Annotated in this window: 57 protein-coding genes and 2 pseudogenes (1 of these 59 running past the window's edge); 35 read left to right on the top strand and 24 right to left on the bottom strand. The window is 51.4% G+C overall.

Annotated features, from left to right (window positions below; all coding sequences use genetic code 11):
- Positions 1–333, top strand: partial view of a dihydrodipicolinate synthase family protein gene (locus tag FDX19_RS02260; protein ID WP_137381448.1) — the 3' portion only. 564 nt of this gene lie to the left of the window's left edge; 333 of the gene's 897 nt are visible here — the last part of the coding sequence; its start codon lies off the left edge, out of view; the stop codon is at positions 331–333.
- A gap of 41 nt (positions 334–374) precedes the next feature.
- Here the strand turns inward: FDX19_RS02260 and kdgT are convergent, their stop codons facing one another.
- Entirely contained in the window at positions 375–1358 is a 984-nt protein-coding gene (gene kdgT / locus FDX19_RS02255) for a 2-keto-3-deoxygluconate transporter (RefSeq protein WP_003028743.1), read from the bottom strand.
- Positions 1359–1641: 283 nt separating this feature from the next.
- A complete protein-coding gene (gene sodA, locus FDX19_RS02250; protein ID WP_003840480.1) occupies positions 1642–2262 on the bottom strand; it encodes a superoxide dismutase [Mn] in 621 nt (206 codons plus the stop codon).
- Between the two features lie 289 nt (positions 2263–2551).
- On the opposite strand from sodA, the gene rhaT reads away from it, so the two are divergent.
- Positions 2552–3586, top strand: a complete 1035-nt coding sequence (rhaT, locus tag FDX19_RS02245) for an L-rhamnose/proton symporter RhaT (protein WP_137381447.1) — start codon at positions 2552–2554, stop codon at positions 3584–3586.
- Here rhaT and rhaR read toward each other — a convergent pair.
- Positions 3583–4431 carry an HTH-type transcriptional activator RhaR gene (gene rhaR / locus FDX19_RS02240; protein ID WP_137381446.1) on the bottom strand — a complete coding sequence of 283 codons (849 nt, stop codon included), beginning with the start codon at positions 4429–4431 and terminating at the stop codon, positions 3583–3585. The two genes, rhaT and rhaR, sit on opposite strands and share 4 nt — an antisense overlap.
- Positions 4432–4583: 152 nt before the next feature.
- The gene (gene rhaS, locus FDX19_RS02235; protein ID WP_137381445.1) at positions 4584–5432 is read right to left on the bottom strand and encodes an HTH-type transcriptional activator RhaS; all 849 of its coding nucleotides are present in this window, start codon (positions 5430–5432) and stop codon (positions 4584–4586) included.
- A 303-nt stretch (positions 5433–5735) separates the two neighbouring features.
- On the opposite strand from rhaS, the gene rhaB reads away from it, so the two are divergent.
- The 5 genes from rhaB (at position 5736) to rhaM (ending at position 10965) form a co-directional block, all read left to right on the top strand.
- Positions 5736–7205 carry a rhamnulokinase gene (gene rhaB, locus FDX19_RS02230; RefSeq protein WP_137381444.1) on the top strand — a complete coding sequence of 490 codons (1470 nt, stop codon included), beginning with the start codon at positions 5736–5738 and terminating at the stop codon, positions 7203–7205.
- Positions 7202–8461 (top strand): L-rhamnose isomerase, encoded by a 1260-nt coding sequence (gene rhaA / locus FDX19_RS02225; protein ID WP_137381443.1) that lies wholly within the window; start codon positions 7202–7204, stop codon positions 8459–8461. Before rhaB ends, rhaA begins: the two co-directional genes overlap by 4 nt.
- Positions 8462–8603: 142 nt before the next feature.
- Positions 8604–9431, top strand: a complete 828-nt coding sequence (gene rhaD, locus FDX19_RS02220) for a rhamnulose-1-phosphate aldolase (RefSeq protein ID WP_137381442.1) — start codon at positions 8604–8606, stop codon at positions 9429–9431.
- Positions 9432–9505: 74 nt separating this feature from the next.
- The gene (gene fucO, locus FDX19_RS02215) at positions 9506–10654 is read left to right on the top strand and encodes a lactaldehyde reductase (RefSeq protein WP_137381441.1); all 1149 of its coding nucleotides are present in this window, start codon (positions 9506–9508) and stop codon (positions 10652–10654) included.
- A complete protein-coding gene (gene rhaM, locus FDX19_RS02210; RefSeq protein WP_137381440.1) occupies positions 10651–10965 on the top strand; it encodes an L-rhamnose mutarotase in 315 nt (104 codons plus the stop codon). Before fucO ends, rhaM begins: the two co-directional genes overlap by 4 nt.
- Positions 10966–11048: 83 nt before the next feature.
- Here the strand turns inward: rhaM and FDX19_RS02205 are convergent, their stop codons facing one another.
- Entirely contained in the window at positions 11049–11597 is a 549-nt protein-coding gene (locus tag FDX19_RS02205; RefSeq protein ID WP_003825255.1) for a helix-turn-helix domain-containing protein, read from the bottom strand.
- A gap of 101 nt (positions 11598–11698) precedes the next feature.
- On the opposite strand from FDX19_RS02205, the gene FDX19_RS02200 reads away from it, so the two are divergent.
- Both FDX19_RS02200 and FDX19_RS02195 read left to right on the top strand, forming a co-directional pair.
- On the top strand, positions 11699–12358 hold the full coding sequence (locus tag FDX19_RS02200; RefSeq protein ID WP_137381439.1) for an AzlC family ABC transporter permease: 660 nt from the start codon (positions 11699–11701) through the stop codon (positions 12356–12358).
- Positions 12358–12681 carry an AzlD domain-containing protein gene (locus FDX19_RS02195; protein ID WP_137381438.1) on the top strand — a complete coding sequence of 108 codons (324 nt, stop codon included), beginning with the start codon at positions 12358–12360 and terminating at the stop codon, positions 12679–12681. Before FDX19_RS02200 ends, FDX19_RS02195 begins: the two co-directional genes overlap by 1 nt.
- Before the next feature lie 42 nt (positions 12682–12723).
- Here the strand turns inward: FDX19_RS02195 and FDX19_RS02190 are convergent, their stop codons facing one another.
- A complete protein-coding gene (locus tag FDX19_RS02190; protein WP_137381437.1) occupies positions 12724–12936 on the bottom strand; it encodes a DUF1471 domain-containing protein in 213 nt (70 codons plus the stop codon).
- A gap of 129 nt (positions 12937–13065) precedes the next feature.
- Between FDX19_RS02190 and FDX19_RS02185 the strand changes: the two genes are divergently transcribed.
- Positions 13066–13587, top strand: a complete 522-nt coding sequence (locus FDX19_RS02185; RefSeq protein ID WP_137381436.1) for a Crp/Fnr family transcriptional regulator — start codon at positions 13066–13068, stop codon at positions 13585–13587.
- A gap of 58 nt (positions 13588–13645) precedes the next feature.
- Positions 13646–14152 (top strand): YgjV family protein, encoded by a 507-nt coding sequence (locus FDX19_RS02180; RefSeq protein WP_137381435.1) that lies wholly within the window; start codon positions 13646–13648, stop codon positions 14150–14152.
- On the opposite strand, the gene fdhD is transcribed toward FDX19_RS02180, so the two are convergent.
- A complete protein-coding gene (gene fdhD, locus FDX19_RS02175; RefSeq protein ID WP_137381434.1) occupies positions 14119–14955 on the bottom strand; it encodes a formate dehydrogenase accessory sulfurtransferase FdhD in 837 nt (278 codons plus the stop codon). The two genes, FDX19_RS02180 and fdhD, sit on opposite strands and share 34 nt — an antisense overlap.
- 194 nt (positions 14956–15149) lie before the next feature.
- On the opposite strand from fdhD, the pseudogene fdnG reads away from it, so the two are divergent.
- The 4 genes and pseudogenes from fdnG to fdhE all read left to right on the top strand — a co-directional run bounded on the left by fdnG (position 15150) and on the right by fdhE (position 20617).
- Positions 15150–18144: pseudogene (gene fdnG, locus FDX19_RS02170) on the top strand (formate dehydrogenase-N subunit alpha).
- 12 nt (positions 18145–18156) lie between these two features.
- The gene (fdoH, locus tag FDX19_RS02165; protein WP_003825273.1) at positions 18157–19059 is read left to right on the top strand and encodes a formate dehydrogenase O subunit beta; all 903 of its coding nucleotides are present in this window, start codon (positions 18157–18159) and stop codon (positions 19057–19059) included.
- On the top strand, positions 19056–19691 hold the full coding sequence (fdoI, locus tag FDX19_RS02160) for a formate dehydrogenase cytochrome b556 subunit (RefSeq protein ID WP_137381433.1): 636 nt from the start codon (positions 19056–19058) through the stop codon (positions 19689–19691). The genes fdoH and fdoI overlap by 4 nt, the downstream gene beginning before the upstream one ends.
- Positions 19688–20617 (top strand): formate dehydrogenase accessory protein FdhE, encoded by a 930-nt coding sequence (gene fdhE / locus FDX19_RS02155; protein WP_137381432.1) that lies wholly within the window; start codon positions 19688–19690, stop codon positions 20615–20617. Before fdoI ends, fdhE begins: the two co-directional genes overlap by 4 nt.
- 44 nt (positions 20618–20661) lie before the next feature.
- Here the strand turns inward: fdhE and nadS are convergent, their stop codons facing one another.
- Together nadS and FDX19_RS02145 are read right to left on the bottom strand one after the other, a co-directional pair.
- Positions 20662–20949: a NadS family protein gene (nadS, locus tag FDX19_RS02150; RefSeq protein ID WP_038635893.1), complete on the bottom strand. Its 288-nt coding sequence runs from the start codon at positions 20947–20949 to the stop codon at positions 20662–20664.
- On the bottom strand, positions 20950–21261 hold the full coding sequence (locus FDX19_RS02145; RefSeq protein WP_137381431.1) for a type II toxin-antitoxin system RelE/ParE family toxin: 312 nt from the start codon (positions 21259–21261) through the stop codon (positions 20950–20952).
- Between the two features lie 220 nt (positions 21262–21481).
- Between FDX19_RS02145 and FDX19_RS02140 the strand changes: the two genes are divergently transcribed.
- Positions 21482–22396: an alpha/beta hydrolase gene (locus FDX19_RS02140; RefSeq protein WP_137381430.1), complete on the top strand. Its 915-nt coding sequence runs from the start codon at positions 21482–21484 to the stop codon at positions 22394–22396.
- 38 nt (positions 22397–22434) lie between these two features.
- Here the strand turns inward: FDX19_RS02140 and fabY are convergent, their stop codons facing one another.
- The 6 genes from fabY to FDX19_RS02110 form a co-directional block, all read right to left on the bottom strand.
- Positions 22435–23376 (bottom strand): fatty acid biosynthesis protein FabY, encoded by a 942-nt coding sequence (gene fabY / locus FDX19_RS02135; protein WP_170974333.1) that lies wholly within the window; start codon positions 23374–23376, stop codon positions 22435–22437.
- 44 nt (positions 23377–23420) lie between these two features.
- Entirely contained in the window at positions 23421–23858 is a 438-nt protein-coding gene (gene dtd / locus FDX19_RS02130; protein WP_137381428.1) for a D-aminoacyl-tRNA deacylase, read from the bottom strand.
- Positions 23855–24727 carry a virulence factor BrkB family protein gene (locus FDX19_RS02125; protein ID WP_137381427.1) on the bottom strand — a complete coding sequence of 291 codons (873 nt, stop codon included), beginning with the start codon at positions 24725–24727 and terminating at the stop codon, positions 23855–23857. Before FDX19_RS02125 ends, dtd begins: the two co-directional genes overlap by 4 nt.
- Complete coding sequence (gene yihX, locus FDX19_RS02120) at positions 24721–25320, bottom strand: glucose-1-phosphatase (protein WP_137381426.1); 600 nt, start codon at positions 25318–25320, stop codon at positions 24721–24723. Before yihX ends, FDX19_RS02125 begins: the two co-directional genes overlap by 7 nt.
- A gap of 105 nt (positions 25321–25425) precedes the next feature.
- Positions 25426–26229 (bottom strand): DeoR/GlpR family DNA-binding transcription regulator, encoded by an 804-nt coding sequence (locus tag FDX19_RS02115; RefSeq protein WP_137381425.1) that lies wholly within the window; start codon positions 26227–26229, stop codon positions 25426–25428.
- 33 nt (positions 26230–26262) lie between these two features.
- Positions 26263–27159: a sugar kinase gene (locus tag FDX19_RS02110; RefSeq protein ID WP_137381424.1), complete on the bottom strand. Its 897-nt coding sequence runs from the start codon at positions 27157–27159 to the stop codon at positions 26263–26265.
- 166 nt (positions 27160–27325) lie between these two features.
- On the opposite strand from FDX19_RS02110, the gene yihU reads away from it, so the two are divergent.
- The 9 genes from yihU to ompL all read left to right on the top strand — a co-directional run bounded on the left by yihU (position 27326) and on the right by ompL (position 38116).
- The gene (yihU, locus tag FDX19_RS02105) at positions 27326–28222 is read left to right on the top strand and encodes a sulfolactaldehyde 3-reductase (RefSeq protein WP_137381423.1); all 897 of its coding nucleotides are present in this window, start codon (positions 27326–27328) and stop codon (positions 28220–28222) included.
- Positions 28223–28232: 10 nt separating this feature from the next.
- On the top strand, positions 28233–29111 hold the full coding sequence (gene yihT / locus FDX19_RS02100; RefSeq protein ID WP_137381422.1) for a sulfofructosephosphate aldolase: 879 nt from the start codon (positions 28233–28235) through the stop codon (positions 29109–29111).
- Positions 29112–29126: 15 nt separating this feature from the next.
- Complete coding sequence (gene yihS / locus FDX19_RS02095) at positions 29127–30368, top strand: sulfoquinovose isomerase (protein ID WP_023217874.1); 1242 nt, start codon at positions 29127–29129, stop codon at positions 30366–30368.
- A 71-nt stretch (positions 30369–30439) separates the two neighbouring features.
- Entirely contained in the window at positions 30440–31342 is a 903-nt protein-coding gene (locus FDX19_RS02090; RefSeq protein ID WP_249357512.1) for an aldose-1-epimerase, read from the top strand.
- 88 nt (positions 31343–31430) lie between these two features.
- Positions 31431–32306, top strand: coding sequence for a sulfite exporter TauE/SafE family protein (locus FDX19_RS02085; RefSeq protein ID WP_137381420.1), 876 nt, complete (start codon positions 31431–31433; stop codon positions 32304–32306).
- A gap of 122 nt (positions 32307–32428) precedes the next feature.
- A complete protein-coding gene (locus FDX19_RS02080) occupies positions 32429–34465 on the top strand; it encodes an alpha-glucosidase (RefSeq protein ID WP_137381419.1) in 2037 nt (678 codons plus the stop codon).
- 45 nt (positions 34466–34510) lie between these two features.
- The gene (locus FDX19_RS02075) at positions 34511–35893 is read left to right on the top strand and encodes an MFS transporter (RefSeq protein ID WP_137381418.1); all 1383 of its coding nucleotides are present in this window, start codon (positions 34511–34513) and stop codon (positions 35891–35893) included.
- Between the two features lie 45 nt (positions 35894–35938).
- Positions 35939–37357 (top strand): MFS transporter, encoded by a 1419-nt coding sequence (locus tag FDX19_RS02070; RefSeq protein ID WP_137381417.1) that lies wholly within the window; start codon positions 35939–35941, stop codon positions 37355–37357.
- Between the two features lie 66 nt (positions 37358–37423).
- Positions 37424–38116 (top strand): porin OmpL, encoded by a 693-nt coding sequence (ompL, locus tag FDX19_RS02065; protein WP_137381416.1) that lies wholly within the window; start codon positions 37424–37426, stop codon positions 38114–38116.
- Positions 38117–38469: 353 nt separating this feature from the next.
- On the opposite strand, the gene FDX19_RS02055 is transcribed toward ompL, so the two are convergent.
- On the bottom strand, positions 38470–38643 hold the full coding sequence (locus FDX19_RS02055) for a tail fiber assembly protein (RefSeq protein ID WP_137381415.1): 174 nt from the start codon (positions 38641–38643) through the stop codon (positions 38470–38472).
- A gap of 318 nt (positions 38644–38961) precedes the next feature.
- Here FDX19_RS02055 and FDX19_RS25390 point away from each other — a divergent pair, with 318 nt between their 5' ends.
- Positions 38962–39324 (top strand): CHAP domain-containing protein, encoded by a 363-nt coding sequence (locus tag FDX19_RS25390; protein WP_137381414.1) that lies wholly within the window; start codon positions 38962–38964, stop codon positions 39322–39324.
- A 1-nt stretch (position 39325) separates the two neighbouring features.
- A complete protein-coding gene (locus FDX19_RS02045; protein WP_137381413.1) occupies positions 39326–39778 on the top strand; it encodes a DUF3828 domain-containing protein in 453 nt (150 codons plus the stop codon).
- 105 nt (positions 39779–39883) lie between these two features.
- Here FDX19_RS02045 and typA read toward each other — a convergent pair whose 3' ends face one another.
- Complete coding sequence (gene typA, locus FDX19_RS02040; RefSeq protein WP_003028641.1) at positions 39884–41707, bottom strand: ribosome-dependent GTPase TypA; 1824 nt, start codon at positions 41705–41707, stop codon at positions 39884–39886.
- 379 nt (positions 41708–42086) lie between these two features.
- Here typA and glnA point away from each other — a divergent pair, with 379 nt between their 5' ends.
- The 4 genes from glnA to FDX19_RS02015 all read left to right on the top strand — a co-directional run bounded on the left by glnA (position 42087) and on the right by FDX19_RS02015 (position 46606).
- Entirely contained in the window at positions 42087–43496 is a 1410-nt protein-coding gene (glnA, locus tag FDX19_RS02035) for a glutamate--ammonia ligase (protein ID WP_137381412.1), read from the top strand.
- Between the two features lie 416 nt (positions 43497–43912).
- On the top strand, positions 43913–44962 hold the full coding sequence (glnL, locus tag FDX19_RS02025; RefSeq protein WP_016155163.1) for a nitrogen regulation protein NR(II): 1050 nt from the start codon (positions 43913–43915) through the stop codon (positions 44960–44962).
- Between the two features lie 11 nt (positions 44963–44973).
- On the top strand, positions 44974–46383 hold the full coding sequence (gene glnG, locus FDX19_RS02020; protein WP_137381410.1) for a nitrogen regulation protein NR(I): 1410 nt from the start codon (positions 44974–44976) through the stop codon (positions 46381–46383).
- A gap of 112 nt (positions 46384–46495) precedes the next feature.
- Positions 46496–46606, top strand: coding sequence for a YshB family small membrane protein (locus tag FDX19_RS02015; RefSeq protein ID WP_086523820.1), 111 nt, complete (start codon positions 46496–46498; stop codon positions 46604–46606).
- A gap of 89 nt (positions 46607–46695) precedes the next feature.
- Here FDX19_RS02015 and hemN read toward each other — a convergent pair whose 3' ends face one another.
- The 3 genes and pseudogenes from hemN to FDX19_RS02000 form a co-directional block, all read right to left on the bottom strand.
- Positions 46696–48069 (bottom strand): oxygen-independent coproporphyrinogen III oxidase, encoded by a 1374-nt coding sequence (hemN, locus tag FDX19_RS02010; RefSeq protein ID WP_137381409.1) that lies wholly within the window; start codon positions 48067–48069, stop codon positions 46696–46698.
- 188 nt (positions 48070–48257) lie between these two features.
- Positions 48258–48767, bottom strand: coding sequence for a Der GTPase-activating protein YihI (gene yihI / locus FDX19_RS02005; RefSeq protein WP_249357511.1), 510 nt, complete (start codon positions 48765–48767; stop codon positions 48258–48260).
- A gap of 113 nt (positions 48768–48880) precedes the next feature.
- A pseudogene (locus FDX19_RS02000) lies at positions 48881–49081 on the bottom strand (hypothetical protein).
- A 254-nt stretch (positions 49082–49335) separates the two neighbouring features.
- Between FDX19_RS02000 and yihA the strand changes: the two are divergent.
- Entirely contained in the window at positions 49336–49968 is a 633-nt protein-coding gene (yihA, locus tag FDX19_RS01995; RefSeq protein ID WP_103771976.1) for a ribosome biogenesis GTP-binding protein YihA/YsxC, read from the top strand.
- A 334-nt stretch (positions 49969–50302) separates the two neighbouring features.
- On the opposite strand, the gene polA is transcribed toward yihA, so the two are convergent.
- A complete protein-coding gene (gene polA / locus FDX19_RS01990) occupies positions 50303–53089 on the bottom strand; it encodes a DNA polymerase I (protein WP_137381407.1) in 2787 nt (928 codons plus the stop codon).
- 364 nt (positions 53090–53453) lie between these two features.
- Here polA and FDX19_RS01985 point away from each other — a divergent pair, with 364 nt between their 5' ends.
- Positions 53454–54389: an acyltransferase gene (locus tag FDX19_RS01985; protein ID WP_137381406.1), complete on the top strand. Its 936-nt coding sequence runs from the start codon at positions 53454–53456 to the stop codon at positions 54387–54389.
- Between the two features lie 13 nt (positions 54390–54402).
- Here the strand turns inward: FDX19_RS01985 and dsbA are convergent, their stop codons facing one another.
- The 3 genes from dsbA to FDX19_RS01970 all read right to left on the bottom strand — a co-directional run bounded on the left by dsbA (position 54403) and on the right by FDX19_RS01970 (position 56375).
- Positions 54403–55026, bottom strand: a complete 624-nt coding sequence (gene dsbA, locus FDX19_RS01980) for a thiol:disulfide interchange protein DsbA (protein WP_137381405.1) — start codon at positions 55024–55026, stop codon at positions 54403–54405.
- A gap of 16 nt (positions 55027–55042) precedes the next feature.
- A complete protein-coding gene (locus tag FDX19_RS01975; RefSeq protein ID WP_137381404.1) occupies positions 55043–56029 on the bottom strand; it encodes a serine/threonine protein kinase in 987 nt (328 codons plus the stop codon).
- A gap of 76 nt (positions 56030–56105) precedes the next feature.
- Positions 56106–56375 (bottom strand): YihD family protein, encoded by a 270-nt coding sequence (locus FDX19_RS01970; RefSeq protein ID WP_003028616.1) that lies wholly within the window; start codon positions 56373–56375, stop codon positions 56106–56108.
- A 69-nt stretch (positions 56376–56444) separates the two neighbouring features.
- Here FDX19_RS01970 and mobA point away from each other — a divergent pair, with 69 nt between their 5' ends.
- Together mobA and mobB are read left to right on the top strand one after the other, a co-directional pair.
- Positions 56445–57029, top strand: coding sequence for a molybdenum cofactor guanylyltransferase MobA (gene mobA, locus FDX19_RS01965; protein ID WP_137381403.1), 585 nt, complete (start codon positions 56445–56447; stop codon positions 57027–57029).
- Positions 57026–57529, top strand: a complete 504-nt coding sequence (gene mobB / locus FDX19_RS01960; RefSeq protein ID WP_137381402.1) for a molybdopterin-guanine dinucleotide biosynthesis protein MobB — start codon at positions 57026–57028, stop codon at positions 57527–57529. The genes mobA and mobB overlap by 4 nt, the downstream gene beginning before the upstream one ends.
- The last annotated feature ends 142 nt before the right edge of the window (positions 57530–57671 follow it).

The following is a 57671-nucleotide window of genomic DNA, read 5'->3' as shown; positions in this document are numbered from 1 at the left end:
GCGGTGCTGTCGGGTTATGACGAATACTATATTCCTAACCTGCTGGCTGGCGGCGCGGGGATCATCTCGGGCCTCAACAACGTTATGCCTGAGCTGTTTGTCAGCGCACGCGAAGCGTTTAAGCAGGGCGATCTGGCGGCGCTGCGTGAGATTCAGGATAAGATTGGCACCTACATGTCCATCTACGCCATCGGCGAGGATTTTGTCACCACGATTAAAACAGTGGTATCACGTAAGTTTGGCTATTGCACCGGGGTATCACGAAACGCGGGTGGAGAGTTGAACGAGAGTGAGTGTCGGACTATCGATGAGGTGTTCGTCGTCAAAGGTTAACGCATTAAGCCGGATGGTGCAGACCATCCGGCAAAAGAGGCTTACTTCACGGTACCGCGAAGATCAATTTCCGCCGCTCTGGCTTTGGCTCTTTTCGACCAGATGGACGTGATAATCGGTACGAGGATCGAGGTTACAATCACCGAGGTCGCCACCAGGGAGGTGGCCGCTGGTGCCATCGGTTTGAACGCCGGAACCATTTCAGCAATCAGCACCGGTGTGGCAACGGCCGCGCCAGCAGAACTGGACGCCGCAATCCCCGCCGTACCATCCCCGCCACCAATCAGTTTATCGGCAATAATCAACGGTATACCGGTAATGATAATCACCGCGACGCCCAACAGAATACCCAGAACGCCAGTCTGCGCAATGACGCTCAAATCAATAGTGTTCCCCAATGCGAAGGCAAAGAAAGGGATCAGCGTCTGCACGGCTTTACTGAAGAATTCCCGCAGTTCAGGATCCAGATTACCCAGCGCAAAACCAATCAGGAACGGCAATACCGCCCCCACAAATACATGTGGTTCAAACGACGCAATCCCGGCGGTTCCCAGAATGACCATGGTCATCAGCGGACCTGACTCCAGCGACATCAGGACAAACGCCCCGGCCTCTTCTTTGGTGCCGTATTGCTGCATGATCGAGGCATACAGCCCGCCGTTAGTCATATCCATTGCGGCCACCAGCGCCAGCGTGGACAACCCGGCGAAGAACCCCACTTCCACACCATGTTCAGGAAGAATGCGCGATGCGATCGCCGCTACCACCCATGCGACCAGGATCTTGGTTATCACTAGCGTGCCGGATTTACGCAGTACGGTTCCGGTAGCGCTCAGCTTAATCGACGCCCCCATGCAAAAGAACCAGACGGCCAGAATCGGCACCGTACCGGTGATCATGCCGTTGGTAAATGAGCCGAAGTATTTCCCGGCGCCGGGTGAAAAGGTGTGACATAACGCGCCCAGAAAAAGTGGTACCAACATCATACCGCCTGGGATTTTCTCTATCGTACGTTTGATCTGCATTTCCATCACCTGTAGACATAAAAATGGGGCAATTTTTATGGGCGACTGCATCTTGCTTTTGAGATGCGCCCGTCTTGATGAAAAGAAGATAGACATTCAGAGAAACTATAAAAGTGATCCCACTCGCATAATAAAACCTTGTTTCAATTTAAATGGATCAATGTTCCTATGTTGATTTTGATCACAAAAAAGCCCCCACAGGCATCGCTTGCAGGGGCTGTATCACGTCATCAGATCCCGACCCGATCAGCATAACGCTCTCAGGTTTCAGGCATCATTAAACTTATTTTTTTGCGGCAAAACGCGCAGCGGCTTCGTCCCAGTTCACTACGTTCCAGAACTCTTTGATGTAGTCCGGGCGACGGTTCTGGAATTTCAGGTAGTAAGCGTGTTCCCAGACGTCCAGGCCCACAATTGGGAAGCCGGAAGCGCCAGAAATAGCTTCACCCATCAGCGGGGAATCCTGGTTAGCGGTGGAAACAACAGCCAGTTTGTCACCTTTCAGAACCAGCCACGCCCAGCCGGAACCGAAACGAGTGGCTGCTGCTTTTTCAAATTCAGCTTTGAAGTTGTCAACGGAACCGAAGTCACGTTCGATAGCCGCTTTCAGGTCGCCCTGCAGCGTGGTACCGGTTTTCAGGCCTTTCCAGAACAGGCTGTGGTTAGCGTGGCCGCCAGCGTTGTTACGCAGAACGGTTTTCTTATCCGCAGGCAGCTGATCCAGTTTGGTGATCAGCTCTTCAGCAGACAGGCTCGCGAATTCAGGCAGGCTTTCCAGCGCAGCATTAGCGTTGTTTACGTAAGCCTGGTGGTGTTTGGTATGGTGGATTTCCATCGTCTGCTTATCGAAGTGCGGTTCAAGGGCATCATAAGCGTACGGCAGGGATGGCAGTGTATAACTCATAATCATCTCCAGTATTGTCGGGCGGCCAGTGTTAACGCCGCGTAAGCAGTTGGGTCATTATAGTTAATTAAATGATATTGAAAATGATTATCAATGCCGTACTTTTTACAGGGTCTTAATTATTCATCACCATTACTGAAGATGTGAGCCAAATCACCCAGTTAACGTGATGATTGCCAACAAGAGGACAAAGGCGGCAATCGTCAAAAGGTTAATCATCTGCGTAATTTTTAAACTCGTTGTGTCGGAGGGGTTATGACCGACGATAAATAATAACGAGGATTCAGTCATGAGTAACGCGATTACGATGGGTATTCTTTGGCATTTGATAGGCGCAGCCAGCGCAGCCTGTTTCTATGCCCCGTTCAAACAAGTTAAACATTGGTCATGGGAAACAATGTGGTCGGTTGGCGGGATCGTCTCCTGGCTTATCCTGCCATGGACCATCAGCGCCATGTTGCTTCCCAATTTCTGGGCCTACTTCAGCTCTTTTAGCCTCTCCACGCTGGCACCGGTATTCCTGTTTGGCGCGATGTGGGGGATCGGTAATATCAACTATGGCCTGACCATGCGCTATCTCGGCATGTCGATGGGGATTGGTATTGCGATTGGTATTACCCTGATTGTCGGCACGCTGATGACCCCTATCATCAACGGTAACTTTGATGTGCTGATCAACACCAATGGCGGACGCATGACGCTACTGGGCGTATTGGTCGCGCTGATCGGCGTGGGCATTGTGACCCGCGCAGGGCAGTTGAAAGAACGTAAAATGGGCATCAAAGCAGAAGAGTTCAACCTGAAGAAGGGGCTGGTGCTGGCGGTAATGTGCGGCATTTTCTCTGCCGGGATGTCCTTTGCGATGAACGCGGCGAAACCCATGCACGATGCTGCTGCCGCGCTGGGCGTCGATCCGCTGTACGTCGCGCTGCCAAGCTATGTCGTCATCATGGGCGGCGGTGCTTTAGTCAACCTGGGCTTCTGTTTTATTCGTCTGGCAAAAGTGAAAGATCTTTCGATAAAAGCCGACTTCTCGTTAGCCAAACCGCTGATCATCACCAACGTGCTGCTGTCCGCGCTCGGTGGTCTGATGTGGTATCTACAATTCTTCTTCTACGCCTGGGGCCACGCTCGCATTCCGGCGCAGTATGATTATGTCAGCTGGATGCTGCACATGAGCTTCTATGTCCTGTGCGGTGGTATTGTTGGTCTGGTGCTGAAAGAGTGGAAAAACGCGGGCCGCCGTCCGGTCAGCGTACTGAGCCTCGGCTGCGTGGTCATTATTCTCGCGGCAAATATTGTCGGTCTGGGAATGGCCAGTTAATCATTCGGGCTGCTGAGATGACGCCACTGGCTCGGCGTCATCCCGGTTTCTCGCGTGAATACCACCGAAAAGTAATTACTGTCTTCAAAGCCGCAGCGCATAGAAATTTCACCGATCATCAGTCTACTGTGCTTGAGCAGATACTGAGCATGGCAAACCCGCACCTGGCGGAGATACTGGTTGATGGTCATTCCGGTCTGGCTGCGAAACTGCTGACGCAAAACTCGCTCACTGCACTGTTCCTGCTCGCAGAATTTATCCAGCGCAAAGGCATGTTCATGACTCCCGGCCAACGCGGTAATCAGCTTATCCAACAACGTTTCACTGGATGTCGCTGGCAGCGTATCCGTGGCATAGCGATGCCGTTTGAAATGAGTCACCAGTTGCCCAAACAGCAATTCAGCCATTTCAAAAGCCAGCGGGTCACGCTGATTACTCTCGTGTTCAAGCTGACTAATTATCTGCCGGGCCTGGGACATACCAGCGCTGCCGAGCCGCCAGTGAGGCTGTCGCGGCGAACCGTTAAATCCTGGGATCGCGCTTTCCCAGCCGACATTCAGCGTCAGCCGTTCCGGGCAGTAAATGATATTTTGCAGGACGAGATCGTTAACTGAGGTGTAGGAGTGTTTGTCTTCGGCACGGATATAAAACAGATCGCCACGGGTTATCCGGTACGGGCGATCGTTGAGAACATGCAGGCCATTGCCGCGCCACACCATCACCAGCTCGCAAAACTCATGAGTATGTTCGGCAAACACATCCTGCGGATAACGATCGGCCACCGCGACAGCCTGGTGGTCATTCGCAAAAAAGTCTGATTTCAGAAGGACCAGATGATTCACCATCACATCACCTCAACCTGAACGCTTGCCGGATGCACTACGTTTATCCGGTCTACAGGGCATCCACGTAGGCCGGATAAGGCACAGCCGCCATCCGGCATAAAAGGGTATGATTATCAGCAAACGGACGGCAAAAAACGTTGATAGCTTTCGCGTTACTGGAGGCTGCTTCCAGTAATGACATCGCGTCCCTGTCGGATATCGCGCGGCGACCAGTTAAACTCCCGGCGAAACAGCGTCGAAAAATGGTTACTGTCGCCAAATCCGCAGCGATAAGCGATGTCCGTCACGCTGTCATCACTGTGACGTAGTAAATGGCGGGCTTTGATTAGCCGTAGGCGGTTGAGATAGCGCTGCGGCGTCAGCCCGGTCTGTTGTTTAAGCTGGCGGTGCAGAGTACGTAAAGAGAGCGAAAACTGCTCGGCTATAGCTTCCCAGCATACTTCATCGGCAAAGTTGTCCTCCAGCCATGCCAGTAGTTGGTTCAGTCGCGCATCATTATCTGTTGCCGCTTCCATCAGGCTACTTTTACGCAACAGCACCAGCAACTGCATGAACAAGATCTCACGATTTGCCGCCGTCGGCGTATCCATTGCCTCGCCAAGATTTTCCATTTGCCCCACCAGATGCCGAACCTGCTGCAACACGCTCTGATTCACCCGCCAGTGTGACGGATATTGCCCATTCAGCTCCTGGGGTAACAACTGATTCAGCCCGGCCAAAAACTGAAACGCATCCGGGGAACGATACAGAATATTGGTCAGACACAGGTTGTCAGTATGTTCATATAAGTGTCTGTCATGATCGCGGACAAAACACACCGTTCCCCCGCTAATGGTATAAGGCTGTCCATTGAACACATGAATTCCCGTACCATGCTCAACCACTACAATTTCATGAAAATCATGATGATGCTCTGGAAAAGCAGGCTGAGGAAGCCGGGGTTCAATCGCCACGGGCGCTTTACCTGTCGGAAAAAAATCCACGCAATGCAATACGGTCATGATGACATCCACCCCGATCAAATGAACATGGCTGAATAGTAATTAAGGGTTATCACCCTCACCTTAAATTTTTGACGTCAAAGAGCGTAAACACGGTCAATTCTTCAAGAAATAGCGGGAAAGATCGGGAATTGCGAAAGGGCTCACATCAGACGAAACCATCCCTATTAGTAGAAAATGTGAACGCCATCACGTTCACCTTTGCCATGCTGCCAGCCGCCTATTGTCGTTGTCACTAACAAGAAGGTACGCCATTTCACGGGTTCTTAGACTGAGTGCAATGAAACTCAGAAGGACCTCGCTATGACTCTTCGCCATTGTGTCGCTGTTGATCTCGGTGCATCCAGTGGACGCGTAATGTTGGCGCGTTACGACAGTGAACACCGTACCCTGACACTGCGTGAAATCCACCGCTTTGTTAACTGCCTGCAAAAAACAGACGGTTTTGACACCTGGGACATCGACAGCCTGGAAAACGACATTCGCCTCGGTCTGCGGAAAGTCTGCGATCAAGGCATTCGGATCGACAGCATCGGCATTGATACCTGGGGCGTGGATTATGTCCTGATCGATAAAAACGGTCAGCGTGTTGGGTTGCCAGTCTCTTATCGCGATAGCCGCACGAACGGCATTATGTCGCGGGCCATGACGCAGCCAGGTCAAAGTGAAATCTATCGCCGTAGCGGCATTCAGTTTCTGCCCTTTAATACCCTGTATCAGCTCCGCGCACTGGTCGAACAGCAACCGGAACTGATCCCCCAGGTGGCGCATGCCCTGCTAATCCCCGATTACTTCAGCTATCGCCTGACCGGAGAAATGAACTGGGAATATACCAACGCCACCACCACCCAGTTAGTCAATATCAACACCGACGACTGGGACGAAACCCTACTGGCCTGGAGCGGTGCCGACAAAGCGTGGTTTGGCCGCCCCACGCATCCGGGGAACGTAATTGGTCACTGGATTTGTCCGCAGAAAAATCAAATCCCGGTGGTTGCCGTCGCCAGCCACGACACCGCCAGCGCGGTGATCGCTTCACCGCTGGCCGATAAACACAGCGCGTATCTTTCTTCCGGTACCTGGTCGCTGATGGGTTTTGAGAGCAGAACACCGTATACCAACGATGCGGCGCTGGCGGCGAACATCACCAACGAAGGGGGCGCGGAAGGGCGCTACCGCGTGCTGAAAAACATCATGGGGCTGTGGCTACTCCAGCGCGTGTTAAAAGAGCGGCAGATAACCGACCTGCCTGCGCTTATCGTCCAAACCCAGGCGCTGCCGGCCTGCCAGTTTCTGATTAACCCCAACGACGAGCGCTTTATCAATCCTGACGACATGAGCGCGGAAATTCAGGCAGCCTGCCGCGAATCTGGCCTGCCAGTGCCGATGCGGGATGCTGAACTGGCGCGCTGTATTTTCGACAGTCTGGCGTTGCTGTACGCCGATATCCTGCAGGAACTGGCTGAGCTTCGCGGCGAAGCATTTCACCAACTGCACATCGTCGGTGGTGGATGTCAGAACGCATTACTCAACCAACTTTGCGCGGATGCCTGCGGTATTCGCGTCATATCCGGGCCTATTGAGGCCTCCACGCTCGGCAATATTGGCGTCCAGTTGATGACGCTGGATGAGCTAAACAACGTTGATGATTACCGCCAGGTGGTACGCGCTAACTACGACCTGACAACCTTCATCCCCAATCCTGAAAGTGAAATTGCCCGCCATAAAGCGCAGTTTCAACCATTACGACAGACAAAGGAGCTTTGCGCATGACTACTCAACTTGAACAAGCCTGGGAACTGGCAAAACTGCGTTTCGCAGCGGTAGGTATTGATGTCGAGGAAGCATTACGCCAGCTCGATCGTCTGCCGGTCTCCATGCATTGCTGGCAGGGCGACGACGTAGCCGGATTCGAAAACCCGGAAGGTTCGCTCACGGGTGGAATTCAGGCAACCGGTAACTATCCGGGCAAAGCGCGTAACGCCAGCGAACTGCGTGCCGATCTGGAGCAGGCACTCAGTCTGATCCCTGGCCCTAAACGTCTGAATCTGCATGCCATTTATCTGGAATCAGAGACGCCAGTCGCCCGCGACCAAATCAAACCTGAACATTTCAAAAACTGGGTGGAATGGGCAAAAGTGAACCGCTTAGGGCTGGATTTCAACCCATCTTGCTTCTCACACCCGCTGAGTGCCGACGGTTTCACGCTGGCGCACGCCGACGACCATATCCGCCAGTTCTGGATTGACCACTGTAAAGCCAGCCGCCGCGTTTCCGCGTATTTCGGCGAGCAACTGGGTACGCCGTCGGTGATGAACATCTGGATCCCGGATGGCATGAAAGACATCACCGTTGACCGTTTAGCGCCACGCCAGCGTCTGCTGGAGGCGCTGGATGACGTGATCAGCGAGAAGTTCGACCCGGCGCACCATATCGATGCCGTTGAGAGCAAGCTATTTGGTATCGGCGCTGAAAGCTACACCGTGGGCTCCAACGAGTTCTATATGGGTTACGCCACCAGCCGTCAAACCGCGCTATGTCTGGATGCGGGTCACTTCCATCCGACCGAAGTCATTTCCGACAAGATCTCCGCCGCCATGCTGTACGTACCGCGCCTGCTGCTGCATGTCAGCCGTCCGGTTCGTTGGGACAGCGACCACGTGGTGCTGCTGGATGATGAAACTCAGGCGATTGCCAGTGAGATCGTCCGCCACAACCTGTTCGACCGCGTACACATTGGTCTCGACTTCTTCGACGCCTCAATCAATCGCATTGCCGCATGGGTTATCGGTACCCGCAACATGAAAAAAGCGCTGTTACGTGCGCTGTTAGAACCAACCGAACAGTTACGTCAGCTCGAAGCCAGTGGCGACTACACCGCCCGTCTGGCCCTGCTGGAAGAGCAAAAATCGCTGCCGTGGCAGGCCGTCTGGGAGATGTATTGCCAGCGCCACGACACGCCAGCCGGTAGCCAGTGGCTGGAAAGTGTGCGCGCTTATGAAAAAGAGATTCTGAGCAAACGTCGCTAAGCATGACGCCAGGCTTGTAGGCCGGATAAGACGCCCTGCGTCGCCATCCGGCAATGAATGAAACACGATTGCCGGATGGCGCTGCGCTTATCCGGCCTGCGTAAGACCCGATAACGTTCGGGCAATAAACAGGAACACCGACATGCAAAACATTACGACTTCCTGGTTCGTCCAGGGGATGATCAAAGCCACTTCTGATGCGTGGCTGAAAGGCTGGGACGAGCGTAACGGCGGCAACCTGACGTTACGTCTTGATGAAGCAGATATTGCGCCATTTAGCGCCGATTTCCACGAAAAATCGCGCTATATTGCGCTGAGTCAGCCGATGCCGATGCTGGCGAACACCTCATTTATCGTCACCGGTTCCGGCAAGTTCTTCCGAAATGTTCAGCTCGACCCGGCCGCCAATTTAGGCGTGGTGAAAATTGACAGCGACGGCGCGGGCTACCACATCCTCTGGGGCCTGACCCACGAGGCCGTACCAACCTCTGAACTGCCGGCCCACTTCCTCTCTCACTGTGAACGCATTAAAGCCACCAACGGCAAAGACCGCGTCATCATGCACTGTCACGCCACCAATCTGATCGCCCTGACCTACGTACTGGAAAACAACACGGCACTGATTACCCGTAAGCTGTGGGAAGGCAGCACCGAATGTCTGGTCGTGTTCCCGGATGGCGTCGGCATTCTGCCGTGGATGGTACCGGGTACCGATGAAATCGGCCAGGCGACAGCCGAGGAAATGCAGCAACACTCGCTGGTACTGTGGCCATTCCATGGCGTATTCGGCAGTGGGCCAACGCTCGACGAAGCGTTCGGCTTGATCGACACCGCAGAAAAATCCGCCGAGGTTCTGGTCAAAATCTATTCGATGGGCGGTATGAAGCAGACCATCACGCGCGAAGAACTGATAGCCCTTGGCAAACGTTTTGGCGTGACGCCGCTGGCAAGCGCCGTAGAGCTGTACTGATACCTCCCAACCCAACGCCGGATGCGGCTTCACTTTATCCGGCCTACAGGATTTTATTGTTAAGGAGAATAGTGATGAGCTTTATGTTGGCACTGCCAAAAATTAGCCTGCATGGCGCAGGGGCAATCCGCGATATGGTGAACCTCGTGGCGAATAAACAATGGGGCAAAGCGCTGATCGTCACCGATGGTCAACTGGTGAAGCTGGGCCTGCTGGACAGCCTGTTTGCCGCGCTGGATGAACATCAAATGTCTTACCACCTGTTTGATGAGGTGTTCCCGAACCCGACAGAGGAGCTGGTGCAGCAGGGTTTTGCAGCATATCAGGGCGCAGAATGTGACTACATTATCGCTTTCGGCGGCGGCAGCCCGATCGATACCGCTAAAGCGGTGAAGATCCTGACCGCCAACCCAGGCCCTTCTACCGCTTACTCCGGCGTGGGCAAAGTGAAAAATGCGGGCGTACCGCTGGTCGCCATCAACACCACTGCCGGTACGGCAGCAGAAATGACCAGCAACGCGGTTATTATCGACTCTGCGCGCAAGGTCAAAGAGGTGATCATCGACCCGAATATCATCCCGGATATCGCCGTGGATGATGCCAGCGTGATGCTGGAGATCCCGGCATCCGTGACTGCCGCGACCGGTATGGACGCCCTGACCCACGCCATTGAAGCCTATGTCTCCGTCGGCGCACATCCATTGACCGATGCCAACGCGTTAGAAGCGATTCGCCTGATCAATCTGTGGTTGCCAAAAGCCGTCGACGATGGGCATAACCTCGACGCCCGTGAGCAGATGGCGTTTGGTCAGTATCTGGCGGGTATGGCATTTAACAGCGCCGGTCTGGGTCTGGTGCATGCGCTGGCTCATCAGCCGGGCGCAACCCACAATCTGCCGCACGGCGTCTGCAACGCCATCCTGCTGCCGGTAATCGAAAACTTTAACCGCCCCAACGCCGTGGCGCGCTTTGCCCGCGTGGCGCAGGCAATGGGCGTCGATACCCGTGGCATGAGCGATGAAGCGGCAAGCATGGAGGCCATCAAGGCGATTCGAGCACTCAGCAAGCGTGTCGGTATTCCTGCGGGCTTTAGCTCCCTTGGCGTGACGAAAGAAGATATTGAAGGCTGGCTGGACAAAGCATTGGCCGATCCGTGTGCGCCGTGCAACCCGCGTACCGCCAGCCGCGACGAGGTCCGCGAGCTGTATCTGGAGGCGTTATGATCCGCAAGGCCTTTGTGATGCAGGTAAATGCCGACGCGCACGTGGAATATCAACGTCGGCACAATCCCATCTGGCCAGAACTGGAAGCGGTGCTGAAAGAACACGGCGCCCATCACTACGCGATTTATCTCGATCGGGAGCGCAATCTGCTGTTCGCCACCGTCGAGATTGAGTCCGAAGCGCGCTGGGACGCTGTCGCCAGCACCGACGTTTGCCAGCGCTGGTGGCAGCATATGCGTGACGTAATGCCCACCAATGCAGACAACAGCCCGGTTAGCGCAGAGCTAAAAGAAGTGTTTTATCTGCAGTAAGTTATATGCCCGGTGGCGCAAGCTTACCGGGCCTACGGTTTTATTTTTTGTAGGTCGGATAAGCGATAGCGCCATCCGACAATTCAATTTTGCTCAGAAACCAGAATCGCCTGGGTGTCAGGCTCCAGCGCTTTAAAGATATGCGCGCGATCGGCGGGGTAACAAATGTAGTCGCCCTCACCTAACTCTTCCGGCGCTTCCGTCAACCCCACCATCGCCTTGCCCTGCGTCACGATGATATGTTCAACCGATCCCGGCGGATGCGGCTGTGAAATACGATCCGCGCCCGGCTGCGTCAGCAACAGATAAATATCCCGCCGCGCGCCCGGTGGGCAGGCGGCCAGTAAAATGGCCTGATAGTGGGCCTGTTCCGCCACGACTTTTGTCCCTTCGCCGCGGCGAATCACCTGCGTTTTTTGCTCTTGCGGCTCCAGCAGGCGCGCAAAGGGAATGTCCAACGCCACACACAGCGACCAGAGCGTTTCCAGGCTAGGATTGCCATTGCCCGCTTCCAACTGTGAGAGCGTCGATTTTGCAATCCCCGCACGACGGGCAATCTCCGCCAGCGACAAACCGGTGCGCTGACGTTCACGCACCAGGCTTTTCGCGATCATACTGATGGGCTGGGTCATTCACGACTCCATGTTTTTTATATCGAACGAATCGTTCGACTTGTAAAGTTAACTGCTCCCGTTCATTATAATGGAAATTCGTTCGATATGGCTAAAACGGTATGAAACATTATTTTTCCAGTCTCAAAGGCGACACGCTGAAAGCAATATTTCTCGTCTGTCTGGCTGTCGGCGTTGTCGGCATGTCGTACGGCTCGCTGGCGATGGCTTATGGCTTCCCGCTGTGGGTACCGTTTGTACTCTCTATTACGGTACTGGCGGGGGCGTCCGAGTTTATGTTTATCGGCATCGTCGCCAGCGGTGGTAACCCACTGGCGGCTGCGGCTGCCGGTTTACTGGTCAACGCCCGACACGTGCCGTTTGGCGTCACGGTGCGCGATCTGGTGGGAAACCGGGCCGCCAGTTTCCTCGGCTGCCATATCATGAACGATGAAAGCGTGGTGTTCGGCCTGTCGCAGAAAACACCGGAACAACGTAAAGCCGCCTACTGGTTATGCGGTCTGGGCGTCGCCATTTTCTGGCCGATTGGCACACTGATCGGTGCCGGTGTCGGCAAGCTGCTCCCGGCACCTGAAACCATTGGGCTGGATGCCGTTTTCCCTGCCATTTTGTTGGCCTTAGTGGTTCCGGCTTTTAAAAACCGCACCACGCTCATCCGTGCCTGTAGCGGGGCCGCATTGTCACTCGCATCCGTACCTTTCGCACCGGTAGGCTTGCCGGTACTGCTCTCACTGTTTGGCTTACTGGCGAGGAAAAAATAATGGGTAATATGACGCTATTTATCGTCGGGATTGCCGTGCTGTCTTTGGGTACATATTTAATGCGCTTAGGGGGAGCAAAACTGGGAGGGCGTTTAGCCTTTTCTGAACGTTCACAGGCGCTGCTTTCCGACGCCGCAACGGTATTACTCTTCTCCGTCGCGCTGGCAACCACCTTTTATGAAGGCGAACACTTTGCCGGCATGGCGCGCGTACTCGGTGTGGGTTTTGCGGTCTTTCTCGCCTGGCGCAAGACGCCATTGATTGTGGTGATTATCGCTGCAGCAGTGGTAACCGCACTGCTGAGAATGGCGGGTATAAACTAAAAAAGCGCCCCTGGGGCGCTCTTTCTACCGTACTGAGATAACTTATTTCAGCAGTTCAGCGGTCATATGCACACGGTTACCGGTGTAAGCCTGAGTGATTTTATAATCGCTGGCACCCGCACGTTCAGCCTGAGCGGCGATTTTTGCTTCAGCGCTTTCCAGCGTAGAACCGGTTGCGGTAACTGTCTGAGCAGCGAAAGAACCGAAAGAAGTAGCCAGAGCGATAACTGCGACAAAAGTTTTGATGCTGTTCATGATATAAACCCTTTAACTTAGTTGTTTGAGTAAGGCACCGTGCCTTGATGTGATAAATAATAGGCTGATACTCGAACAACTGAAAGCGGAAGGATTTGCCAGTCTCATTCAAATTATTTGAGAGATAAGATGTCGCGTAATCAGGAACCACAATGCCTCGCAGGCAGCCGTAGAAAAACGCAACCGGCGGGTAGTTGGTTACTTCGTCAGGGTGAACCACAAAGTAAAATTCATCTTTTACATCATGGTGTGGCTCGTGCGGTGTATCACGCAGACAGCGGCGTTGAAAGGGTTAAAGAGTTCTACTTTGCCGGGGAGTACTGCTTTTTGTACCTGAACTGGCTAACCAACACGCCTGCTGATTACAGTCTGCAAATGATCGCCGCTGGCGAAACCAGTGAAATACCGCTGGCGTTGCTGGATGCGCCGGAAAATCAGGATATTAAGACCCAGCTACTGGTCCAGCAGTTGATCTATAAAGAGAAAAAAGAGCAAATGCTGCTGCTCAATACCCCAGAGCAACGCTACCAGTACGTACAAACACACTTCCCGGACTGGGAGTCTCAGCTCACTCAGCGCGATCTCGCCAACTATATCGGCATTACTCCCGTTAGCCTGTCTCGTATTCGCCAGCGTCTTAACAAAGGTTAACGCCTTACGTTGATGCGTCGATTATTGTCCCGTCACTCTTCAATTGTTGGCGCACATTATGAACGCATTTCTCCTCTCTCAGATTCTGGCTGGCATCAGCTTTTTGCTGGATATTTCCGCTTTTCATTTTCAGCGCCGGGCTATCACCTTATCTCTGCTCACCAGTTCCACTTCCCTGTTGGCTATACATTTCTATCTTTTGGATCAACACGCTGCGGCTGGGTTAATGATCATTGCCGCATGCCGCTACGCGACGGCCATCGTCACGTTTCACCGCTGGGCGATGTGGGGATTTATGCTGGGATCGCTGCTGTGTAGCGTTTATCTTTGGCAAAATCTGTCGAGTATTTTGCCGCTGATGGGAAGCCTGCTGATGACCTTTGCGTCGTTTCAAAAACACAGCGGAAAATTACGGGGATACACCTTGTGCGGTAGCCTGTGTTGGCTGCTGAACAATGTGATTGTTGGCTCGCCAGTTGCCGTAATCATGGAGCTGGCATTTTCAGGCAGCATTCTGGCCGCCTGGCGGCGTCACAGCGCGATCAGACGTTGCGGATGCGTGTAGACCGTCGCCCTGCCCGGTTTGCAAAAACCCACCAGCGTCAGGTTACAACGTTCGGCAACTTCCACGGCAAGCGTGGTCGCCGCAGAGACAGCAAACAGGATCTCCACGCCACACATCGCCGACTTTTGCACCATCTCGTAGCTGGCGCGGCTGGAAACTAACACCGCGCCCTGTTGCCAGCTTTCCCCTTCCACTGCGCGTCGGCCCAGCAGTTTGTCCAACGCAACATGACGTCCAACATCTTCATGCCCACCCGCCAGATGACCTGACGGCTGAACCCAGGCAGCCGCGTGCGTGCAGCCTGTCAGTTGCCCCACAGGTTGGAAATCAGGGAGATGCCGTAAAGCGTTATCGAGATGCCCCAGATCGAATGTCTGGGTAAACGGCAGCGGCTGGACCGGTTTGCCAATGTCATTGAGCTGCTCCACGCCACAAACGCCGCAGCCGGTACGTCCGGCCAGCGCCCGACGACGCTCCTTCAGCCCCATAAAGCGACGGCTGGACAGCTCAACCTGGACTTCCAATCCGTTGCAGGAGGGCACTACGTCCATCGCGTAAATATCCTGCGGGGACTCAATAATGCCTTCAGAAAGTGAAAAACCCATCGCGAAGTGCGCAAGATCTTTCGGTGATGCCATCATCACCACGTGCGAAATTCCGTTATATACCAGCGCCACAGGTACTTCTTCAGCAACCTCATCAGGCTGAGGATGTTGCAAATCCTCGCGCTTCCAGAGGGTCAACTGACGCGATCCTGCACAATTCATCACATTTTTGACTTCTTCTTGATGGATTTTATTCACTTTCTTTTAACCATATTGGAACACACATACCAACATTGTGGTATTCTTTACAAACCCCTCCTGGACGGAGGGAAATTCACCCAATTCTGGACCTTTGCGGTCCCGTCCGCAAAGAAAAATAACAACCACTTCCCTCGCGTTCGCGTTATAGAAAAGCGAAGGGAACGTGACAATGTCGAAACAAGGAGCGAACCATGCAGGTCAGCAGAAGGCAGTTCTTTAAGATCTGCGCTGGCGGTATGGCAGGCACCACGGCAGCGGCACTGGGCTTTGCGCCCGGCGTAGCGCTCGCGGAAACACGGCAATATAAATTGCTGCGCACCCGCGAAACCCGTAACACCTGCACTTACTGTTCCGTTGGCTGTGGACTGTTAATGTACAGCCTCGGTGACGGCGCAAAAAACGCCAAAGCATCCATCTTCCATATCGAAGGGGACCCGGATCACCCGGTGAACCGTGGCGCGCTGTGCCCGAAAGGGGCAGGACTTGTGGACTTCATCCACTCCGAAAGCCGCCTGAAATTCCCGGAATATCGCGCACCAGGCTCAGATAAGTGGCAACAGATTAGCTGGGATGAGGCATTTGACCGCATCGCGAAGCTAATGAAAGAAGACCGCGACGCTAACTACGTTGCACAAAACGCTGAAGGCGTAACCGTTAACCGCTGGCTTTCCACCGGGATGCTGTGTGCTTCCGCTTCCAGTAACGAAACCGGCTATTTAACGCAAAAATTCTCCCGCGCGCTCGGTATGCTCGCGGTCTGGTCGCGGTGCGATGACCAACCACTGGGTCGACATTAAAAACGCCAACCTCGTTGTGGTGATGGGCGGTAACGCCGCTGAAGCTCACCCTGTCGGATTCCGCTGGGCGATGGAAGCCAAAATTCACAACGGCGCGAAGCTGATTGTTATCGATCCGCGCTTTACGCGAACCGCAGCGGTGGCTGATTTCTATGCTCCTATTCGCTCTGGTACTGACATTGCCTTCCTGTCAGGCGTCTTGCTGTACCTGCTAAATAACGAAAAATTCAACCGCGAATACACCGAGGCCTACACCAACGCCAGTCTGATCGTGCGTGAGGATTACGGTTTCGAAAATGGCCTGTTCACCGGCTACGACGCGGACAAACGCAAGTATGACAAAACCAGCTGGAACTACGAGCTGGATGAAAAAGGCTTCGCCAAACGCGATGTCACTCTGCAACACCCGCGCTGCGTGTGGAATCTGCTGAAACAGCACGTTTCCCGCTACACGCCGGACGTGGTGGAAAACATCTGCGGTACGCCGAAGGCTGACTTCCTGAAAGTCTGTGAGTACATCGCAGAAACCAGCGTAAAAGATAAAACCGCGTCGTTCCTGTACGCCCTGGGCTGGACACAACACTCCGTTGGCGCGCAGAACATCCGCACCATGGCAATGATCCAGTTGCTGCTTGGCAATATGGGGATGGCAGGCGGTGGCGTTAACGCCCTGCGCGGTCACTCGAATATTCAGGGGCTGACTGACTTAGGCCTGTTGTCACAAAGCCTGCCAGGCTACATGACGCTGCCAAGCGAGAAACAAACCGACCTGCAAACCTACCTTGCCGCCAACACGCCAAAACCGCTGCTGGAAGGCCAGGTGAACTACTGGGGCAACTACCCGAAATTCTTCGTTTCGATGATGAAAGCCTTCTTTGGCGATAAGGCGACAGCAGAAAACAGCTGGGGCTTTGACTGGCTGCCGAAGTGGGATAAAGGGTACGACGTGCTGCAGTACTTCGAGATGATGAACCAGGGCAAAGTGAATGGCTATATCTGCCAGGGCTTTAACCCGGTCGCCTCATTCCCGAACAAAAACAAGGTGGTGGCTTCACTGTCCAAACTGAAGTTCCTGGTCACTATCGACCCACTCAACACTGAGACTTCCACCTTCTGGCAGAACCACGGTGAGTCGAACGATGTTGACCCGTCGAAAATCCAGACTGAAGTGTTCCGTCTGCCATCCACCTGCTTTGCCGAAGAGAACGGTTCTATCGTCAACTCCGGTCGTTGGTTGCAGTGGCACTGGAAAGGCGCGGATGCCCCAGGGATTGCCGTTACCGATGGTGAAATCCTCGCCGGTATCTTCCTGCGTCTGCGTAAGATGTATGCCGAACAAGGTGGTGCGAACCCGGAACAGGTGCTGAGCATGACCTGGAACTACTCCACCCCGCACGAACCGGCTTCGGAAGAAGTGGCGATGGAGAGCAACGGTAAGGCGCTGGCCGATATTACCGACCCGGCAACCGGTGCGGTTATCGTCAAGAAAGGCCAACAGCTGAGCTCGTTCGCCCAACTGCGTGACGACGGCACTACCTCCAGCGGCTGCTGGATTTTCGCCGGTAGCTGGACGCCGGAAGGCAACCAGATGGCCCGTCGCGATAACGCCGACCCGTCAGGTCTTGGCAATACGCTGGGCTGGGCATGGGCATGGCCGCTTAACCGACGCATTCTGTATAACCGCGCCTCCGCTGACCCGCAGGGGAATCCGTGGGATCCAAAACGTCAGATCCTGAAATGGGACGGGGCGAAATGGAGCGGGATGGATATTCCGGACTACAGCGCCGCCGCACCTGGCAGCAACGTTGGGCCATTCATCATGCAGCCTGAAGGGATGGGACGTCTGTTTGCTATCGATAAGATGGCGGAAGGTCCGTTCCCGGAACACTACGAGCCGTTTGAAACGCCGCTGGGAACTAACCCGCTGCACCCGAACGTTATCTCTAACCCTGCCGCCCGTATCTTTAAAGGCGACGAAGAAGCACTGGGTAAAGCAGATAAGTTCCCGTACGTCGGAACAACCTATCGCCTGACCGAACACTTCCACTACTGGACCAAACATGCGCTGCTTAACGCCATCGCACAGCCGGAACAGTTTGTGGAAATTGGCGAGAAGCTGGCGAATAAGCTGGGCATCTCCCACGGCGATACCGTCAAAGTCTCCTCTAACCGCGGCTACATCAAGGCCAAGGCGGTGGTGACCAAACGTATTCGCACGCTGAAGGCCAACGGTCAGGATATCGACACTATCGGTATTCCAATTCACTGGGGCTACGAAGGTGTGGCGAAAAAAGGCTTTATCGCTAACACGTTAACGCCATTCGTCGGTGATGCGAACACGCAGACGCCGGAATTTAAGTCCTTCCTCGTGAACGTGGAAAAGGTGTAACGGAGACGACCTATGGCTTATCAATCGCAAGACATCATTCGTCGTTCCGCCACTAACGGTTTCACACCCGCGCCTCAGGCGCGGGACCATCAGGAAGAAGTGGCGAAGCTTATCGACGTCACCACCTGTATCGGCTGTAAAGCGTGTCAGGTGGCGTGTTCTGAATGGAACGACATCCGTGATGAAGTGGGCAACAACGTTGGGGTGTACGACAACCCGGCTGATTTGACCGCGAAATCCTGGACGGTGATGCGCTTCTCAGAAGTGGAACAGAACGACAAACTAGAGTGGCTTATCCGCAAGGATGGCTGTATGCACTGCGCCGATCCGGGCTGTCTGAAGGCGTGCCCGGCTGAAGGTGCAATCATTCAGTATGCCAACGGTATCGTCGACTTCCAGTCTGAGCAGTGCATCGGCTGTGGCTACTGCATCGCGGGCTGCCCGTTCGACGTACCGCGCCTCAATCCGGAAGACAACCGCGTCTACAAATGTACGCTGTGCGTTGACCGTGTGGTGGTGGGCCAGGAACCGGCCTGTGTGAAAACGTGCCCAACCGGTGCCATTCATTTCGGCACCAAAGAGTCGATGAAAACCCTGGCGGGCGAGCGTGTCGCGGAGCTGAAAACGCGTGGTTACGAAAATGCGGGTCTGTACGATCCGGCAGGCGTTGGTGGTACGCACGTGATGTATGTGCTGCACCATGCTGACAAGCCGAATCTGTATCACGGCTTGCCAGAGAACCCGGAAATCAGCGCCACCGTCAAATTCTGGAAAGGTATCTGGAAACCCCTCGCAGCGGTCGGCTTTGCAGCGACATTTGCGGCCAGTATTTTCCACTACGTCGGTGTAGGCCCAAACCGTGCGGAAGAGGAAGAAGACAATCTGCATGAAAAAGACGATGAGGTGCGCAAATGAAACGACGTGACACCATCGTGCGCTACACGGCGCCGGAACGCATCAACCACTGGGTAACCGCCTTCTGCTTCATTCTGGCGGCGGTGAGCGGGATGGGTTTTCTCTTCCCGTCGTTTAACTGGCTGATGCACATCATGGGCACTCCGCAACTGGCGCGAATTGTGCACCCGTTTGTCGGCGTGATTATGTTTGCCTCGTTTATCATCATGTTTTTCCGATACTGGCACCACAATCTAATCAATCGGGATGATATCTTTTGGGCGAAGAATATTCGTAAGATTGTCGTCAACGAGGAAGTAGGTGACACGGGACGTTATAACTTCGGCCAGAAATGCGTATTCTGGGCGGCGATTATCTTCCTGGTCCTGTTGCTGGTGAGCGGAGTGGTCATCTGGCGTCCGTATTTTGCGCCTGCTTTCTCAATCCCGGTGATCCGATTCGCGTTAATGCTGCATTCATTTGCCGCAGTAGCGTTAATTGTGGTTATCATGGTGCACATTTACGCCGCCCTTTGGGTGAAAGGCACCATTACCGCGATGGTGGAAGGATGGGTTACCAGTTCATGGGCGAAGAAACATCACCCACGCTGGTACCGTGAAGTCCGAAAGACAACGGAAAAGAAAACTGAATGAGTATTCGCATAATCCCGCAAGATGAGCTGGGTTCGAGCGAGAAACGCACGGCGGATATGATTCCGCCGTTGTTATTCCCCAGACTCAAAAATTTGTATAACCGCCGCGCCGAACGTCTGCGCGAGCTGGCCGAGAACAACCCGCTGGGTGATTATCTGCGCTTTGCCGCGCTGATCGCCCATGCGCAGGAAGTGGTGCTGTATGACCATCCGCTGCAGATGGATCTGACCGCTCGCATCAAAGAAGCGAACGATCAGGGCAAACCACCGCTGGATATCCACGTCCTGCCGCGCGATAAACACTGGCAAAAACTGCTGCAGTCGTTAATTGCTGAGCTGAAACCAGAAATGAGCGGCCCTGCACTGGCAGTGATCGAAAATCTGGAAAAAGCCTCAGAGCAGGAACTTGAGCTGATGGCCAGCGCGCTGTTTGCTTCTGATTTTTCCTCCGTCAGCAGCGATAAAGCGCCGTTCATTTGGGCTGCCCTGTCGCTCTACTGGGCGCAGATGGCAAGTCTGATCCCTGGCAAAGCACGTGCGGAGTACGGTGAACAACGCCAGTACTGCCCGGTATGTGGTTCAATGCCGGTTTCCAGCATGGTGCAAATTGGCACCACTCAGGGGCTGCGCTATCTGCACTGCAACCTGTGTGAAACCGAGTGGCACGTCGTGCGCGTGAAATGCAGCAACTGCGAACAGAGCCGTGATTTGAACTACTGGTCACTGGATAACGAGCAAGCGGCAATTAAAGCCGAAAGCTGCGGCGACTGCGGGACTTACCTGAAGATTCTCTATCAGGAAAAAGACCCGAAAGTAGAAGCTGTGGCCGACGATCTCGCTTCACTGATGCTGGACGCACATATGGAGCAAGAGGGTTTTGCTCGTAGCTCCATCAACCCGTTCCTGTTTCCGGGTGAAGGGGAGTAAGTTTTAAGATCTTCCCCCGGCAAGTGAACCAGACTGCCGGGGGGTTATCTTAGCGCCTGAATGACATGTTTTGGATCATTGGCAATGGCACGCAACAACGCTTTTGCTGGACCGGTCGGTGAACGACGCCCCTGCTCCCAATTTCGCAACGTATCCACGCTTACCGATATCAAATCTGCGAAACGGGTCTGTGATAATCCTGAAGACTGGCGGATTTCCTTTATTTTCATGGCATCAATATGAAAGGTACGGGAAGGTTGCCGCGTTCCTTCAGCGATCTCATTCATCTGAACCATACTTTGAGTTAATCGCTCAAATAGTGCCTTATCCATTTACCACCTCTCATTCAACATACGCAGCACTACCTTTTCTTGTGGAGTCAGATCATCCTTGATCCCTTTCTGATAAATCAGCAACAAACGAATTTGTGATTTCCTGATTTGATGAAAGTAGATAATCCTGACACCGCCACGTTTTCCTTTCCCTCGCACTCTCCAGCGAACCTTTCTCAGGCCCCCCGTTTCTTGTATCAGATCGCCATAATCGGGCTGAATCGCAAGGAATATCTGTAATCTACGGTATTCATCATCATCCAGTAATTTTTTGACGTCTTCAGTAAAGATTTCCGTTTCTATGAATAACATTTTTAATACGCCATTGGACTATATTAATAGAAATCAACTATACGTCAATGGCGTATAGTGCATTTTTCTCACAATACAGAATTCAAACCGTAGAAACCAATGACGATATTTAATCTGCGAGCCACTTTCCAGAATCATACACTCCCCCGCTTTTCCCATTTTCATCCGTGGTAATCCAGGTTATAACGCTGTATATCCATACAGATAAGAGAAATAATAAATGGCACTGGAAAACGGGATTGCGCAGCTGGTTGAGGCGTTTATTGCGGCGGGGCGTCCTTCTGCGCACGAGCAGAATATTGATGACCGGAGGGCTGGCTACATCGCCAGTACGGTACTGGCCGGAGAAACTGAAACCCGCGTACAGGTTGAAGATAGTGAACTCGATACCATGACGTTTCGCGTTGTTTCGCCACGGGGTGCCACGGGAAACTTACCCTGCGTGATCTATTATCACGGCGGCTGCTTTGTCAGCGGTGGATTCGCTACACATGATAACCAGCTAAGGCAGCTCGCCCTGACCAGCGGCTGTCGGGTGATTGCAGTACAGTATCGCCTCGCACCAGAGCATACTTTCCCATCAGCACACGACGATGCTGAAAAAGGCGCTAACATCATTTGGAAGTATGCAGAGAAACTGGGTGTCGATCGTACGCGCATCACGCTTGCTGGCGACAGCGCTGGCGGACATCTGGCGCTGGTCACAGCACTACGCCTGAAAGCTGCCGGGCAATGGCAACCTGCGCAGCTTATGCTGATCTACCCGATGCTGGACGCTACCGCCAGCTTTGAGAGCTATGCCCGCAATGGGCGGGATTACATCATTACACGCGACACACTGCTGTCCGGTTACGAGATGTATATGCCACAGACTGACCTATACCATCCGGAAGTCAGCCCGCTGTGGCGCGACGATTTCAACGGGTTACCGCCGACCCACATCATTACCGCTGAATTTGACCCCTTGTGCGATGAAGGAGAGGCCCTGTATCACCGGCTCCAGAAGCAAGGTGTGGACTGCACCTGCCAGCGCTACCCCGGCGTTATCCACGGATTTTTTCAGTTAGGAGGCGTAAGCCAGACGGCACGAAACGCAATGCGCGACGTGGCCTGGCGAGTGGCAACACACGAGTAAAACGCGAATCGGGTAGCGTGAAGAGTTGGGATTTTCCCCTACTCTTCTTCATTCCCACCTTCGACGTAAGGACCAAACGGCTTCGCAGGCAATACGATATACGTGCCTTCAAACACCACACCCGCCGTATCGTCACCAAAAAGCTCCACCTGCATTTGCACACGTGCCTTGCGACCTCTGGCCAGACGGTCCAGGTCACCGCTCAATGAGCCCAGATCGGCGATAGCAGTAGGCTTTCCGGTGATCGGCTTGCTGTAGCGGATATGCGCATCGGCGAGGATAATCGTGCCGCCCAGATGGCGCTCGCGCAGCATCAGCCAGATAAGCCCCCAACCGGTAAGCGTCGCCAGCGAGAACAGGCTTCCGGCAAACAGGGTGTGGTGCGGATTCTGGTTCCCTGTCTCGGGCATCGTGGTAATAAATTTCTGCCCGGTATATTGCTGAATACGCACACCCATTTTCTCGCTTAATGGAATATGTTCGTACCAGGCTTGCTGTAGCTGCCCACACCAGTCACCACGATGAAGAATATCGTCCAGCGTCGCAATGGGCTTAATCATCAGGAAGTGGCGGACCGGCGTGGTTTGCGGCGTGGTGATTTCCCCCTGGCTTACAAACCCCAGCTTGGCGAAAAATTCAACCGCATCCTCACGAGCGCTACAGGTGACGCGCTTCACCCCTTCCTGGCGTGCCACGGATTCAAGGGTCATCGCCATCAGCGTTCCGAGCCCCTTTTCTTGCACCGAGGGGTCTACAGCCATAAAACGTATGGAGGCTTCGTTATCCGCATTGATATACAGACGCCCTACTGCGACCAAATTACCTTCTTCGTCCACCACCATTTGATGGTGTGCCATTGCGTCCCAGGCATCCCGTTCGGAGCCTTTTGGCTGGTGCAGGGGTTTACGCAGCATTTCCCAGCGAAACTGGTAGTAACGCTCCAATTCTTCTTCTGTTTGCGGTACTCGAAGGTGATACATAGTTGTATTCTCTCTTGTTACCCGCGACCACGCCGGAAGCTGGTTCATACTTGTAACCAGAACGTCACGGGGCCATCATTAACCAGCGAAACCTGCATATCAGCAGCGAATCGCCCGGTTTGCGTGTTCATTTCCTGTTGGCGGCAGCGCTCTACAAAATACGTGTACAGCGCCTCTGCCCGATCGGGTGCTGCGCCTTTTGAAAAACCAGGGCGCATGCCGCGTTCGGTATCTGCCGCCAGTGTAAACTGTGAAACCACCAGCACGCTGCCACCTGACTGCTGCACATTCAGGTTCATTTTGCCTTCGGCATCGCTAAAGATTCGATAGCCGAGTACGCGTTCGCACAAGCGGTTCGCTTTCTGTTCGTCATCATCCCTTTCGACACCTAACAGGACCAAAAGTCCTGGGCCAATTTCACCCGTCACCTCACCCTCCACGGTGACGCTGGCACGGGTTACGCGCTGAATTAATGCAATCATGGTTGCTCTGCTTCTTCTTGTTCTGCGGCTTGTTTAAGTTTGCGGTATTCCCCGAGAGTGACAGTTATTTCCGCGCCTAGCAAGACGATACACCACGTCCAGTAAACCCAGACGAATAAAATAGGGATCACCGCCAGGACACCGTAAATGAGCTGATAAGACGGGAACATCGTGATATAGAGCGCAAATCCTTTCTTTCCGGCCTCGAACAGCACAGCAGCAACAAAGGCACCGATTACCGCATCGCGATTGGGGACTCGCGTGGTGGGTACAATGCTGTAAAGCAGCCAGAACGACAGCCAGGAAAGTACCAACGGGAAAATACGCAGTACGTTATCAATAACCGTGTTGAGATCGCTGGCCCAGCGCAACGACAGCAAATAAGAACTGATTGCCAGGCTGGCTCCCGCCAGCAGCGGTCCCAGCGTTAATATCATCCAGTAAACGGCAAAAGAGTACACTTTGGGCCGCGTGCGCTTACTGCGCCAGATGGTATTCAACGCGCTATCGATGGCATACATCAGCAATAAGGCGGTGACAATCAGCCCGCATGCCCCAACAGCAGTCATTTTGTTCGAGTTTGCGACAAACTGTTCGATATACCGCTGGATGACATCACCAGTCGCCGGAATAAAGTTAGCGAAAATGAAATGACGGAGTTGAATGCTGACATCGGAAAACATCGGAAATGCAGCGAAAAGAGCAAAAACAACGGCGATAAGCGGCACTAATGAGAGCAATGAAACGTAGGCAAGATTTCCTGCCAGCGTTGTCATATGGTCCTCATCAATGCGCTGCCATAATAGCTTCAGCCAGGCCCATACAGGACGCGTATGATGCCTGGCTTTTTGATGCAAAAATTTTAGCATAACAACTTCGCGAAATAGTCAGGGATGGTCGTTTTATCGACGACCTGGATACTGGTGATCCCTAACTGGTTAGCCCCTTCAATATTATCGGCGTTGTCATCAAAAAAGACGGCATCGTGCGCAGAAAAACCTTCTGACTGCAGAACGTGCTGGTAAATCCGTGCTTCCGGTTTACGCATGCCCAATTCCTGAGAAAGATAAATGTGATCGGCTGCCTGACGGATTTCGGGATACTCATCCGGCCAAAACGTTGTGTGCAGGCGGTTAGTATTTGATAACACAACGACACGATGCCCTTGCTCGCGCAGCTTATGCATGATGTCGATAACTTCGGGGCGTAATGCGACAAAAACGGCCTGCCAGCCGTGGGAGAACTGCTCATAACTCAAAGGCAACGCCATGTCATGACACAGCGCCTCGGCGAAGGCCTCATCTGTTATTTCGCCTCGTTCATGCTGGCGAAAAGCCTCCCCCATCGTGAAACTTTGCTTTAGTGAAGCCAGCGGTACACGGCTCAAATCGCTCCATGTGCCTAACACGCGATTGAAGTCGATATCGACAATCACATTACCCAAATCAAAGATATAGAGCATGTCCTTCTCCTTTCTCGCCGTGGATGAATAACTGTAGCGGGAAAGGAGAAGTTTGACTATGCGTGCGTGATGACTTCGAACGAATCAGAGCATCAAAGAGTGAGATCACATGACCAGCGCGTCATCCTGAGAAGGACTCACTTGCACAATTTCAACCTGCTGTGACTGCAGGAGATTGTGTAATGCCGGACCAGGATATTCATCGGTGAACAGCGCAGTTACCTGCGACACATTACCAATCTCTACTGCGGCAGAGGCCGTGTATTTCGTATGATCCGCTGCCAGCAGAATGTGCCGGGAATGGGACATCATCGTTTTTACTACACTGGCTTCGTTAACATCAAATTCCAGCAGCGCGCCATCGCTTTCAATCGCACCCACACTGGTCACCAGATAATCGGCGCGAAAGTCAGCGACAAACGCTGTAGCAGAAGGACCGATAATACCGCTGTTATGCGGGCGCAGCGTCCCCCCGGGAACCATCACTTCAAAACGCGGGTTGTTATACAGAATATGCGCCACGCGCAGGCTGTTGGTGATGATGCGCAAATGGTTATGGTTTAACAGCGCCCGCGCAACCTGCTCAACGGTAGTACCAATGGTAATAAACACCGTTGAGCCGTCGGGAATGTAGTCAGCCACCGCTTCCGCGATGGCTTTTTTCTCTTCCGTCCAGGAGACTTCACGCTGTTCGAACGCCGTATTGACCACGCTGGAGGCTCTGCCTGCTCCGCCATGATGACGCGTAATTAATCCCTGTTCGCTTAACTTACGAATATCACGACGCACGGTCTGGGTGGAAACATCCAGCAGACTGGCAAGTTCGTCAATATTCATATAACCACGCTCGCTAATCAGCATCAGCAGTTGATCGTGTCGCGGGTTACCGGTCAGTTCGGTAAGACTCATGAAATTTCCTCGAAAAACCATTGCCCTGGCATTTTATACAAAAAGTGACAGAAAAGATCGGGTTTGATCACAGTCAGGGATCCCCGCACGCCCGCCCGGACGCGTACACTTCAGTGCAGCGACGCCACTGGCAAACCTGATGGCGTCTTCCTGCGCGGACCCACAGGCCAGACTAAATGCCAGCGCACCGTGAAAAACATCACCGGCACCGGTGGTATCGACCACATCGACTGAAAATCCTGGCTGATGCTGCACTGCATTATCTTTTATCCAGTCACACCCCTCACCGCCACGCGTCACATAAACATGACCATTTGTGAGCATTTGTGCTTTTTTCAGTCCAGAATCAGGCTCCGTTGTCCCTGTCAGTCGCGCCAGTCCAGGTTCAGAGAACGCAGCATGATCGCTCAATGCCACCAGTTCACTGATGTCCTGCGGCGTAACGTCGCCATCCAGCACGGTCATCACCCCTGACTGACGCGCCAGCGTGAAGGCCTGTTTTGCCCCTTCGTGCCAGCGCACGTCCGCCAACACCACATCCCACTGAGAAAAATCGATCTCCTTCAGCCAATCAGCATCCGGCAGTAAATCCGGGCTGGGATAGTTAACGATAATTCGCTCTCCCTTCGCGTCGACCATAATCGCCGACTGTGAAGAGTTCGCCCCTGCATAGCGCCGGGTGTAACGGGTGTTTACCCCCAGGGATTCCAGCTCCGCCAGCAGGCTGTTTCCGGTGTCGTCATCGCCCACACGGCCAATAAAGTCCACCTGTGCGCCCAGCTTCGCCGCAGCCACAGCCGCCGTCGCAGCAGGCCCACCGCCCACTTCGGTATACCGCTTCGCCACATATTTACCTCCTTCAGTCGGTAAACCTTCTACGTAATAGATGCGATCCATCACGGTAATACCCACACAAGCAATACGAATCATGTTCATTCCTTAGGCGTTTCAAGATGGGATCATTTTAATTTCACAAAATGTTTAAAAAGTGACGGCTGTCAATTTTTTGACCATAAATTACAAATACGATCAAAAACAGACAGAAACAGACGATTTTAAATGACAGAAAATGACATCCACGTCTCAGGAGAACGTTATGGCAGTTATAGCATTTATCGGATTAGGTCAGATGGGTTCCCCCATGGCGAGCAACTTGCTGAAGCAGGGTCATCAACTCAGCGTCTTTGACGTTAACCCGGATGCTGTTCAGTGCCTGGTGGAAAAAGGAGCACAGCCTGCCAGCAGCCCGGCTCAGGCAGCAAACGGCGCGGAGTTTGTCATCACGATGCTGCCAAACGGCGATCTGGTGCGCAGCGTCTTGTTGGGTGAACAAGGCGTTTGCGAGAGCCTGTCGCCACAAGCGCTGGTCATTGATATGTCCACTATCCATCCGCTGCAGACCGACAAACTGATTAGCGACATGGAAGCCAAAGGCTTCAGCATGATGGATTGCCCGGTCGGGCGCACCTCCGATCATGCGATCGCAGGAACCCTGCTGTTGCTGGCTGGGGGAGCGGCTGAACACGTTGAGCGCGCAACGCCAATACTCATGGCAATGGGCAATGAATTAATCAATGCCGGCGGCCCCGGTATGGGTATCCGCGTCAAACTCATCAACAACTACATGAGCATCGCGCTAAATGCGCTCTCCGCCGAAGCCGCCGTGTTGTGCGAAGCACTCGGCCTCTCCTTCGATGTGGCCCTGAAAGTGATGAGCGGGACGCCTGCCGGAAAAGGCCACTTCACCACCTCATGGCCGAACAAAGTGCTGAAAGGCGATCTTTCCCCGGCCTTCATGATCGACTTAGCCCACAAGGATCTTGGCATCGCCCTGGATGTGGCGAATCAACTGCACGTGCCGATGCCGCTTGGTGCGGCCTCCCGCGAAGTCTATAACCAGGCTCGCGCCGCTGGCCGTGGTCGGGAAGACTGGACGGCCATTCTTGAACAGGTTCGCGCATCCGCCGGGCTAAATAAACACACAGATAAGTAAGGACTGAACAATGACGAAGTACACCCTGAAAGACATCACCCGAGCTTCCGGCGGTTTTGCCATGCTGGCAGTCGATCAGCGCGAAGCCATGCGCTTAATGTTTGCCGCTGCGGGTGCGAAATCCCCGGTGAGCGACAGCGTGCTGACTGATTTCAAAGTGAATGCAGCGAAGATCCTTTCTCCCTATGCCTCTGCGATCCTGGTCGATCAGCAGTTCTGCTACCGCCAGGTTGTGGAACAACATGCCATCGCGAAAAGCTGCGGCATGATTGTGGCCGCGGATGAGTTCATTCCGGGTAATGGTATTCCGGTCGATAGCGTGGTGATTGATAAAAAAATCGACCCGCAGGCCGTGAAACAGGACGGCGCGAAGGCGCTGAAGCTGCTGGTACTGTGGCGCAGCGACGAAGATGCCCAACAGCGTCTTGATATGGTGAAAGAATTCAATGAGCTATGCCACGTCAACGGCCTGCTGAGCATTATCGAACCGGTTGTGCGTCCACCGCGCCGTGGCGATAAGTTCGATCGTGAGCAGGCCATAATCGAGGCCGCAAAAGAGCTGGGTGACAGCGGCGCCGATCTCTACAAGGTCGAAATGCCGCTGTACGGCAAAGGTACCCAACAAGAACTGCTTAGCGCCTCCCAGCGCCTGAATGAAAACATCAACATGCCGTGGGTCATTCTCTCCTCTGGTGTGGATGAAAAACTGTTCCCGCGCGCGGTCAGCGTAGCAATGACCGCTGGCGCATCCGGCTTCCTGGCCGGACGTGCGGTCTGGTCATCGGTTGTTGGCCTGCCGGATACCGAACTGATGCTGCGTGATGTTTCCGCACCTAAATTGCAACGCTTAGGTGACATTGTCGATGAAATGATGGCCCGTCGCCGCTAATACGAGGATCAAAGAATGAAATGGTTTAACACATTGAGCCACAACCGCTGGCTGGAACAGGAAACCGACCGCATCTTTAACTTTGGTAAAAATGCTGCTGTCCCTACCGGATTTGGCTGGCTGGGTAACAAGGGGCAAATTAAAGAAGAGATGGGGACTCATCTATGGATTACTGCCCGAATGTTACACGTTTACTCTGTGGCCGCGGCTATGGGCAGGCCAGGGGCCTATGATCTGGTTGATCACGGCATCAAGGCTATGAATGGCGCGTTACTCGATAAAAAATACGGTGGTTGGTATGCCTGCGTGAATGACGAAGGCGTGATGGATGCCTCCAAACAAGGGTATCAACACTTTTTTGCACTGCTGGGCGCAGCCAGCGCAGTAACAACCGGACATCCTGAAGCCAGGAAATTACTGGATTACACCATAGAAGTTATTGAGAAATACTTCTGGAGTGAAGAAGAGCAGATGTGCCTTGAGTCCTGGGACGAAGCCTTCAGCCAGACGGAAGATTACCGCGGCGGTAACGCCAACATGCACGCGGTCGAGGCTTTCCTGATCGTTTATGACGTTACCCATGACAAAAAATGGCTGGATCGCGCTATCAGAATCGCATCCGTCATCATTCATGATGTAGCCAGAAACAATCATTACCGTGTGAATGAGCACTTTGATGCTCAATGGAATCCTATCCGCGACTATAACAAAGAAAATCCAGCACACCGTTTCCGTGCATTTGGCGGCACGCCAGGCCATTGGATCGAATGGGGTCGTTTAATGCTGCATATCCACGCAGCGCTGGAAGCCAGATGCGAACAACCCCCAGCATGGCTGCTGGAAGATGCTAAAGGTTTGTTCCACGCTACAGTACGCGATGCCTGGGCTCCAGATGGGGCAGACGGTATTGTGTATACCGTTGATTGGGAAGGGAAACCTGTTGTACGCGAACGTGTACGCTGGCCAATTGTAGAAGCAATGGGGACAGCCTATGCCCTCTATACCGTAACAGGGGATCGTCAATACGAAACCTGGTATCAGACATGGTGGGATTACTGCATTAAATACCTGATGGACTATGAAAATGGTTCATGGTGGCAAGAGTTGGATGCTGACAACAAAGTGACCACCAAAGTCTGGGACGGTAAGCAGGACATTTATCACCTGCTGCACTGCCTGGTAATCCCACGCATTCCGCTCGCTCCAGGGCTGGCTCCAGCCGTAGCAGCGGGTTTGTTAGATATCAATGCGAAATAAATAAGCCTGGTAAAGACGGCATATCAGCAAATGAATGTTGCATATGCCGTTGTTTAGTAAGGATATCTAATATTAAGGTGATATGTATGCATAGTGGTGGGAATACGATATTACTCGCTGCAGGTGATTACCGGGCGCAAATAGTTTCAGTTGGTGCCGGTCTTGCCGAATTAACCTGGCAGGGCAAACATCTGGTTATACCTCATAAACCAGAAGAGATGCCTCTTGCTCATCTGGGTAAGGTATTAATCCCTTGGCCAAATCGTATTGCCAATGGCATCTATCAGCATGATGGGCATGAGTATCAGCTACCGATTAATGAACATGGTTCTAATACCGCTATTCACGGTTTACTTGCATGGCGAGACTGGCAAATTGATGAATTAACGGCAGAAAAAGCCTCATTTTCCATATTTCTGCCACCAAGCTATGGCTACCCATTCGCATTGATCTCACGAGTGATTTACTCACTGGACGCAACAACTGGGCTGTCCGTTGAGATAATTAGCCAAAATGTCGGCGATAAATCAGCACCTTACGGAGTCGGTATTCACCCTTATTTAACCTGTGATTTAACGCCTGTTGATGACTATACGCTGCTGCTTCCTGCAAATGAGGTTTTTGCTTTCGATACACAGTCTAACTCAACAACGTTACTTCGCGTCGATGAGCTGAATTTGGACTATTCCGTCCAACAAAAAATCGGTGATAAACGGATTGATCATACTTTCAAAACTTGCGGCGAGCGGTGGGAGGCGAAAATTATTAACGAACAACAGCAGTTGGCTGTTAGTTTGTGTTCCGATCAGCCGTGGCTTCAGGTCTATAGTGGCGAAAAGTTGAATCGTCAGGGATTAGCTATCGAGCCGATGAGTTGTCCACCTAATGCCTTTAACTCTGGGATCGACTTACTATTACTTAAACCAAAACAGCAGCATACATTATTTTTTAATATTCACGGTGAATGCATATAGTTCAAGTATTTATTTGTGCAGGATACCCATTACCCTGACTTAAAAAGTTCACGGTAATATTTTAGAATTTGATAATGAAGGAATTATAATGGATTTCTTTAATTTATTTACACCTGATGGCGTGATGTTGGAATCTAATGTTATATACACCGTTATCGCCTTAATGTTTCTTTATACATTCGTAGGAATATGTGCTGGCTTTGGTGGTGGATTGACAACCATGCCGCTCATCACCCTGATGCTACCGGTAAAAATGGCAACACCACTTTCTGTTATTGTAGGAACAGCAACCGCCATTTATGCCACATGGTTATCTCGTAAAGAAACGGACTGGCGATCGGCTGCCGTTCTTATCGGCTTCTCTTTCCTTGGCATTCCGGTAGGTTTATATGCACTTTCCTATCTGCCTGACCACATTATGAAAATAGGATTGGGCGGTTTTCTTATTCTCTACTCATTCTACAGTATGTTTATTCCTCGCCTACCCATCTATGACAGACGTTGGATTGCGGCGCCGTTAGGGGCAGTTGCTGGTGCGTTAGGAGCGGCCTTTTCCACAAACGGACCACCAGTTGTGATGTATGGAATGCTACGTAACCTGGGTCCAGCCGCTTTTCGCGGTACGCTGAATGCGTTCTTTACGGCTAACAACATTGCCGTTGTCGGCGGTCTGGCAACGAGTGGAATATTAACAATTTCGACATTTAAACTGGTTATTTTCTGTATTCCTACAATGATACTCGGTTCCTTGGTTGGGCAATATGTGCATAAGCGCATTTCGGTAAAAGTATTCCGTGTTTTAGTATTTTTATTATTAATCGCTTCGGGTGCAATGTTAATAAAAGGTGCATTGGGTATTTCAGCTATCACTGCGCTTCTACCACCATTTGTATTGTTGGCAGTATTACAAATGCTTTTAGGTAAAAAAATCGCTGAGATTCGTAAAGTGGATGCTAGCAAATAATAAGAGTTTGTCTTGTTCAAGCGCTACTTAAGGGTAGCGCATAACTATTTAAGGCTAATGAATAATAGCAAACCATAACCAATCAGTATGCTCGCGTTCCTCAATTTCATGGAGAATATTTTATGAGCTCGCAAAGTAGGCATTTATCCTCTGTCCTGATAGAAAAGAATATTGATGGCTTTACGCTAACGTACCACCAGCGCCTGATTTTGCGTCACAGCACAGATCTCCCCTGCCTGTGGATCGGCGCTGGCGTTGCCGATATTGACATGTTTCGCGGCAACTTCAGCATCAAAGACAAGCTCAATGAGAAGATTGCTCTAACCGACGCCACAGTCAGCGAGTCGCCTGACGGTTGGCGGGTAGATTTCAGCCGCGGTAATACCATCACTGCCACGCTACACATTTCCACCGATGAACAGGGTCGTCTGAAGCTGGATCTGCATAACGATGATCCCAGTCATAACCGCATTTGGTTGCGTCTGGCCGCCAGAGCGGACGACCACATCTACGGCTGCGGTGAACAGTTCTCTTACTTCGACTTACGCGGCAAGCCCTTCCCATTGTGGACCAGCGAACAAGGCGTGGGTCGGAATAAGAATAGCTATGTCACCTGGCAGGCGGATTGCAAAGAAAATGCCGGTGGTGACTATTACTGGACTTTCTTCCCGCAACCGACCTTTGTCAGCACGCAAAAGTACTACTGCCACGTTGATAACAGCTGCTATATGAATTTCGACTTCAGCGCACCGGAGTATCACGAGCTGGCGCTGTGGGAAGACAAAACCACCCTGCGCGTTGAGTGCGCCGACACGTATATTTCCCTGCTGGAAAAACTGACCGCGCTGTTAGGTCGCCAGCCGGAGTTGCCGGACTGGATTTACGACGGCGTCACGCTCGGTATTCAGGGCGGTACTGAGATTTGCCAGAACAAACTGGACACCATGCGTAATGCGGGCGTGAAGGTAAACGGCATCTGGGCGCAGGACTGGTCCGGGATCCGCATGACTTCCTTTGGCAAGCGCGTGATGTGGAACTGGAAGTGGAACAGCGACAACTATCCGCAGTTGGATAACCGTATTAAGCAGTGGAAAGAAGAAGGCGTGCAGTTTCTCTCCTATATCAACCCCTATGTTGCCAGCGATAAAGACCTGTGCGCAGAAGCCGCAGCACGTGGTTATCTGGCGAAAGATGCTTCCGGCGATGACTATCTGGTTGAGTTCGGCGAGTTTTACGGCGGTGTGGTCGATCTGACCAACCCCGAAGCCTACGACTGGTTCAAAGAAGTCATCAAAAAGAACATGATCGAGCTGGGCTGCGGCGGCTGGATGGCGGACTTCGGTGAATATCTGCCGACCGACACATATCTGCATAACGGCGTCAGCGCCGAGATCATGCATAACGCCTGGCCCACGCTGTGGGCGAAATGTAACTACGAAGCGTTACAGGAAACCGGCAAGCTTGGTGAAATCCTGTTCTTTATGCGCGCGGGTTACACCGGTAGTCAAAAGTATTCCACCATGATGTGGGCTGGCGATCAGAACGTTGACTGGAGCCTCGACGATGGCCTGGCTTCCGTCGTTCCTGCGGCGCTGTCGCTGGCGATGACCGGCCACGGCCTGCACCACAGCGATATTGGCGGTTACACCACGCTGTTTGACATGAAACGCAGCAAAGAGCTGCTGCTGCGCTGGTGTGATTTTAGCGCCTTCACCCCGATGATGCGTACCCACGAAGGCAACCGCCCCGGCGATAACTGGCAGTTTGATGGCGACAGCGAAACTATCGCCCACTTTGCCCGCATGACCACCGTGTTCACCACCCTGAAACCGTACCTCAAACAGGCCGTCGCACAAAACAGCGCCACCGGGCTACCGGTTATGCGCCCGTTGTTCCTGCACTACGAAAACGATGCGCGGACCTACACCCTGAAGTATCAGTACCTGTTGGGACAGGATCTACTGGTCGCGCCGGTTCATGAGCAGGGTAAGCACGACTGGACGCTGTATCTACCAGAGGATAACTGGGTCAACGTCTGGACTGGGGAAACTTATCAGGGCGGTGAAATTACCGTGGATGCGCCTATTGGCAAGCCTCCGGTGTTTTATCGCGCGAAGAGTGAGTGGGCGTCACTGTTTGCCACGTTACGCAATATCTAATACGGCTCGCCCGTGGGGAAACTCACGGGCACATGGAGAATAATAATGAGTCAGACCTCTGCTGATCCGGCAATGCTACGCCTGCCACTTAAAGAAAAAATAGCTTATGGCATAGGCGATCTGGGTTCCAATATTCTGCTGGATATTGGCACACTCTATTTGTTGAAATTTTACACTGATGTCCTCGGTCTCCCGGGAACCTATGGTGGGATTATCTTCTTAATCGCTAAATTCTTTACCGCATTTACCGATATGGGCACTGGTATTGTGCTCGACTCGCGGCGAAAAATAGGACCGAAAGGTAAATTTCGCCCTTTCGTTCTGTATGGCTCATTCCCGGTAGCACTGCTGGCTACAGCCAACTTTATAGGGACACCGTTAGAAATTACGGGCAAAACGGTCGTCGCAACGCTGTTGTTTATGCTGTATGGATTGTGCTACAGCCTGATGAACTGCTCTTATGGCGCGATGGTGCCTGCCATAACCAAAAATCCAAATGAACGAGCCTCACTGGCCGCCTGGCGTCAGGGCGGATCCACCTTAGGCCTTCTCATTGGCACCGTTGCGTTTGTACCAGTAATGAATTTGATTGAAGGCAATCAACAACTGCAATATGGCGTAACCGCAGCTCTTTTCTCGTTATGCGGGCTGCTATTTATGTGGCTTTGCTATGCGGGTGTTAAAGAGCGTTATGTTGAGGTCAAACAGACTGATTCCGCGCAAAAAGCAGGAATTTTGCAATCCTTCCGCGCAATCGCGGGTAATCGCCCACTGTTTATTCTGTGCGTTGCCAACCTCTGCACTCTTGCGGCATTTAATGTCAAACTGGCGATTCAAGTCTATTACACCCAGTACGTGCTGAACGATCCGATTATTTTGTCCTATATGGGCTTCTTCAGCATGGGTTGTATATTCATCGGCGTCTTTTTGATGCCCGCCGCAGTTCGCCGCTTTGGTAAGAAAAAAGTCTATATCGGCGGACTGATAATTTGGGCCGTGGGCGATCTGCTTAACTACGGCCTCGGCGACACTTCGGTGAGTTTCGTGGCCTTCTCCTGCCTGGCATTCTTCGGCTCAGCATTCGTTAACAGTCTGAACTGGGCGCTGGTCTCAGATACAGTGGAATATGGCGAATGGCGTACTGGTGTTCGTTCCGAAGGGACAGTTTATACCGGGCTCACCTTCTTTCGCAAAATGTCCCAGGCGCTGGCTGGATTTTTCCCTGGATGGATGCTGACGCAAATTGGCTACGTTCCAAACATGGTGCAATCGGCCAGCACCGTTGAAGGATTACGTCAGTTGATCTTCATATATCCTTGTGTGCTGGCGGTGCTCGCCATGATTACAATGGGCTGTTTTTACAACCTCAACGAGAAAATGTACTTCCGTATCGTTGAAGAAATAGAAGCGCGTAAACGTACTGCTTAACAATAATAATTAAAGACGCCCTTCGGGGCGTTGTAAGGAGTGGTTATGCCTGACCATGATCCGCTAACGCTAAAATTAAGCCTGAAAGAAAAACTCGCTTACGGTGCGGGTGATATTGGCTCCAATCTAATGCTAAGCATTGGCACATTGTATTTGCTCAAGTTTTACACAGATGAGCTAGGAATGCCTGCATATTATGGTGGGGTTATTTTCCTTATAGCAAAATTCTTTACTGCATTTACAGATATGCTAACCGGATTTCTTCTCGACTCTCAAAAGAGCATCGGTTCCAGGGGGAAATTCAGGCCTTTTATTCTGTATGCAGCGGTACCATCCGCGATTATTGCGACAGTTCAGTTTATTGCTACAACATTTAGCCTGCCGCTCAAGACTGCTATTGCCACTGGTCTATTTATGCTATTCGGTCTATTTTACAGTCTAATGAACTGTTCATATGGCGCCATGATTCCAGCAATAACAAAAAATCCAAATGAACGAGCACAATTGGCAGCTTTTCGACAGGGTGGGGCAACAATAGGTTTATTAATCTGTACGGTTGCTTTTATCCCTCTTCAATCTTTATTCTCTACAACTACCATTGGTTATGGTTGTGCAGCCTTAATTTTCTCTATCTTTGGTTTTGTTTTTATCATGTTATGTTATAAAGGAACCAAAGAACATTACATTGAGCCCCTCTCGCCGGGGCATAAAACAAGTATAATCAAATCATTTTGTGCAATTTTTCACAACCCACCACTATTAGTTCTATGCATTGCAAATTTGTGCACACTCGCAGCATTTAATATCAAGCTCGCCATTCAGGTTTATTATACCCAATATGTACTAAATGACATTAGCCTATTATCCTGGATGGGTTTTTTTAGTATGGGTTGCGTAATTATTGGTGTTTTGTTAGTCCCCTGGACCGTGAAATGCTTTGGCAAGAAACGCGTATATTTAGCAGGTATGGTTTTATGGGCCGCTGGCGATATTTTAAATTATTTTTGGGGTTATAACTCCTTTTATTTTGTGATTTTCTCTTGCTTAGCCTTCTTCGGAACCGCTTTTGTTAACAGCCTGAACTGGGCACTGGTCCCGGATACGGTGGATTATGGGGAGTGGAAAACGGGGATCCGCGCTGAAGGTTCTGTCTATACGGGTTACACCTTTTCACGCAAAATTTCTGCGGCGCTGGCCGGTTTCCTGCCAGGGATTATGCTGACACAAATCGGTTATATCCCCAATATCGCCCAGAGTGATGCAACCTTGCTGGGTTTGCGCCAGCTTATTTTTCTCTGGCCCTGCGGGCTGGCAATTATTGCGGCCATCACGATGGGGTTCTTTTATAAACTCAGCGAAGCCCGTTTTGCTTTTATCATTGAGGAAATCAGTCAACGGAAGAAAAATAACATTCAACCAGAACGCATTAGCCATAAAAAGAAAACCTCTGCTGTAAGCATATAAAAATAATTGCCGCCTATTCCATCTTAATGGATGGCGGCCTCCCTACGCTTAAAAAATGGATTTATTATGAAAAAATTAAATACAATAATTCTCTTATCCTCTGTGGTATCCACCTCTGTTTTCGCCGGTGCTTATGTAGAGAACCGTGAAGCTTACAATCTGGCCTCCGATCAGATGGAGGTCATGCTGCGCGTCGGCTATAACTCCGATATGGGCGCGGGTATCATGCTCACCAACACCTATACCATGCAACGCAAGGATGAGTTAAAACACGGCTATAACGAAATAGAGGGCTGGTATCCGTTATTTAAACCGACAGATAAATTAACCATCCAGCCCGGCGGACTGATAAACGATAAGAGTATTGGTTCGGGTGGTGCCGTTTACCTGGATGTTAACTATAAATTCACCCCGTGGTTTAATCTGACAGTACGTAACCGATATAATCATAATAACTACAGTTCCACTGATTTAAACGGAGATCAGGATAACAATGACACCTATGAGATAGGTAACTACTGGAACTTCACTATTACCGATAAGTTTTCCTACACTTTTGAGCCACACTATTTTATTCGGGTAAATGACTTCAATAGTAGTAACGGTAAAGATCATCACTGGGAAATTACCAATACGTTTAAATACCGCATCAACGAGCGCTGGTTGCCCTATTTTGAGTTACGCTGGTTAGATCGCAATGTCGAGCCGTATCACCGCGAACAAAACCAGATTCGTATTGGTGTGAAGTATTTCTTCTGACGTTATTTATGTAGCCTTCTGTATGAAGGCTACATTTCATAGATTTATAGCTTTCATCCATGTCATTCCTATTTTTTTATTTTTATTAACTCCAGCTGACTAAAAAAATGCAATAACTATTATCCATCTAAAAATAAATGATTTATTAACATATCATGGAATAAATATTCCGCAGTAACGTATGCGCGCCAACATGCCCAACAACAAAGCACGGGGTTTTGCGCACGAGTAGTTGCCGCTGCTAATGAAGTGCGATTTACTTTTATTATTGCGGAGATTGGACAAAGGAAGAGAAAGACAAGGCCAGCCTGGCGCTCCGGCTGACCTGTAGTGGCTGATCTGTGGTAAATGGCTTATTCTTGCGGTTGAACAGGCCAGTTAACGTCAGGTGCCGTCGCAACATCAACGGCTTCCACCGCCTTCTTGTATTTCATCCACGCTGACAATTTTTCTTTGTCTTCAATGCTGATATCGCCAAGCACTAATTCCACTCGCCAGTCAGAGGTTATGGCATCTGCCTGAGACATTATGCGGCCCTCACGATGTAGCTAAATGCAACGTTACAGGGAGCCGTTCCGTTGTCCCTCTATTCACTTATATAAATCCCACTACTGCCAGACACAACGAAATAGACTGATGAAGCACTTTTGCGGAAACTCTCAGTTCGATGGGGATGATGAGTGAATGGTTATAACTGCGAACTTATATTATTTATTATGATTCATTACAAAAATAATAATTCCGGTCTATTTTTGTTAATATCATGAAAAGTTTTTTAAATTTAGTTTATTTGTAAAATATGCAATAAAGATTTTATCGAAACAAGCGATAAAGGAGTTATTAGTGTGTCATGGAATAAACACTCCGCAGTAACATATGCGCGCCAACATGCCCAACAACAAAGCACTGGGTTTTGCGCACGAGCAGTTGCTGCCGCTATTGAGGCTGGCGGAGTCCGGATAACTGGAGCAAATGCCGTGGATTTTGATCGTTCACTTGAGCGTGCCGGATTCAGGCAAGTTTATGGTGAACCGATGGAAGGGGATGTCGCAGTGATAAGCGCATTACCTGGCCCACATCAATATGGTCATGCCTGTATTTACGACGGGATGGGAACATGGTATTCCGATTTCGTTCAACGCAGTATGTACCCCGGCCCACGTTACAGGGAAATACATCCTGCTTTTAAACTTTACAGGCACAACTAATATGAAAAAATTATTGATATTACTTTTCATCAGTTTTGCAACATTCGCCGCAGTTGATGACAAAACCCCCATAGCCCGAGCGCTTGAATTCAACAAATGGTATATAAATCAAATAAATAAATATATTTACCCCATCAGTTCTGGTCATGAAATTGATAGTTTTGTTACGTCAGACACGATGAAAAAGTTGCGTCATGCGCAAGATCCTAAATACGCGGACGATGAATTTTATGACGCTGATTTCTTTATTAAGGCGCAATACATCGGCGATGACTGGCCGACCAACGTAACCGTAGTTTCATCCGATTACGATCCAGTTTGTGTGAATGTGTATGTATCATTTGGCAAAAAGCAGGATCACACCGTCGTTGATTGTATGGTTCAGGAAAATGGCATCTGGAAAGTTCAGTCAGTCGTCGGATATGAGATTTATCACAATGGCAGCTTGCAGTAATAAATATCTGTCCGTATACCAGAGCCATAAAAAAGCCGCTGACATTCAGCGGCTTTTTACTGTGCCGGGCGACTCTAATGCTTACCCGGCTCACAATTACTCGTATTACTCTTCTTTCGCGCCACGCATTGCACGGCGACGATCGTTTTCAGTCAGGTGACGTTTACGAATACGGATAGAAGTTGGTGTTACTTCTACCAGTTCGTCGTCATCGATGAATTCCAGAGCCTGCTCCAGAGTCATCTTAACCGGCGGAACCAGAACCGTTGCTTCGTCAGTACCGGACGCACGCATGTTGGTCAGTTTCTTACCGGTCAGGCAGTTTACAGTCAGGTCGTTAGAACGGCTGTGAATACCGATGATCTGGCCTTCGTAAACTTCAGCACCGTGACCCAGGAACAGCTTACCGCGATCCTGCAGGCTGAACAGTGCGAACGCAACTGCTTTACCCTGGCCGTTGGAGATCAGTACGCCGTTCTGACGCTGACCCACATCACCCGCACGAACGTCGTCGTAGTGGCTGAAGGTGGAGTACAGCAGACCGGTACCGGAAGTCATGGTCATGAATTCTGAACGGAAGCCGATCAGACCACGGCTTGGGATCACGTAGTCAAGACGTACGCGGCCTTTGCCATCTGGATTCATGTTTTTCAGGTCGCCTTTACGCTCACCCAGAGCCTGCATCACAGAACCCTGGTGCTGCTCTTCGACGTCCAGCGTTACGTTCTCGAACGGCTCTTGTTTACGGCCATCGATTTCGCGGAAGATAACTTTCGGACGGGAAACCGCCATTTCGAAACCTTCACGACGCATGTTTTCGATCAGAACTGACAGGTGCAGCTCACCACGACCGGATACACGGAACGCATCCGCATCTTCGGTTTCTTCAACGCGCAGTGCAACGTTGTGCACCAGCTCTTTGTTCAGGCGGTCAAGGATCTGACGAGAGGTAACATATTTACCTTCTTTGCCACAGAACGGAGAGGTGTTTACGCAGAAGAACATGGTTACGGTCGGTTCATCAACGGACAGAGCCGGCAGCGCTTCGACGTTCTGCGGGTCGCAGATGGTGTCGGAGATGTTCAGTTCGCCCAGACCGGTGATCGCGATGATATCGCCTGCTTCGGCAATATCACTCTCGATACGTTCCAGACCCAGGTGGGTCAGAACTTTACCGACTTTACCGTTACGGGTTTTGCCTTCGCTATCAATGATAGTGATCTGCTGGTTCGGTTTAACTTTACCGCGTTTGATGCGGCCGATACCGATTACGCCAACGTAGTTGTTGTAGTCCAGCTGGGAGATTTGCATCTGCAGCGGGCCATCAAGGTCTACGTTCGGAGCCGGTACGCGATCAACGATGGTCTGATACAGCGGAGTCATGTCTTCAGCCATGTCTTCGTGATCCAGACCCGCGATACCGTTCAGCGCGGAAGCGTAAACGATCGGGAAGTCCAGCTGCTCGTCGGTAGCGTCGAGGTTAACGAACAGGTCAAATACCTGGTCAACAACCCAGTCAGGACGCGCGCCAGGACGGTCAACTTTGTTGATAACAACAATGGGCTTCAGGCCATGGGCAAAGGCTTTTTTGGTCACGAAGCGCGTCTGCGGCATCGGACCGTCCATTGCATCCACCACCAGCAGCACGGAGTCGACCATGGACATTACACGTTCAACTTCACCACCGAAGTCGGCGTGCCCTGGGGTATCAACGATGTTGATACGGTAGTCATTCCATTTGATAGCGGTGTTTTTAGCGAGGATGGTAATCCCACGCTCTTTCTCCAAATCGTTGGAGTCCATCACGCGCTCTTGGGTTTCAGCACGTGCATCGAACGTACCGGATTGTTGGAGCAGCTTGTCTACCAGGGTAGTTTTACCATGGTCTACGTGCGCGATGATGGCGATGTTACGCAAATTTTCGATCACAACTTTGCCTCAGGCATTTTAGAAATAGCGCGTTATTGTACACGGATTAATCGCAGTACAAAACAGGATCACAAACATCCTCCGCAAACAAGTATTGCAGAGTTTCTTTGTGATCACATTCACGGAGCGTTAAAAGGGGTAATCTGAGGTGCTTTGCACCAATATGGTGCTTAATGTTCACATTGAAGCACTATAATGGTGCAATACAACCTTCATGGTGCAGCCCCTTTGCACGATGGTGCGCATGATAACGCCTTTTAGGGGCAATTTAAAAGTTGGCACAGATTTCGCTTTATATTTTTTACGGCGACACGGCCAATTTTTGCAGAATTGAAGACTTCGTTACCACGACGACCATGACCAATCCGGGAGAGTAAGTATGTCCGCTGAACACGTTTTGACGATGCTGAATGAACACGAAGTGAAGTTTGTTGATTTGCGCTTCACCGATACCAAAGGTAAAGAACAGCACGTCACTATTCCTGCTCACCAGGTAAATGCCGAATTCTTTGAAGAAGGCAAAATGTTTGACGGCTCCTCAATCGGTGGCTGGAAAGGCATTAACGAATCAGACATGGTTCTGATGCCAGATGCGTCGACTGCACTCATCGACCCGTTCTTTGAAGAGTCAACCCTGATCATCCGTTGCGATATCCTGGAACCAGGTACGCTGCAGGGTTACGACCGCGATCCGCGCTCCATTGCCAAACGCGCTGAAGAATACCTGCGCGCTACCGGTATCGCAGACACCGTTCTGTTCGGGCCAGAGCCAGAGTTCTTCCTGTTTGACGACATTCGTTTCGGCGCGTCTATTTCCGGTTCCCACGTCGCTATCGATGATATCGAAGGCGCATGGAACTCCTCCACCAAGTACGAAGGTGGCAACAAAGGTCACCGTCCAGGCGTCAAAGGCGGTTACTTCCCGGTTCCTCCGGTAGATTCTTCTCAGGACATCCGCTCTACCATGTGTCTGATCATGGAAGAGATGGGTCTGGTTGTTGAAGCGCACCACCACGAAGTGGCGACTGCTGGTCAGAACGAAATCGCGACCCGCTTTAACACCATGACCAAAAAAGCGGACGAAATTCAGATCTACAAATATGTCGTTCACAACGTCGCTCACCGTTTCGGTAAAACCGCGACCTTTATGCCAAAACCAATGTTTGGCGATAACGGTTCCGGCATGCACTGCCACATGTCCCTGTCCAAGAACGGCGTAAACCTGTTCTCTGGTGACAAATATGCGGGTCTGTCTGAGCAGGCGCTGTACTACATCGGCGGCGTTATCAAGCACGCTAAAGCGATCAACGCCCTGGCGAACCCGACCACCAACTCCTACAAGCGTCTGGTCCCAGGCTACGAAGCGCCGGTCATGCTGGCTTACTCTGCCCGTAACCGTTCTGCTTCTATCCGTATTCCGGTAGTTGCTTCTCCGAAAGCACGTCGTATCGAAGTGCGTTTCCCGGACCCGGCGGCTAACCCGTACCTGTGCTTCGCTGCACTGCTGATGGCAGGCCTGGACGGTATTAAGAACAAGATCCACCCGGGCGAAGCGATGGACAAAAACCTGTACGACCTGCCGCCGGAAGAAGCGAAAGAGATCCCACAGGTTGCAGGCTCTCTGGAAGAAGCACTGAAAGAACTGGATCTGGACCGTGAGTTCCTGACCGCAGGCGGCGTGTTCACCAATGAAGCGATCGATGCGTACATCGCGCTGCGTCGCGAAGAAGATGACCGCGTGCGTATGACTCCGCACCCGGTAGAGTTTGAGCTGTACTATAGCGTTTAATCTTATATTAAAAATCCGACGAATTTCACGTTGCGGCAAGGCGGCAACTGAGCAAGTCCCCAGGAGCATAGGTAGCTATGTGACTGGGGTGAGCGAAGGTAGCCAACGCAGCAGCGGCGCGAAAGACGTCAGGAGTTTTTGAGTTGCCGTGGAACTTTTAGCCTGCTCAGGCAGGCTTGAGATCGATGGTGAATGATAGGACGCCTGATGGCGCAAATTTATCAGGCCTGGAGGGTAGCATTACCTTGTAGGCCGGATAAGGCAAAGCCGCCATCCGGCATCTATGTTTGCCAGTCATCTGTAGCCCATCCCAGGATGGGCTTTTTTCTCCACTAACAACCTGCTTTTTCGCGCTTTTTTGATGTAAAAAGCTATAATGCACTAAATTGGTGCAACACTTTTCAGGAGACTGCTGAATGGCAACCGGCACGCTGCCCGATGCTGGGCAGATCCTCAATTCTTTAATCAACAGCATCTTACTCGTCGACGATGAGCTGGCGGTACATTACGCCAACCCGGCGGCGCAACAGCTGCTCGCGCAAAGTTCCCGCAAATTGTTTGGCACACCGCTTCCCGATCTGTTGAGTTATTTCTCCCTGAACATCGGACTGATGCGAGAGAGCCTGGAAGCGGGTCAGGGCTTCACGGATAACGAAGTGACGCTGGTGATAGACAGCCACTCACATATCCTCTCTGTGACCGCGCAGAGGCTGCCTGATGGCCTTATCCTGCTGGAGATGGCGCCAATGGATAACCAGCGTCGTCTGAGTCAGGAACAACTGCAGCATGCCCAGCAAATCGCCGCGCGCGATCTGGTGCGTGGTCTGGCACACGAAATTAAAAATCCGTTGGGCGGCCTGCGCGGAGCGGCGCAGCTTCTCAGTAAAGCGCTTCCGGACCCGGCGCTGACGGAATATACCAAAGTCATTATTGAGCAGGCTGACCGCCTGCGTAATCTGGTTGATCGCCTGTTGGGGCCGCAACAGCCGGGTATGCACGTCACGGAAAGCATTCATAAAGTGGCAGAGCGCGTGGTGGCGCTGGTGTCGATGGAGCTCCCCGAAAACGTCACGCTGATTCGTGATTACGACCCTAGCCTGCCAGAACTGCTGCACGATCCGGATCAGATAGAACAAGTTCTGCTGAATATCGTGCGTAATGCTCTACAGGCGCTGGGACCGGAAGGCGGAGAAATTATTCTGCGCACCCGCACCGCGTTTCAGCTCACGCTACACGGTATGCGCTACCGTCTGGCGGCACGTATTGATGTCGAGGACAACGGTCCGGGCATTCCCTCGCATTTGCAGGATACGCTGTTCTACCCAATGGTCAGCGGTCGCGAAGGCGGTACCGGACTTGGATTATCTATCGCCCGTAATTTGATCGATCAACATTCCGGCAAAATTGAATTTACCAGCTGGCCGGGTCATACCGAGTTCTCGGTTTATCTGCCTATCAGGAAATAAAGGTGACGTTTATGCAACGAGGAATAGTCTGGGTAGTTGATGACGATAGTTCCATCCGTTGGGTGCTTGAACGTGCGCTCGCAGGGGCAGGACTAAGCTGTACCACATTTGAAAGTGGTAAAGAGGTGCTGGACGCGCTGGCCAGCAAAACGCCGGATGTGCTGTTGTCGGATATCCGCATGCCGGGTATGGACGGTCTGACGCTGTTAAAACAGATTAAGCAGCGTCACCCGATGCTTCCGGTCATCATAATGACCGCCCATTCCGATCTGGATGCCGCCGTCAGCGCTTACCAGCAAGGGGCGTTCGACTATCTGCCCAAACCTTTTGATATTGACGAGGCGGTAGCGCTGGTCGAGCGCGCCATCAGTCATTATCAGGAACAGCAGCAGCCGCGTAATATTCAGATCAACGGCCCGACCACCGATATCATCGGCGAAGCGCCCGCAATGCAGGATGTGTTCCGCATTATTGGTCGCCTGTCCCGGTCTTCAATCAGCGTATTGATCAACGGAGAGTCCGGGACGGGTAAAGAGCTGGTCGCCCACGCCCTGCACCGCCACAGCCCGCGCGTCAAAGCACCGTTTATCGCGCTTAACATGGCGGCGATTCCGAAAGATTTGATCGAGTCTGAGCTATTTGGCCACGAAAAAGGGGCGTTTACCGGGGCGAATACCATTCGTCAGGGGCGTTTCGAACAGGCTGATGGCGGCACCCTCTTCCTTGATGAAATTGGCGATATGCCGCTGGACGTGCAGACGCGTTTATTGCGCGTATTAGCCGATGGACAGTTTTACCGCGTGGGTGGTTACGCACCGGTGAAAGTGGATGTGCGCATTATCGCAGCCACCCACCAAAACCTGGAACTGCGCGTGCAGGAAGGCAAATTCCGTGAGGATTTATTCCACCGTCTGAACGTAATTCGCGTCCATTTGCCCCCGTTGCGTGAGCGTCGGGAAGATATCCCCCGCCTGGCACGTCATTTCCTGCAGGAAGCCGCCCGCGAGTTGGGTGTGGAAGCCAAGCAACTCCACCCTGAAACCGAAGCGGCACTCACCCGTCTGGCCTGGCCGGGTAACGTTCGTCAGCTTGAAAACACCTGTCGCTGGTTAACCGTCATGGCCGCCGGACAGGAAGTACTGATTCAGGACTTACCAACCGAGCTGTTTGAAACCACCGTGCCTGACACACCGTCACATATGCAACCAGACAGTTGGGCAACCCTGTTGGCACAGTGGGCGGATAGGGCATTACGTTCCGGTCATCAAAACCTGCTTTCTGAGGCGCAACCAGAATTGGAGCGTACGCTGTTAACCACCGCGCTGCGCCATACCCAGGGACATAAACAGGAAGCGGCACGCTTGCTCGGCTGGGGGCGTAATACCTTGACGCGCAAGTTAAAAGAACTCGGAATGGAGTGACAAATCGTCACTGTGTAAAGATTGATCATTGAGCGCAAATTGCTGCTATTTTGCGCTTTACTGTTCCGATGAGTTAAGTATGATCGTGCCCGGCAAACGGGGGGAAGTCATCATGCTGGAATCAATCATTAATCTGCTATCGAGCGGCTCGGTCGACAGCCACACGCCACAAACCGCGGTTGCCGCAGTGCTGTGTGCGGCGCTGGTTGGGCTGTTCAGCTGAAGGCGCACCGGATGGTGCGAACGCTTATCCGGCCTACAGGTTATCGCGACGTGTAGGCCCGGTAAGCAAAGCGCCACCGGGCAACGTCATTAAATCACCCGAGAGAACTGCTGCATCCGCGCTTTCTGGCGTAGATAAGCATCAAAGCACATGCAAATATTACGGATCAACAGGCGACCCTTCGGCGTAACCTGAATTCCCTTCTCATTCACATCCACCAGCCCATCTTTCGCCAGTGGCGCCAACAGCTTCAGGTCTTCAGCAAAATAATCCGCAAAGTTCAAATCCCATTGCTGTTCCACAGCGGCGTAGTCGAGGCGGAAGTTGCAGATCAGCAGCTTAATCACATCCCGACGAATACAGTCATCGCGGGTCAGCGCAATACCGCGCCACAGTGCATTCCCTTGTTCATCAACCTGCTGATAATAGTGCTTCAGCTCTTTTTGGTTCTGCGCGTAGTTGTCGCCAATCATACTGATGGCGGATACGCCCATCCCCAGCAAGTCGGTATCGCCCTGGGTGGTATAGCCCTGGAAATTCCGATGCAGAACACCTTCGCGCTGGGCAATGGCCAGCTCGTCGTCCGGACGAGCGAAGTGATCCATGCCAATGAACTGATAGCCGGTTTCGGTTAGTGAAGAGATGGTTTCCTGCAGGATATCCAGCTTTTGCTGTGCGCTGGGCAGGTCAGCATCTTTGATCTTGCGCTGGGCTGCGAAAAGCGTTGGCAGGTGCGCGTAGTTAAAGACGCTAAGACGGTCTGGATTCAACTCAGCCACGCGTTTCAGGGTAAAGGCAAAACTTTCCGGCGTCTGTTTTGGCAGGCCATAAATAAGGTCGATATTCGTCGAGGTAAAACCGATCTCACGCGCATGGTTAAGTAGCGCAAAGATAAATTCCTCGTCCTGCTCACGGTTCACCAGGCGCTGAACGTCTTTGTTGAAGTCCTGTACCCCCATGCTCAGGCGGTTAAAACCTTCAGCACGTAAATGATCGAGCACATCCAGCTCAATTTCACGCGGATCCACTTCGATCGAGATTTCGGCATCGTCGTTGAAGTTAAAGTTGCCACGCAGCAACGACATTAAACGGCTGATTTGCGCTTTATTCAGATACGTTGGCGTGCCGCCACCCCAGTGCAACTGGCTGACATGGCGTCCGGCGAACAGCGGAGCGCGATGAATGATTTCTTGTTCCAGGGCATCGAGGTATTGATCGGCTTTATGCTGCTGACGGGTCACAATCTTGTTGCAGCCACAGAAGTAACACAGTTTATGGCAGAACGGGATATGAACGTACAGCGAGAGCGGACGCTCAGGATAACGCGCCACAGCCTTTAGAAATGCTTCAGTGCCGTAGTCTTCAGAAAACTCCAGCGCGGTCGGGTACGAGGTATATCGTGGCCCGGAATAGTTATATTTCTGGATCAGGGCCAGGTCCCAGTCTATTAGCTGTTCAGACATGCTCACTCCTTCCGATGGCGTCTCTGGCGGGTACGGCGTACCGGCTTAACCCCAGTGCGGGTGATAAGCCGGTTGCGCAGCCACTTCTGTCGCCGCGACAACCGCTGTAGTTTAACGAATAACCACACCAGATAACATATAACCGGAAGGGTTATAAGCAGGACGGGAAGACCCACGGTGTAAAACCGTTAGTTGCCGCCTTTCAGCAGGCGCATCATATCTTCCTGCTTTTCTTCCTCATCCTCTTCTTCGTCATCCTCGTAAGAGAGACCCAGCTTTTGCATCAGCTCGTCGATGCGATCCAGTTTGGCATCTACCCAGGCCTGATCTTCTGCGCTCAGGTTTTCTCCGGCTTCAAGACGTTCCAGCAGCGCATCCAGGCGCTCATCCGTTTCCAGTAAATCCAACTCAGCCTGTGGTGAAAGCATAGGTTTCTCACTTTTCGGTTTGTGCTGTTTGGTGACTTTTTCGGTCACACCCAATGGAATGGGGGTTTTACTGCCAATACGAGGATCTTTTTGCTTGTTTTGGTTTCCGCCACCTGATGCGCCATCACTACCGGACGCACGGCTACCTGCCGCATGACCACGGTGTTTTTTCTGGCGCTTACGGTCGCGAGCTTCCTGGTTAATTTCTTCGCGTGTTTTACGACGCGCTTTTGCAGGACCTTTACCGCGTGGTGTAGAAGTTGGTTTCATCATGATTCGTCTTTGGCTGTTTTTATTCAGTATATATTTGCGCCGGAATCTAGCAGAAATAAAGAAAAAAGGCGACAGAGTAATCTGTCGCCTTTTTTCCTGACTCTCAACCCTCAACGGGCTCTACAATCCCTGTCGGCTATCAACACACCCTGTTTTTCCCTTAGCCTGCAACATTCCGTGTTGTTTCCATTTCCTTTTACTAACGTCTCCGGACGTTTGTCTTCCTGACAATCCTGTGTCGTCTTCGCCTCCTGGCGCTCCTGACCCTCATCCTGAGTCGTTTATCCTGTCAGCTTCCTCGCTATGGACACTACTTTACCTTTTTAAGGTAAACGCACAAGTAAGCCAGGTAACAGTTTCCATTAATCAGAACGCCAATAAAACATAATTATATGATTTATATATATTATGTTGTTTTTTGCTCTGTCATCTCGCATAGATACTATCGGCAATGTCTCACAAAGCACGAGGTTTTTACTTACACAGCCCATGCGTCGAAAAACCAGCCTTTTGCTGGTGTTCAGGTATAATCGCTGCAAAGCCTTGATTGATGGAGACGACCACGTTGACTAACTTGAATTATCAACAGACGCATTTTGTGATGAGTGCGCCTGATATTCGCCATTTACCTTCCGATACGGGAATCGAAGTGGCTTTTGCTGGCCGTTCCAACGCAGGCAAATCCAGCGCACTAAATACCCTGACCAATCAAAAGAGTCTGGCGCGTACCTCTAAAACACCAGGCCGTACTCAGCTCATCAACCTGTTTGAAGTTGTGGACGGTAAACGTCTGGTCGACCTGCCAGGTTATGGTTATGCCGAAGTCCCGGAAGAGATGAAGCGTAAATGGCAGCGCGCACTGGCTGAATACCTGGAAAAACGCCAGAGCCTGCAGGGTCTGGTGGTATTAATGGATATTCGCCACCCGCTAAAAGATCTCGACCAGCAGATGATCCTGTGGGCTGTTGAGAGCAACGTTCAGGTTCTGGTTCTACTGACTAAAGCAGATAAGCTGGCCAGTGGTGCCCGGAAAGCACAGCTGAACATGGTGCGTGAAGCGGTGCTGGCGTTTAATGGCGATGTGCAGGTTGAAGCATTTTCATCACTGAAGAAGCTGGGCGTGGACAAACTGCGTCAGAAGTTGGATAGCTGGTTTAGTGAGCTGGCACCGGTTGAAGAGATGCAGGACGGGGAATAATCCACGGATATGCCGGATGGCGCCGCTGCGCGTCTTATCCGGCCTACGAGCATGTGCAAAACTTTTCTTTCGCAAAATAAAAAACGCCCCAGTCATTACTGACTGGGGCGGCTAAAATATTCAGCCAAATCCGATTACGTGAAGTAAAAGGTCTGAAAGATAGAACATCTTACCTCTGTACCCTACGTGAATAACTTTACTCTTTTTTGAGCAGCTCAGAAAGCACTTTTTGTAATTTTTTTTCATTCCCACCATAGGGATTTCTAATGGACATCACAAAAAGTTCTATCTTATGTTGCTTAGTTACGAAAAAAGCACGTTATTCAGTAAACCCTTAGTGCGCCTGATCCCAGTTCTCACCGCTACCGACTTCCACCAGCAATGGCACATCAATTTGCGTCTCGTTTTCCATCAGCTGATGGATCTTTTTCGACACGCTTTCCAGGTCATCTTTGTGCACTTCAAACACCAGTTCATCGTGTACTTGCATGATCATGCGCACGCGCGGCTGTTCTGTTTGCAGCCACCCATCCACGGCAATCATGGCCCGCTTAATAATATCTGCGGCAGTACCCTGCATCGGAGCGTTAATTGCAGCACGTTCTGCACCGGCACGGCGAGCGCCATTACTGGATTTAATATCCGGTAAATAGAGGCGACGCCCTTCCAGCGTTTCAACGTAACCTTGCTCTTTTGCCTGTGCACGCGTCCGTTCCATATATTCCAGCACGCCAGGGTAGCGCTCGAAGTAGAGATCCATGTACTTCTGTGCTTCTTTACGCGGAATATTCAGCTGACGAGCAAGACCGAAAGCACTCATGCCATAGATCAGACCAAAGTTAATAGCTTTTGCGCTACGACGCTGTTCGCTGGTCACTGAATCGAGCGGTAAACCAAAAACTTCTGCCGCCGTTGCACGGTGAATATCTTTTCCTTCGGCAAACGCGGTAAGCAGGCCGTTATCACGCGAGAGATGCGCCATAATACGCAGCTCGATCTGCGAGTAGTCCGCAGAGACAATCACGTAGTCTTCTGGCGCGATAAATGCCTGGCGAATACGACGACCTTCATCGTTACGTACCGGGATGTTTTGCAGGTTAGGATCGGTTGAAGACAAACGTCCGGTCGCCGTGACAGCCTGGTGATATGAGGTATGCACACGCCCGGTTTTTGGGTTGATCATCAACGGAAGCTTATCCGTGTAGGTCGACTTCAGTTTTGCTAACCCACGATATTCCAGGATAACTTTCGGCAACGGATAATCCAGCGCTAACTCTTCCAGCACCTCTTCCGACGTTGACGGCGCACCACCCGGTGTTTTCTTCAGCGGCTTGATACCCTGCTTTTCAAACAGAATCGTTTGCAGCTGCTTGGTTGAAGAGAGGTTAAACGCTTCTCCGGCAATCTCGTGCGCTTTTTGCTCCAGCGCATGCAAACGCAACGTCAGCTCTTCTGAGTGTTTGTGCAATACAGCAGGATCGATTTTCACACCGTTGCGCTCAACGCGGGACAGAACCGGGACCAACGGCATATCTATATTTTCGAAGACGTTTAGCGGCCCTTTGTGCTTCTGCAGTTCTGGCCACATCTTCAGATGCAACTGAAGCGTAACATCGGCATCCTCTGCGGCATAACGCCCGGCTTCTTCCAGTGCTATCTGGTTAAAGGTCAGCTGGTTTTTACCTTTCCCGGCAATCTCTTCAAAGGTGATCGTTTTATGTTTCAGCCAGCGATCTGACAGGCTGTCCATATCGTGTCGGCCTGCGACGCTGTTAAGAATGTAGGATTCGAGCATGGTATCAAAGACAATGCCGCGCAGTTCAATCCCGTAATTTGCCAGGATACCGCGATCGTACTTCAGGTTTTGCCCAACTTTATGCGCCTTTTCATCTTCCAACAGTGGCTTCAGTAACGCCAGCGCACGTTCACGAGAAATCTGATCGGGGGCATCCAGGTAATCATGGGCGACAGGAACATACGCAGCCACACCTGGCTCAATGGCAAAGGAGAGACCAACCAGATTCGCGGAGATGTTATCCAGGCTGTCAGTTTCTGTATCAAAGGCGAATACGGGGGCTTTCTTCAGCTTTGCAATCCACGCTTCCAGCGTTTCTTCGTCCAGAATCGTCACATAGTTATCGTACGAGAGAACCGTGGCAGCTTCCTCAGGCGTTTCATCGACGACGATGGTTTCCTGCGGTTTAGCTGCCGGTTTTGTCCCTTTCGCCTGTAGCCATTTACCGGCTTCAACGTCAGTAACCCAACGCTTGAATTCATACTGTTTAAACAGGCCCAGCAGTTCTTCTGCTGCTGGTTGGCGCACTTCCAGCTGCTCGCAGGTTAATTCCAGCTCAACATCCGTTTTGATGGTAGCCAGCTTATACGAGAGATACGCCACTTCTTTATTCTGCTCGAGTTTGCCTGCCATGGTTTTGGCACCACGGAAGGTCAGCCCTGCTATTTTGTCTGATTCCGCATAGAGGGTATCCAGCCCACCCAGGCCCTGAAGCAGCGCCTGCGCGGTTTTTTCACCTACGCCTGGAACGCCAGGGATGTTATCTGAGGAGTCCCCCATCAGCGCCAGGAAATCGATGATCAGTTCCGGCGGGACGCCGTACTTATTCACCACTTCATCCGGGCCGAGGATCGTATTGGTCATGGTGTTGATCAGGGTGATATTCGGCGTCACTAACTGAGCCATATCTTTATCGCCAGTGCTAATCAGCACCGGACGCCCCACCTTTTCTGCTTCCCGCGCCAGCGTACCGATAACATCGTCCGCCTCCACGCCTGATACGGCCAACAGTGGCAACCCCATCGCTTTTACCATCGCATGCAGGGGTTCAATCTGCGCTCGCAGATCGTCCGGCATAGGTGGGCGGTGCGACTTGTAGTGTTCGAATAACTCATCACGGAAGGTTTTACCCTTAGCGTCGAATACCACCGCAGCATGGGTCGGCTGATATTGCAGAATCAAGCTACGCAGCATGTTGAGCACGCCATACATCGCGCCAGTAGGCTCCCCTGCACTGTTAGTCAGCGGCGGGAACGCATGGTATGCGCGATAAAGGTAAGAGGAGCCATCTACAAGGATAAGGGGGTTTTCTGGGATCTGAACCATAATGTCCGTGCCTGTTTATCAGATTATGGGTAAAGGATGCCACAGACAGGATAAAAACATGAGTTTTTCGCCGCATTTGTCGAAAAACTTTTGCAGTTCTTCTGCTTTGCTCGCAGACACGGCTGTGGATAACTTTGTGAATAAATAATTTTCAGTTCTTTAAATATAGCAAGGCAATTAGTGCTTCATTGTATTTATATATATTTTTCATAAGCTTAATTTAGCGCACAGCATTTTATTCCATTTTTTCAGCTTATATCTGGATGTGGATAGATATTACCTTTTTTTCTATTCAGCGAAGATCCATCATTTGGTTCGTTTTCTGATAAAATCAGCCCCTTGCGCCTCATTTAGCGCACTATCTATGGCTAACCTTTTGAATAATTTAATTATGACGAGAATACTCGCTGCGATAACGCTGTTGCTGAGTATCGTATTGACCATATTGGTCACGATTTTTTGTTCTGTGCCGATCATCCTTGCAGGGGTTGTAAAACTCCTTCTGCCCATTCCTGTCGTCTGGCGCAAGGTTTCTGTCTTCTGTAATTTCATGATGTATTGCTGGTGTGAAGGTCTGGCTCTACTGCTGCACCTTAATCCACGATTAAAGTGGGATATCGAAGGGCTGGAAGGTCTTAGCAAGAAAAACTGGTACCTGCTCATTTGTAATCATTACAGTTGGGCCGACATTGTTGTGCTTTGCGTTCTGTTCCGTAAACACATCCCAATGAATAAATACTTCCTCAAGCAGCAGTTGGCCTGGGTCCCTTTTATTGGCCTGGCCTGCTGGGCTTTGGATATGCCGTTTATGAAACGCTATTCGCGTGGCTATCTACTTCGTCATCCGGAACGACGCGGCAAAGATGTGGAAACAACGCGCCGCTCCTGCGAGAAATTTCGCGTACATCCGACAACAATTGTGAATTTTGTCGAAGGCTCACGTTTTACGGATGAGAAACGTCAGCAAACCCGTTCTCCGTACAGCAATCTGCTCCCGCCCAAGGCGGCAGGCATTGCAATGGCGCTAAACGTTCTGGGGTCACAGTTCGATAAGTTGCTGAACGTTACGCTGTGTTATCCAGAAAATAGCCGTCATCCTTTCTACGATATGCTCAGCGGCAAGCTGACACGCATTGTCGTGCGAGTGAATCTCGAGCCGATTAGCGAAGAATTGCACGGTGATTACGTTAACGATAAGGGATTTAAACGTCGGTTCCAGCAGTGGCTGAACATGCTCTGGAGCGAGAAAGATACACAATTAAATGCGATTAAAGCCTCAAATAAAAAAGCCGGTCTGTGACCGGCTTTTTCTTTTACTTCTGACCTACCAGGAATTTCACGGTATCAGCATACTGCTGTACAAAGATATCCATGCTGCTGGTATCCATACCCTGCGGGTTCACCTGATATTTGCCATTAACAAACATCGCCGGCACGCCCTGAAGCTGCAAGTCAGCTGCCGCTTTTTCCTGCTGGGCAACAAGTGATTTCACCACGAAGCTATTCCATGCCGCATCATAGTCTTCACCTTTAATACCTGCGTCAACGAAGACCTTACGGATATCAGCCACAGACTGAACAGTCTGCGTTTTCTGTACCCCTTCAAACAACGGCACAGTCACCTGATCTTCAACGCCCAGTGCCATAGCAACAGCCCATGCCTGCGTCAGATCTTTACCTAAAGGCCCCAAAAACTCGACGTGATACTTAGTCATTTTGGTGCCTTCCGGCAGTTTTTTCTTCACGTTATCAGAGACGTGAAGGACTTCTTCAAACTGGTAGCAATGTGGGCAGTAGAAGGAGAAAAACTCCAACACCTGCGGTTCACCCGCAACAGGCTTTTCCAGTGTGATGTACTGCTTACCATCCTGGAACTGCGCTGCCGATGCGCTAAATGCTAAAACCATACCAGCCAGCGCCAGCCATATTTTTTTCATGTTCAAGTTTCTCCGATTAATACATTGGCGTTAATTGTAAGGGGGGCTCTTGCAGAATTTTTGCCTGCTCAATAAAGGTCGCGGTCTGACGCTGCCAGTAATCTTCCCCGGTTAACCAAGGGAAATTTTTGGGGAACGCGGGATCAGCCCAACGTCGAATCAACCAGGCAAGATAATAAACTAAACGCATAGCGCGTAAAGGTTCTATCAGTCCGATTTCAGCGGTGTCAAATTCACTAAACTCTTCATAAGCTTCAATAATAGTTTCAAGCTGCATACGTTGCTCTGCTTTATCGCCATTAAGAAGCATCCATAAATCCTGTATTGCAGGACCATTTCGGGCATCATCCAGATCGACAAACATCGGACCATCACGCCACAAAATATTACCTGCATGGCAATCACCGTGCAGGCGTAGCGACGCAAAACGCGTATGCCAGCGCTCGGTGACTACCGCAATCAGTGCGTCGGTTGCCTTCAGGAAGGCCGCCTTTTGTCCTGACGGAATGAGCGATGCATGTTCAAAAAGCTTACGTGGCTCAGTCAGGTACTCTTCAAGGCCTATAGTGGGGCGGAAGGTAAAAGGTTGCTTGCACCCGGTCTGATGAAGACGGCCCAGGTAGCGACCCACGGCCTCCATCTGATCGATATTGTCGGCTTCAAACTGACGACCACCTACGCTTTGGAAGATCGCATAGTGAAAACCCTGATGGCTCAACAGCGTTTGACCATTCAGAACCAGAGGTGCAGCGACCGGGACGTCATCACTAACCAGTTCCAGGGCAAATTGATGCTCTTCCTGAATCTGATCGACAGACCAACGCTCAGGACGATAGAACTTCACGACAAAACGTCGGCGATCTTCATCCTGGAATTGATAAACACGGTTCTCATAGCTGTTTAGCGGGGTAAGACCAGAATCCACGCGGATGCCCTGTTCAAACAAGGCATCCATGATGGTATCAGGGTGTAGCGTCTGGAAAGTAAAAGCGTTGTCGTTCATCCCATCATCCAGAAATTACTACGAATGATTCAGGATATCATTTCACAGCGCTTTCGGTGGAGGCGCTTACAAGGTTTTACTCTTTAATTACGCCGCGTGCGCGTAGAAGTGCCGTTTTAAAATCTTCTTCATAATCTTTTTGAATGCCTGGGATCACGGCGTCTTTCGCTGAGTCACGCATTTTCAGGTGATAGATCAGAATGTCATCAGTTAAATCCGCCAGTTCGCCGTCAAAACCTGACTCTTGCGCCAGTTTCTGTAAAAATTGCATCAGGTTAAGATCGGGTTCCTTTTGCCAGGCAGGCTGGAGGAGTTCAATAACTTCATTCAGACGTTTACATTTCATGGTTGTGCTCCTTACGCTCAATATAGATACGTTAGCAGGGTCAATCCCACATTAAAAGAGGCGATATCAGTGATTCTGGATAGTGCAATAACAGGGGTTGTCCTGGCTGGCGGTAAAGCCAGACGAATGGGGGGAGCAGATAAAGGTTTGCTTGAGCTGGACGGTAAACCCCTTTGGCGATATGTGGCTGACGCCCTCGCTTTGCAGGTCGAGACTGTGGTGGTTAACGCTAATCGTCACCAGGATGTTTATCAACAAAGCGGCCTGAAAGTCATCCCCGATGCCCTGGCCGATTATCCTGGTCCATTGGCCGGTATGCTGTCGGTTTTTCTACAGGCAGAAGGGGACTGGTTTCTGTTTTGCCCTTGTGATATGCCCTATATCCCCCACGATTTGGTCGCCCGTTTAAAAGAACAACGCAAATCAGCGCCTGTTGTCTGGGTGCATGATGGTGAAAGAGATCACCCGACAATTGCACTGATGAACAGATCAATGCAGCCCCTGCTACAGGATTATCTGCAGTCTGGAGAACGACGTGTGATGGTCTTTATGCGCCAGGCTGGGGGACATCCTGTTGATTTTAGCGATCATAAAGATGCATTCGTGAATGTGAATACGCCCGAAGAACTCGCCAGATGGCAGGCTAAATCATGATCCCATTACTCGCTATTGCGGCCTGGAGCGGTACGGGGAAAACCACGCTGCTCAAAAAACTTATCCCGGAACTGTGCGCCAGAGGCATTCGTCCCGGATTGATTAAGCATACACACCACGATATGGATGTCGATAGGCCAGGCAAGGATAGCTATGAGCTACGTAAAGCCGGAGCAGCACAAACGCTGGTTGCCAGCCAACAGCGTTGGGCGTTAATGGTTGAAACACCTGAAGAGCCCGAACTGGACCTGGCCTATCTGGTTAGCCGGATGGATACCTCGGCGTTAGATATGGTGCTTGTTGAAGGCTTTAAGCATGAACCTGTCGCGAAGATCCTGCTTTTTCGTGAAGGTTGCGGGCACAGTCCTGAAGAATTGGCGATAGATGAATATGTTATCGCGGTTGCCAGTGATGTTCCGCTGGCGGTGGATGTTCCATTGTTAGATATCAACGATATACAGCAACTTACTGATTTTGTTACGCAATGGGTAAGACAGTAACTGTGGTATTGCCTGCTTGCCTGCTTGCCTGATGCGCTGCGCTTATCAGGCCTACAAAATACATTCAGCTGTAGGCCGGATAAGACAGGATGCCGCATCCGGCGGTTTTCACTCCGCACAGACGCAAAAAAGCCCATCCGTC

Source organism: Citrobacter sp. wls619, assembly GCF_005281345.1.
Taxonomy (GTDB): Bacteria; Pseudomonadota; Gammaproteobacteria; order Enterobacterales; family Enterobacteriaceae; genus Citrobacter.
The sequence above is the reverse complement of the archived record's forward strand: the minus strand, read 5'-3'. Positions and strand labels throughout refer to the sequence as shown.

Excerpts from the sequence above, each read along its gene's own strand:
- kdgT (WP_003028743.1), bottom strand. The coding sequence starts at position 1,358 with ATGCAGATCAAACGTACGATAGAGAAAATCCCAGGCGGTATGATGTTG.
- sodA (WP_003840480.1), bottom strand. The coding sequence starts at position 2,262 with ATGAGTTATACACTGCCATCCCTGCCGTACGCTTATGATGCCCTTGAA.
- rhaT (WP_137381447.1), top strand. The coding sequence starts at position 2,552 with ATGAGTAACGCGATTACGATGGGTATTCTTTGGCATTTGATAGGCGCA.
- rhaR (WP_137381446.1), bottom strand. The coding sequence starts at position 4,431 with ATGGTGAATCATCTGGTCCTTCTGAAATCAGACTTTTTTGCGAATGAC.
- rhaS (WP_137381445.1), bottom strand. The coding sequence starts at position 5,432 with ATGACCGTATTGCATTGCGTGGATTTTTTTCCGACAGGTAAAGCGCCC.
- rhaB (WP_137381444.1), top strand. The coding sequence starts at position 5,736 with ATGACTCTTCGCCATTGTGTCGCTGTTGATCTCGGTGCATCCAGTGGA.
- rhaA (WP_137381443.1), top strand. The coding sequence starts at position 7,202 with ATGACTACTCAACTTGAACAAGCCTGGGAACTGGCAAAACTGCGTTTC.
- rhaD (WP_137381442.1), top strand. The coding sequence starts at position 8,604 with ATGCAAAACATTACGACTTCCTGGTTCGTCCAGGGGATGATCAAAGCC.
- fucO (WP_137381441.1), top strand. The coding sequence starts at position 9,506 with ATGAGCTTTATGTTGGCACTGCCAAAAATTAGCCTGCATGGCGCAGGG.
- rhaM (WP_137381440.1), top strand. The coding sequence starts at position 10,651 with ATGATCCGCAAGGCCTTTGTGATGCAGGTAAATGCCGACGCGCACGTG.
- FDX19_RS02205 (WP_003825255.1), bottom strand. The coding sequence starts at position 11,597 with ATGACCCAGCCCATCAGTATGATCGCGAAAAGCCTGGTGCGTGAACGT.
- FDX19_RS02200 (WP_137381439.1), top strand. The coding sequence starts at position 11,699 with ATGAAACATTATTTTTCCAGTCTCAAAGGCGACACGCTGAAAGCAATA.
- FDX19_RS02195 (WP_137381438.1), top strand. The coding sequence starts at position 12,358 with ATGGGTAATATGACGCTATTTATCGTCGGGATTGCCGTGCTGTCTTTG.
- FDX19_RS02190 (WP_137381437.1), bottom strand. The coding sequence starts at position 12,936 with ATGAACAGCATCAAAACTTTTGTCGCAGTTATCGCTCTGGCTACTTCT.
- FDX19_RS02185 (WP_137381436.1), top strand. The coding sequence starts at position 13,066 with ATGTCGCGTAATCAGGAACCACAATGCCTCGCAGGCAGCCGTAGAAAA.
- FDX19_RS02180 (WP_137381435.1), top strand. The coding sequence starts at position 13,646 with ATGAACGCATTTCTCCTCTCTCAGATTCTGGCTGGCATCAGCTTTTTG.
- fdoH (WP_003825273.1), top strand. The coding sequence starts at position 18,157 with ATGGCTTATCAATCGCAAGACATCATTCGTCGTTCCGCCACTAACGGT.
- fdoI (WP_137381433.1), top strand. The coding sequence starts at position 19,056 with ATGAAACGACGTGACACCATCGTGCGCTACACGGCGCCGGAACGCATC.
- fdhE (WP_137381432.1), top strand. The coding sequence starts at position 19,688 with ATGAGTATTCGCATAATCCCGCAAGATGAGCTGGGTTCGAGCGAGAAA.
- nadS (WP_038635893.1), bottom strand. The coding sequence starts at position 20,949 with ATGGATAAGGCACTATTTGAGCGATTAACTCAAAGTATGGTTCAGATG.
- FDX19_RS02145 (WP_137381431.1), bottom strand. The coding sequence starts at position 21,261 with ATGTTATTCATAGAAACGGAAATCTTTACTGAAGACGTCAAAAAATTA.
- FDX19_RS02140 (WP_137381430.1), top strand. The coding sequence starts at position 21,482 with ATGGCACTGGAAAACGGGATTGCGCAGCTGGTTGAGGCGTTTATTGCG.
- fabY (WP_170974333.1), bottom strand. The coding sequence starts at position 23,376 with ATGTATCACCTTCGAGTACCGCAAACAGAAGAAGAATTGGAGCGTTAC.
- dtd (WP_137381428.1), bottom strand. The coding sequence starts at position 23,858 with ATGATTGCATTAATTCAGCGCGTAACCCGTGCCAGCGTCACCGTGGAG.
- FDX19_RS02125 (WP_137381427.1), bottom strand. The coding sequence starts at position 24,727 with ATGCTAAAATTTTTGCATCAAAAAGCCAGGCATCATACGCGTCCTGTA.
- yihX (WP_137381426.1), bottom strand. The coding sequence starts at position 25,320 with ATGCTCTATATCTTTGATTTGGGTAATGTGATTGTCGATATCGACTTC.
- FDX19_RS02115 (WP_137381425.1), bottom strand. The coding sequence starts at position 26,229 with ATGAGTCTTACCGAACTGACCGGTAACCCGCGACACGATCAACTGCTG.
- FDX19_RS02110 (WP_137381424.1), bottom strand. The coding sequence starts at position 27,159 with ATGATTCGTATTGCTTGTGTGGGTATTACCGTGATGGATCGCATCTAT.
- yihU (WP_137381423.1), top strand. The coding sequence starts at position 27,326 with ATGGCAGTTATAGCATTTATCGGATTAGGTCAGATGGGTTCCCCCATG.
- yihT (WP_137381422.1), top strand. The coding sequence starts at position 28,233 with ATGACGAAGTACACCCTGAAAGACATCACCCGAGCTTCCGGCGGTTTT.
- yihS (WP_023217874.1), top strand. The coding sequence starts at position 29,127 with ATGAAATGGTTTAACACATTGAGCCACAACCGCTGGCTGGAACAGGAA.
- FDX19_RS02085 (WP_137381420.1), top strand. The coding sequence starts at position 31,431 with ATGGATTTCTTTAATTTATTTACACCTGATGGCGTGATGTTGGAATCT.
- FDX19_RS02080 (WP_137381419.1), top strand. The coding sequence starts at position 32,429 with ATGAGCTCGCAAAGTAGGCATTTATCCTCTGTCCTGATAGAAAAGAAT.
- FDX19_RS02075 (WP_137381418.1), top strand. The coding sequence starts at position 34,511 with ATGAGTCAGACCTCTGCTGATCCGGCAATGCTACGCCTGCCACTTAAA.
- FDX19_RS02070 (WP_137381417.1), top strand. The coding sequence starts at position 35,939 with ATGCCTGACCATGATCCGCTAACGCTAAAATTAAGCCTGAAAGAAAAA.
- ompL (WP_137381416.1), top strand. The coding sequence starts at position 37,424 with ATGAAAAAATTAAATACAATAATTCTCTTATCCTCTGTGGTATCCACC.
- FDX19_RS02055 (WP_137381415.1), bottom strand. The coding sequence starts at position 38,643 with ATGTCTCAGGCAGATGCCATAACCTCTGACTGGCGAGTGGAATTAGTG.
- FDX19_RS02045 (WP_137381413.1), top strand. The coding sequence starts at position 39,326 with ATGAAAAAATTATTGATATTACTTTTCATCAGTTTTGCAACATTCGCC.
- glnA (WP_137381412.1), top strand. The coding sequence starts at position 42,087 with ATGTCCGCTGAACACGTTTTGACGATGCTGAATGAACACGAAGTGAAG.
- glnL (WP_016155163.1), top strand. The coding sequence starts at position 43,913 with ATGGCAACCGGCACGCTGCCCGATGCTGGGCAGATCCTCAATTCTTTA.
- glnG (WP_137381410.1), top strand. The coding sequence starts at position 44,974 with ATGCAACGAGGAATAGTCTGGGTAGTTGATGACGATAGTTCCATCCGT.
- FDX19_RS02015 (WP_086523820.1), top strand. The coding sequence starts at position 46,496 with ATGCTGGAATCAATCATTAATCTGCTATCGAGCGGCTCGGTCGACAGC.
- hemN (WP_137381409.1), bottom strand. The coding sequence starts at position 48,069 with ATGTCTGAACAGCTAATAGACTGGGACCTGGCCCTGATCCAGAAATAT.
- yihI (WP_249357511.1), bottom strand. The coding sequence starts at position 48,767 with ATGAAACCAACTTCTACACCACGCGGTAAAGGTCCTGCAAAAGCGCGT.
- polA (WP_137381407.1), bottom strand. The coding sequence starts at position 53,089 with ATGGTTCAGATCCCAGAAAACCCCCTTATCCTTGTAGATGGCTCCTCT.
- FDX19_RS01985 (WP_137381406.1), top strand. The coding sequence starts at position 53,454 with ATGGCTAACCTTTTGAATAATTTAATTATGACGAGAATACTCGCTGCG.
- dsbA (WP_137381405.1), bottom strand. The coding sequence starts at position 55,026 with ATGAAAAAAATATGGCTGGCGCTGGCTGGTATGGTTTTAGCATTTAGC.
- FDX19_RS01975 (WP_137381404.1), bottom strand. The coding sequence starts at position 56,029 with ATGAACGACAACGCTTTTACTTTCCAGACGCTACACCCTGATACCATC.
- FDX19_RS01970 (WP_003028616.1), bottom strand. The coding sequence starts at position 56,375 with ATGAAATGTAAACGTCTGAATGAAGTTATTGAACTCCTCCAGCCTGCC.
- mobB (WP_137381402.1), top strand. The coding sequence starts at position 57,026 with ATGATCCCATTACTCGCTATTGCGGCCTGGAGCGGTACGGGGAAAACC.